The organism is Kitasatospora sp. DSM 101779 (assembly GCF_025655475.1).
Classification (GTDB): Bacteria; Actinomycetota; Actinomycetes; order Streptomycetales; family Streptomycetaceae; genus Kitasatospora.
The window spans coordinates 2,566,259-2,622,489 of the sequence record NZ_JAHTIK010000001.1 but is presented as its reverse complement, the minus strand read 5'-3'; the positions used below and the strand labels follow the sequence as shown (position 1 = coordinate 2,622,489).

Genomic DNA, 56,231 nt, shown 5'->3' with positions numbered 1-56,231 from the left:
GTGACCGTCACCGCGCGGGGCCTGCCGCCGGACGGGGTCGAGCTGCTCAGGGTCCTCGACGTCGAGCCGTTCGTCCGCGGCCGCACCGCGCAGGCCCGGAAGATGACGGAGCGTCAATGGCGGCGCGCCGTCCCGGTGGAGGAGCGGGAGCTGCCGCCGGCCACCGGGCTGGACGCCCACCGGGCGGTGGTCGACCACGGCATCCAGGAGGCCATCGCGGTGGAGGCGCAGCTCTGTTCGCGGCGCGCCGGCCGGATCCCGCGGCGGTTGCGCGGCGAGGCCGGGGCGGAGTGCTGGGAGTCGGCGGTGCGGCAGCAGATGCGGCTGGCCTCGGAGTCCCGCCAGGAGGCGGTGGAGGCGGTGTCCGCGCTGGTCAACCAGCTGACCCGGCTGGCGCAGCGGACGGACTGGCTGGTGGGGACTGCGGAGGGCGAGGCGGCGGTCGCGGAGTCCGTCCGGTACACCGTCTTCGCCAGTGAGGTGCCGAGCCTGTCGGCGCAGCTGGCCTGGGCGCGGCTGTGGGCGGGCGGCGCGCCGGGCGGTCCGGACGGCGCCGAGGAGGCGTGGCTGGCGGCCTGGGAGGACTGGCGGGGCCTGCGCCGCGGCTGAGCCGGCGGCGCGTACGGGCGGCTCGAAGGGCGGTTGTGGCGGCCGGTGCCGACGGCGGCGAAGGTGAAGAGCAGGTCATGGGTTCGCATGAGGACGGCAAAACACCACTGCGCCGCAGCCCCCGGTTCACACCGGGTTCACCCGCCGCGAAGAGTCTGCTGCGCGTCCTTCCCGTACGCCCACCCTCAGGAGTGACCGACATGTCGCTGTCCCGCCGGGACTTCGTGAACCGCTCGACCGTGCTCGGGGCCGGTGTCCTCATCGCCGGCAGTGCCGAGGTGCTGGCCACCGCCCCAGGCGCGATCGCGGCCCCGCTCGGCGGCGACGCCCCGGCGGCCGGGAAGGGCGCGCACACCGCGCTCGGCTACGGCCCGCTCGTCTCCGACCCGGACGGCATCCTGGCCCTGCCCAAGGGCTTCAGGTACCGGATCATCACCCACACCGGCAGGACCACGCTGGTCACCGGCGAGTCGACGCCCAGCAACCACGACGGCACCGCGGCCTTCCCCGGCCGGCACGGCGCAACCCTGCTGGTCAACAACCACGAGCTGAAGGGCAGGCGTGCCAACTGGCCGCACCCCGTGCCGCTGCTGGAGGGCCACGTCTACGACCCGACCGCGGCCGGCGGCTGCACCGTCGTCGAGGTCGCCAGGCACGGCAAGCAGGTCCGTGAGTGGGTCGGCATCGCCGGCACCTCCACCAACTGCGCGGGCGGTGCCACCCCGTGGGGCACCTGGCTGTCCGGTGAGGAGACCGAGGACAGGGCCGGCCAGAACGGCATGACCAAGGACCACGGCTACATCTTCGAGGTGGACCCGTACGACCAGGACGCCAACCGCGACCCGAAGCCGGTCAAGGCCTTCGGCCGCTACCCGCACGAGGCGGCGGTGGTCGACCCGAAGCGCGGCCACGTCTACCTGACCGAGGACGCGTCCGGCCCGAACGGCCTGCTCTACCGCTGGACCCCGCCGGCCGGCTTCCACCACGGCCGGGGCAAGCTGCGCACGCTGGCCGACGACGCCGGCGTGCTGGAGGCCTTCAAGTGCTTCGACTCGCACGGCAAGCCGGTCGACGACCTGTCCCGCGCGACGGCGATCGGCACCACGTACGGCGTGGACTGGGTGAAGGTGCCGGACCGCGACGCGAAGACGGTCTCCGTCCGCAAGCAGTTCAAGGACGGCGAGATCACCCGCTCCCGCAAGCTGGAGGGCATGTGGTGGGGTGACGGCGGCACCTATTTCGTGGCGAGCTACGCCCGCGAGGAGAGCCCCGTCCAGCACGACGGCCAGGTGTGGTTCTACAACCCGGCCCGCCGCACCGTCACCCTGAAGGTGCTGCTCGGCGTCAACAAGGACGTGTGGGCGGACAACGGCAACTTCGACGGCCCGGACAACATCACCGTCTCCCCGCACGGCGGCCTGGTGATCGCCGAGGACGGCGAGGGCCAGCAGCACCTGTTCGGCACCACGGACGAGGGCCGGACCTTCCCGATCGCCCGCAACGAGCTCAACCTCGGCACCGCGGAGAAGCCGGAGTTCAGTGAGTTCACCGGTGTCACCTTCTCGGCCGACGGCGAGACGCTGTTCGCCAACATCCAGGAGCCGGGCATCATGCTCGCGATCACCGGCCCGTGGCACCGCCTGCGCCGCCACTGACCGGACCCGGCCCGCGGGCCGGCCGCAACCCTCCGCGCGCTGCCCGTCGTCGACGCCCCGTCAGGCGTCCTCGGCGGGCAGCCGCAGTTGCAGCATCGCCAGCAGCCGCTGCTGCGGCTGGGCGAGGTCGAGGCCGGTGATCTGCTCGGCCCGGCGGACCCGGTAGCGCAGGGTGTTGGGGTGGATGTGCAGGGCGTCCGCGGCGACCCGGACCTCGCCGAGCGCGTCCAGCCAGGCCAGCACCGACTCGGCGAGCCGGGTGCCGTGCTTCCGGTCGTACTCGGCGAGCTCGGTCAGCCGCGGGTCGCGCAGCCCGGTGTGTTCCTGCAGCAGCGCCAGCACCTCGCTGACCAGCACCTCCGCCTGGACGTCGGAGAGCGCCGCGACCTGGCGGGCGACCCCGCCGCGGACCATCGCGTCCAGGATGCGGTCGGCCTGCGCCCGGGACTCGGTCACCTTCGCCAGGCCGTCCACGGTGGTGCCGATCGCCGCCCGCAGCCGCACCCCGAGGTGCTCCTGCGCCGCGTCGACCACCTCCTGCGCCCAGCCGCGCAGGGTGGCCGCGGGCAGCGCGGGCGGCAGCTCGGGCAGCAGCACGTAGACCCGGGACTCGATCGGGGCGAGCAGTGCCCCGCGGTGCCGGGCCGCGGCGTGCACCGAGATCAGGCCGATCACCTCGGCGCGGGTGAGCTCGGGGTCGGCGCCCTCGGTGGGGGAGTCGGCGGCGTAGGCCAGGACGGTCGCCGGGCGGCGCAGGCCGAGGCCGAGGTGGGTGGCCAGCGACTGCGGTCCGGTCGAGCCCTCCAGCAGGCCGGTGAGCAGGGTGCGGGTCAGCCGGACGTCCGCGGAGAGCTCGCGCCGCCGCCGCACCAGCTGCCCGGCCGCCACCCGTGCGGCGCCGACCAGCGCCTGTTCGGACTGCTCGGCCAGCGGCTGCGCGCCCTCCTGGACCCAGATGGTGCCCAGCGGCTGGGCACCGGCCCGGATGCCGATCGCGAGGCGCCGGCGGATGCCGAGGTCCGGGTGGGCGTCGATCTCGATCACCGCGTCCGAGCCGCGCAGGTGCTGGAAGACGCCCCACTCGCGCAGCTTGGACAGGTACGGCTCCGGGCCCTGCCACCCGAGGATGGACAGCCGGCGCAGGTCGTCCAGCTCGTCCGAGTCGGAGGAGCGCGAGTAGGCGAGCACCCGGCTGGAGGTGTCCTCGATGGAGACCACGCCGTGGGTGAGCACCGCGACCGTCTGCGCGAGCGAGAACAGGTCGCCGGCGTTCGGCTCGGCGGCCTCCGGGGTGTCGGGGCCGGCGATCAGCATCCGCGCCAGCCCGTCGAGGTGCTCCCAGCGGGTCTCCGGGCGGACGGACAGCAGCGCCACCCCCGCCTCCGCCGCGGCCTCCCGCAGCGCGTCCGGCACGCCGCCCGCATCCAGTTTGACGGCGACCCGCCGCGGCCCCGCCCCGGCCCGCCGCGCGGAGCACCGGCAGGGCGGCCCGGCCGCGGACGCCGATCGCCAGCACCAGCTCGCCGGGGCCGGCCGCGGGCGGCTCCTCCGGGTCGAGGATCGCGACGTCGCGCACCGGCACGTCCAGGCCGGCCGGGGCGGCCTGCAGCTCGACCAGCGGCTCGCCCAGCGACATCAGCAGCTGCCGCAGCGGCAGGCCCGGAACGGCGGTCACCGGGCGGCCCCGGGCACGGAGCGGGCGGCGCTCATCGGGCGGCGGCCTTCGGCCGGTCGGCGGGTCTGTTCACACGTACAAGGGTATCGGCCGCACTTTGGCGGCCCGGCCAATCAAGCGGACCCCGGCCGCGGCATAGCGTTGCCGCATGGCCGACGTGCGACCCCCGCCGGCCGACCCATGACGAGAAGGAGAGCGTGCGCGCCATGGATGCTGTGACCCAGGTCCCCGCGCCGGTGAACGAGCCGGTCCACAGCTACGCCCCCGGCAGCCCGGAACGGGCCCGCCTGGAGGCGAAGCTGAAGGAGCTGGGTGGCCAGGAGCCGCTCCAGCTCACCATGACCATCGGTGGCGAGCACCGGATGGGCGGCGGCGACGAGATCCACGTCGTCCAGCCGCACAACCACGCCGCCCGCCTCGGCACCCTGCGCAACGCGACCCGGGACGACGCGCAGGACGCGGTCGAGGCCGCCCTCGCCGCCGCCCCGGCGTGGCAGGCGCTCTCCTTCGACTCCCGCGCCGCGATCTTCCTCAAGGCCGCCGACCTGCTGGCCGGCCCCTGGCGCGAGACCCTGGCCGCCGCCACCATGCTCGGCCAGTCCAAGACCGCGCAGCAGGCCGAGATCGACACCCCCTGCGAGCTGGTCGACTTCCTGCGCTTCAACGTGCACTTCGCCCGGCAGATCATCTCCGAGCAGCCGATCTCCTCGGACGGCGTGTGGAACCGCAGCGACCACCGCCCGCTGGAGGGCTTCGTCTACGCGATCACCCCGTTCAACTTCACCGCGATCGCCGGCAACCTGCCGACCGCGCCCGCGCTGATGGGCAACGTGGTGATCTGGAAGCCTTCCCCGACGCAGCAGTTCGCCGCGCACTACCTGATGCAGCTGCTGGAGGCCGCCGGCCTGCCCAAGGGCGTCATCAACATGGTCACCGGCGATGGCCTGGCCGTCTCCGAGGTCGCCCTCAAGCACCCCGCGCTCGCCGGCATCCACTTCACCGGCTCCACCGCCACCTTCCAGCACCTGTGGCGCGAGGTCGGCACCAACATCGCCGGCTACCGCACCTACCCGCGGATCGTCGGCGAGACCGGCGGCAAGGACTTCCTGGTCGCCCACCCGTCCGCCGACAAGGCCGTGCTGAAGACCGCGATGACCCGCGGCGCCTTCGAGTTCCAGGGCCAGAAGTGCTCGGCGCTCTCCCGCGCCTACGTCCCGGCCTCGCTCTGGGCCGAGCTGAAGGACGAGTTCCGCGACGAGGTCGAGTGGCTCACCATGGGCGACGTCTGCGACCTGTCCAACTTCATGGGCGCCGTCATCGACGACCGCTCCTTCGCCAAGAACAAGGCCGCGATCGACCGCGCCAAGGCCGACCCGAAGGTCGAGGTCCTGGCCGGCGGCACCTACGACGACTCGGTCGGCTACTTCGTCCGCCCGACCGTCCTGGTCTGCGAGGACCCGGCGAGCGAGTACTTCCGCGACGAGTACTTCGGCCCGATCCTCGCCGTGCACGTCTACCAGGACGAGAAGTACGACGAGATGCTGGCGCAGATGGAGTCGGTCGCCGCGTACGCGCTGACCGGCTCGATCATCGCCCAGGACCGCGAGGCCGTGCAGCACGCCATGCACGTGCTGCGCCAGGCCGCCGGCAACTTCTACATCAACGACAAGCCGACCGGTGCCGTCGTCGGCCAGCAGCCCTTCGGCGGCGGCCGCGCCTCCGGCACCAACGACAAGGCCGGCGCCAAGCAGAACCTGATGCGCTGGACGTCCACCCGCTCCATCAAGGAGACGTTCGTCCCGCCGACGGACTACCGCTACCCGCACATGGGCTGACACCCCGTTGCACCCCGGTGCGGCGGCCCCCTCCCACCCGTCGCCCACCGCCACCCTCGCGGGACGCGCTGCGCGCGACACCCCCTGAGGGCCGCCGCGCCGCCCTCTCCACCACTCCGGAAGAAAGCCCAGGAGTCACCGATGCTCCGTTCCGCCCTCCTCGCAGCGTCCCGCTCCCCGCAGGTGCGCACCGTCGTCGAGAAGTTCCCGCCGACCCAGGCCATCGTCAAGCGCTTCGTCGCCGGCGAGACCCTGCAGCAGGGCATCGACGCCACCGCCGAACTCGTGGCCAGCGGCCGCAGGGTGACCCTGGACCACCTCGGTGAGGACACCGCCGACGCCGCCCAGGCGGCGGGCACCGCGGAGGCGTACGAGCACCTGCTGGCGGCCCTGAAGGAGACCGGCCTCGCGGCGAACGCCGAGGTCTCGGTCAAGCTCTCCGCGGTCGGCCAGTTCCTCCCCGCGGACGGCGAGAAGATCGCGCTGGAGAACGCCCGGCGGATCTGCGAGGCCGCCGCCGCGGCCGGCACCACGGTGACCCTCGACATGGAGGACCACACCACCACCGACTCCACCCTGGAGATCGCCCGCGAGCTGCGCGCCGACTTCCCGTGGCTCGGCGTCGTCCTCCAGGCCTACCTGCGCCGCACCGAGGCCGACTGCCGCGACCTCGCGCACGCCGGCTCCCGCGTCCGCCTCTGCAAGGGCGCCTACAAGGAGCCCGAGTCGGTCGCCTTCCAGGGCAAGGAGCAGGTCGACCTCGCCTACGTCCGCGCGCTCAAGGTGCTCATGGGCGGCGAGGGCTACCCGATGATCGCCAGCCACGACCCGCGCATGGTCCGCATCGCCGGCCAGCTCGCCGAGTGGAACAAGCGCGACACCGACAGCTTCGAGTACCAGATGCTGTACGGCATCCGCCCCGAGGAGCAGCTGCGCCTCGCGGAGGAGGGCAACACCATGCGCGTCTACCTGCCCTACGGCCAGGAGTGGTACGGCTACTTCATGCGCCGCCTCGCCGAGCGCCCGGCGAACCTGACCTTCTTCCTGCGCGCCATGGCCACCCGCGGCTGATCGCACCGTCTGCCGCGGGGGATGTAGGACCGACCGGTCCGAGGAGGGGACGGGCGTGTGGGCGCCCGTCCCCTTCGTCATGCCGTGCTGCGGGGCTGCTAGAGCATGCGGGCGGCGGGGTCGACCATGCCGCGGGCGGTCTTGGCGTCGACGTACTCGCCGAGGGCGGTCATCACCCATTCGCCGGAGAACTGGCGGACGAGTTTGCACATGGCGACGCCGGTGCGCGACTCGGCATGGGTGAGGTCGAAGCGGACCAGCTCCTGGCCGCTGCCGGCGTCGAGCAGACGGCAGTAGGCGTTCTTGACGTCGGTGAACTTCTGGCCGGAGAAGGAGTTGACCACGAAGACCAGGCCGCACACCTCGGGCGGCAGCCCGTCCAGGTGGACGGTGATGGACTCGTCGTCGCCGGCGCCGGCTCCGGTGAGGTTGTCGCCGGAGTGCGCGATCGCGCCGTTGAAGATCGACAGCTTCATGAACCAGGCCGTCTCGAGCTTCTTGCGCTGCGCGTCGAAGGCGATGCAGGAGGCGTCCAGGTCGACGTTGCGGCCACGCCCGGCCGGCTCCCAGCCGAGGCCCATCCGGACGGCGGAGAGGAACGGCTTGCCGCCCTTCTCCAGCGAGACCGAGCCGCCCTTGGTGAGGCTGACCCGGCCCTTGTCCAGGGTCACCTTGTTCATTGCGGGCACGGCGGGCGCTGCGGCTGCGGGGGCCGCCGGGGGCGCCGCGGGCTGCGGCGGGGCGGCGGGCTTCTGCATGTCCTGTACCGGCGGGGCCTGCAGGGGCGGGGCCGCGGGCATCGGCGGCGGCGCCGCGGCGGCCGCCGGACCGGGGTCCTCCACGTTGACGCCGAAGTCGGTGGCGATCCCGGCCAGGCCGTTCGCGTAGCCCTGGCCGACCGCGCGGACCTTCCAGACACCGCCGCGGCGGTAGACCTCGACGACCACCAGGGCCGTCTCGCTGCTCAGTCTGGGCGGGGTGAAGGTCACCAGCACCTCGCCGCTGCCGGCGTCCCGCACGGTGGCGGTCGGCTCGGTGCCGGCGAAGGTCGCGCCCGCCTCGTCGAGGCTCGCCGTCACCACGATCTTGTCGATGCCGTCCGGCACCGCCGCGGTGTCCACGGTGATCGCGTCGGGCGTGCCGCCGCCGCCCGGGCGATGGGTGACCCCGGGGCCGTGCGGGGCGTTGAAGAAGACGAAGTCGTCGTCCGAACGGACCTTGCCGGCCTCGGTCAGCAGCAGGCCGGAGACGTCCAGGGCCTTCGGCGCCGTCACCTCGACCGTCACCCGGCCGGCGTTGAGTGGGGCGTTCCCGCCCTGGGTCAGGACCGTGGTCACGGTGCTCCTCCTCGCTCCTCGCGGCGTCCGGGCCTCTCCCCGGCCACCCTAGGGCACCCCGGCGGCCGGACGCCGGGTGACCCGCTGTCAGGCGCTTCCCGCTGTGAGAGAACAGGGCTTGTCGCACCCGCCCGGCTGGGAAAGCATGCTGGAATGCCAGCTCTGCAACGTTCCGAGGCCGCCGTCCGTGCCCAGCTTCTCGACGTGCGGTCGTACTCCGTCGACCTCGACCTCACCCGAGGCGAGGACCTCTTCCGCAGCACCGCCGTGATCCGGTTCGGCTGCACGGAGCCCGGCCGCGACTCGTTCGTCGACGTCCACCCCGCCGCGCTGCTCCGCGCCGAGCTGAACGGGCGGCCGCTCGACACGGCAGCCCTGGACGGCAACCGCCTCGCGCTGCCCGGACTGGCCGCCGAGAACGAACTGCTCGTCGAGGCCGACATGGCCTACTCGCGCACCTGCGAGGGCCTGCACCGCTTCGCCGACCCCGCCGACGGCGCCGTGTACGTCTTCGCCAGCCTCGGCCCCGACCTCGCGCCGCAGATGTTCGCCTGCTTCGACCAGCCGGACCTGAAGGCGCCGTTCACCGTCACCGTCACCGCACCCGACGACTGGACGGTGATCGGCAACGGCACCTCCGCCCGGCTGCCCGACGGCCGCTGGGAGATCGCCCCGACCGGCCCGATCTCCACCTACCTGGTGACCGTCGTCGGCGGTCCGCTGCACGCCGTCCGCACCGAGCACGACGGCATCCCGCTCGGCCTGTACGCCCGCCGCTCGCTCGCCGCCGAGCTGGACCGCGAGGCCGAGGAGCTGTTCGAGGTCACCCGGGCCTCCTTCGACCGGCTGCACGGCCTCTTCGACGAGCGCTACCCCTTCGGGAAGTACGACCAGGCCTTCGTCCCCGAGTTCAACTGGGGGGCGATGGAGAACCCCGGCTGCGTGGTCTTCCGCGACGAGATGCTCTTCCGCTCCGCGCCGACCGAGGCGCAGCGCGAGATGCGGGCCATGGTGGTCTGCCACGAGATGGCGCACATGTGGTTCGGCGACCTGGTCACCATGGCCTGGTGGGACGACCTGTGGCTGAACGAGTCCTTCGCCGAGATGCTCGGCTACCGGACGGCCGCCGACTCCACCCGCTTCACCGGCGCCTGGACCTCCTTCGCGGTGAAGCGCAAGGGCTGGGGCTACGACGCCGACCGGCGCGGCTCCACCCACCCGGTCGCCGCCATCGGGATGGGCTCGGTCGCCGAGGCGCTGGTCAACTTCGACGGCATCTCCTACGCCAAGGGCGCCTCGGCGCTGCGCCAGCTGGTGCACTGGCTCGGCGACAAGGCCTTCTTCGCCGGCCTCAACGCGTACTTCGCCGAACACCGCTGGGGCAACGCCGACCTCGCCGACTTCCTCGCCGCGCTGAGCGCCGCCGGCGGCCGGGACGTGCCCGCCTGGGCCGAGGCCTGGCTGCGCACCAGCGGCGTCGACACGCTGCGCCTGGAGGTCGAGGCCGAGGGCGACACGCTCACCTCGGTCGCGCTGGTCAACGACGGCACCCGCCCGCACCGGGTGCGGGTCGGCGTCTACGACCGGGCGGACGACGCGGTGGTGCTCCGCGAGCGGATCGACGCGGAGGTCGCCCCCGGCGGCCGCACCCCGCTGCCGGAGCTGGCCGGCGCGGCCCGCCCGGCCCTGCTGCTGCCCAACGACGGCGACCTCACCTGGGCGCTGATCCGCCTCGACGAGCACTCCGCCGCGACCGTCGGCACGTCGCTCTCCCGGATCCAGGACGAGCTCGCCCGCGCAGTGCTCTGGGAGCACGCCCGGGACCTGGCGCGCTCCGCCGAACTGCCGGCCGCCGGATACCTGCGGCTGGTCGCCGACCACCTGCCCGCCGAGACGGCGGTGACCATCGTCGAGGCGGTGCTGAAGTTCGCCGTCGAGCACGTCGTCGCCCGCTACCTCGACCCCGCCGACCGGCCCGCCGCGCTGGCCCTGGTCGGCGACGCCGCCCGCGCGGTGCTCGCCCGGCCGGACGCCGGGGAGAGCCTGCGGATCGCCGCGCTGCGCGCCGCCGTCGCCACCGCCCGCGGCCCGGAGCGGGTCGCCGAGCTCGCCGGCTGGCTGGACGGCCGTGACCTGCCCGGCGGGGTCCCCTTCGACGCCGAGCTGCGCTGGTCGGCGCTGGTGCAGCTGGCCGCCGCGGGCGAGGTCGACGAGGAGCGGATCGCCGCGGAACTCGCCGCCGACCCCAGCGACACCGGAGAGCAGGGCGCCGCCCGGGCCCGCGCCGCACTGCCCGACGCGGCCGCCAAGGAACGCGCCTGGCAGGCGATGTTCACCCCGGACGGACTCTCCAACCACCTGCTCGTCGCCACCGCGGACGGCTTCTGGCGCTCCGGCCGCCCGGACCTCCAGCAGGCCTACATGCGGCGGTACTTCGAGCAGATGCCGGCGGTCGGCGAACGCGGCGGCGCGGTCGTGAAGGCGCTCGGCCACTCGCTCTTCCCGGCGGGCCTGGCGCTGCCGGGCACCGTCCGGGCGGCCGAGGCGTGCCTGGCCCGCACCGACCTCACACCCACCGTGCGCCGGGTGCTCGCCGACGAACTGGACGACCTGCGGCGGGCACTCGCCCACCGGGTCTGACCCGCGTCGGTGCTTCCCCGCCCCGCGGGGCGGGGAAGCACCGACGGGACGCCGGACTCAGGAGCCGCGCGGCCACTCGAAGACGCCGCGGACGGCGACCGCGTGCGGATCGCGGCCGTAGGGGACGAACGCCGAGGCGCTCCAGGTCTCCTGGGCGCTGCCCGCGGGCGTGCCGCTGCCGGGCAGCCGGGTGCCGAGCACCTCAAAGGCGTACGTGCCGGGCTCGATGTCCAGCCCGCCCGGCAGGGTGTACCGGTGGATCAGGGTGCCGTGCTCCTGGGAGACGGTGGTGACCGCTCCGGGCAGGCTCGTCCACGGAGCCGTGCCGGGCAGCACGACGGGGCGCAGCAGGCGCAGCTCCACCTGGAGTGCGGTCATCGGCTCGCGCACCTCCAGCAGCAGGGTGTGCCGGGTGCCGGCCGGGCCGATCAGCTCGACGTTCGTCCGGCCGGAGAGCGGCTCGATCCCGGTCGGTGTGTCCGGGGTCGGACGGCCGGTCGGCGTCGCCGGGCCGGGCCGGGCGGGCTCCGGGGCGAGCGGCCGCGGGGTGGTCGGCTGCGGGGACGGCGAGGTGCCCGTGGTCGCGCCGGTGGTCGCGGAGCCTGACGGCGAGGGCGATCCGCTCGGCGCCCCCGCGGACGGCGCGCCGCTGCCGGACGGCGCCGCCGAGGGGCGCCCGGAGGCGGCCGCGGGCGCGCTGCCGGTGTGCGTGCTGCGGGTCGGCGCGGTGGGCGCGGTGTGCACGGTCTCCGCCACCGCGGCGGCGCTGGTGGTGCCGTGGCCGTCCGGGCTGGGCAGCGGCGGGCTGGCACCGACGTTGGACATGCCGGGGCGGCGCCCGACGCCCTGCTGCTCGTTCAGCAGCCAGGTCGTCGCGATGCTGATGCCGACGACGGTGGACATCGCCACCGCCGCGCCGGAGAAGCGGATGGTGGGCAGCCGGAACCTGCCCCCGATCGGCTTGGGCCGGCTGTGCCGTCCGTACCGGACGGCCGTGCGGACCGGCCCGGTGTCCTCGCGGAGCGCCACCGGCTCCCCTCCTCCCCACCCGATGCCGTTGCTCCCGGGCTCGCCACGGGCCCCGCCCGCAAGGGCGAGGGGGCCGCAGTGACAAGGGCACGAATGTAGCAGCGGTGACCGCGGTCTCCGCCAGACCCGGAACGCAACGGATGTGTTAACCGTAATGACGTACTGTGGCGGATAACTGACGCACCGTCCAATCGTACGGCCTCCCGATCGCTGCAACCTCTTGCAACCGTTGCCGCGCGCGCCCGCGTGCCGCAGGCTTGAGCGAACCCCAGCCGCCTCGGAGAGACCGTCATGCCGCGCGACCCGCTGTCCGTACCCTCCGACCCGATCGCCGCCACCCCCACGGGCGACGACCCGGGCCGAACCAGCACCACGCGAGCGGTGCTGGACGAGGTGATGACCCTGCGGATCGCCCTGGACGACGACCAGGTGGGAGAGGTGCGTACCAGGTTCCGGTACGACACCGGGCGGCCCTGCGAGGTGCTGCTCACCTTCCACCTGGGGCGTCCCGACGAGGCGGACTGGGTGTTCTCGCGCGAGCTGCTGCGCGACGGGACGGACGTCATCAGCGGACAGGGCGACATCAAGCTGTGGCCCGCCTACTGCCCCTGCCACGGCTCCACCCTGCACATCGCGCTGGACTCACCGCACGGCAGCGCCATGCTGGAGGCTCCGCTGCCGCGGGTGCGGGCATGGCTGGACCGCACCTACGCGCTGATCTCCGCCGACGAGGAGCTGGGCGCGGGCCCGACCGACGCCGAACTCGCCGCCCTGCTCGCCACGGGCTGACCGGGCGCGCCCGTCCCCCTGCCTGCCCGTCCCCCTGCGCGGTGGTTCGCCCTGCGCGGTGTTCGCCCTATGCGGGCAGGCGGGCGGTGCCGGCGTGGAGGGCGGCGCGGAGGTCGCGGACGGCCGGGGCGGAGGAGGTGGCGAGCAGGTCCAGCGGTTCCGCCGGGCCGTCGACCGAGACGGCGGCGGTGGCGGTCAGCCGGTACGGGCGGTGGTCCAGCAGGGCGCCCAGGTAGCGCCGCAGCCGGGAGAGTTCGGCCCGTACGGTGACGGTGCGCGCCCGGTCCCCGAACAGTCCCTCGGCGAGCTGGGCGGCGCTCAGCCCGGTGCGGTGCACCGCGAGCAGCAGCAGCACCTCGGCGTGCCGCGGGCTGAGGACGTGCGACCAGCTGCCGGCGCCGCCGGAGACGTGCAGTTCGGGCCGTCCCGGCTGCCGCAGGTCGAGCCGGACGCGGGTGCCGATGCTCTGCTCGGCGACTTCGGCGGGTGAGGTGCCGAGCGGGCGGACCAGCCAGCCGCCGCCGAGCGGCTCCACCGCGCACTCGCCGAGCGTCGGCAGCCACTCCACCGGCCGGCTGCCCCAGCCCTCGGCGGGCAGCCGCAGCCGTTGCACCGGCGGGACGCCGACCGCGGCGGCCGTCCAGCCGGCGCCGTCGACGACCAGGGCCGGCCCGCTGACCCGGGCGAGCAGCCCGGTGGCGAGGGTGCGCAGGCGGTGCAGCGACTCCAGTTGGGCGGCCCGCAGTTCGGCCTCGGCGAGCCGGGCGGCGGTGGCGGTGAGCCGTATCAGGTGGGGCTGCACCTGGTGGGCGGGCCCGCTGAGGTCGAGGATGCCGAGCAGCCGGCCGGTGCGCGGGTCGTGGACGGGCGCGGCGACGCAGGTCCAGGCGTGGTGGCTGCGCAGGTAGTGCTCGGCGGAGTGCACCGCGATCGGCCGCTCGGTGCGCAGTGCCATGCCGATGCCGTTGGTGCCGACCTCGTCCTCCGTCCAGCGGGCGCCCGTCTCGAAGCCGATGTCGTCGGCGTTCCGGCGCAGGTGGCGGGCGCCGTCGAGCCAGAGCAGGTGGCCCTCGGGGTCGGTGACGGCGAGCAGGACGGGCGCGTCGTCGGAGGCCAGCAGGGTGGTGCGGAGCATCGGCAGGACGGTGTCGAGCTGGGACGTGCGGCGGCGGTGCTGGACGTCGGCGACGCCGATCCGGCGGACGTTGCGGCCGGCGTCCGGGTCGAGGCCGAGCCGGCGCAGGCGCTCCCAGGAGTCGGTGATCTCGGGTCTGGGGGCGGGGCCGGCGAAGTCGGCGTCGTGCGGGCCGCTGCCGAGGACGAGGTCGTAGGTGGTGGTGAGGGCGGCGGCGGAGAGCGGTGCACGGTGTTTCGGGGCAGGCCGGTGTGTGCTGCGCATACCCATCACCCGCCCCTCGTCGACTCTCCCCGGTCCGCAGACAGGGTAAGGCTGCTCGATCTGGACATGGCGAGGGAGCCGGAATTCTCATATTTCCCGTCCTGGATCGGCCATGATGGCCGGTTCGCGTGGTTGCGGGGCCGGGCTGTGGCGTGGATGTCCGCCGCGTGCACGGGTGGTGACGTTGCGTCAGGGAACGGGGCGGGTTGGCGCGCAGGTGTGCGGGCCGGCGGGCCGGTGGGTGCGGCGGCGGGTTCTCCGGTGATCGTCTACAGTCGTGTCGACCGTCTACGTTCATGTAGACGATTGCGGCGTCCCCGGCGGATGCCGCTGCAACGCGCACCGGAGGTCCGCCGATGACACCTGCACTGCTCGCCTACGACGGCAGCGGGATCGACGGCGGTCTCTACACCCGGGTCGTCGGATGGGCCGGCTCCGCCCCGGCCTGGCTGGACGGGCTGATCGCCGACTGGTCGGCGCTCGGCCTCGGGGCGTTCGCCCTGCTCATGCTCTGCGGCTGGTGGCAGGCGCGGGGCGCCGCACCGGCGGTGATGGCCCGGGCACTGGCGGCACCGGTGGTGGTGGTCGCCGCGTACGCCGCGGACACCGTGTTCAAGTCGGCCGTCGAGGAGGTCCGGCCGTGCCGGCAGCTCGCCGTCCGGGCCACCCTGGAGGGCTGCCCGGCCGCCGGGGACTGGTCCTTCCCCAGCAATCACACGGTGATCGCCTTCGCCGCCGCGGCGGCCCTGTGGACGGCGAACCGGAGGCTCGGCGCAGTCGCGCTGGCCGCCGCCGTGCTGATGGGCGCCTCCCGGGTCTGGGTGGGCGTGCACTACCCGCACGACGTGCTGGCGGGCGCCGTGATCGGGCTGCTCGCGGGGGCGCTGCTCAGCGTGGCGGCGGGGCGGGCCGCACCGCTGGTGGAACGGGCCCGGGCGGGGCGGCTGGGCCCGGTGCTGGGCGACGGCGCACCGGCCTGAGGGCGGTCCCACGGTGACCGGGCCCGTCGGGCTGCCCGCGGCCCGGCGGCCGGGGCGGTCAGCGGCGGATGAGGCCGCGGCCGGTGGCGGCGGCGACGGCGGCGGTGCGGGAGTCGACGCCGAGCTTGGCGTAGATGTGCACCAGGTGGGACTTCACGGTGGCCTGGCTGATGTGCAGTTCGCGGGCCACGTCGAGGTTGGCCAGGCCGCGGGCGACCAGTTCCAGGACCTGCACCTCGCGCAGACTGAGCGCCGTCGCGGGGGTGCGCATCCGGTGCAGCAGCCGGTCGGCCACGGCCGGGGCGAGCGCGGTGCGGCCGGCGGCCGCGTCCCGGACGGCGGCGGCCAGTTCGGCGGGCGGCGCGTCCTTCAGCAGGTAGCCGGTGGCGCCGGCCTCGATCGCGCTCAGCGTGTCGGCGTCGCTGTCGTAGGTGGTCACCACCAGTACCCGGGGCGCCCCCGGTCGTGCGGTGATCTCGGCGGTGGCCTGCGAGCCGTTCATCCCGGCGCCGAACTGCAGGTCCATCAGCACCACGTCGACCGGCTGCTCGGCCGCGAGCCGGACGGCCTCCTCGGCGGTGGCCGCCTCGGCGACGATCACCAGGTCCGGTTCGGTCTCCAGGACGGCGCGCAGCCCGGCCCGCACCACCGGGTGGTCGTCCGCGAGCAGCAGCCGGATCGGGGCGGTCATACCCGCTCCTCCTGCACCTCGCGCGCCGCCGGCGCGCCCAGGTCCGCCGGCTCCGCCGACACGACGAACACCGCCGGCTCCGCGGCCCCGGACACGCCGTGGTGCCCGGCCGGGGCGGGCAGCGGGAGCTGGGCCGCCACCGCGGTGCCCTGGCCCGGCGCGGACTCCACCGTCAGGCTGCCGCCGAGGGCCCGCACCCGGTGCCGCATCGCGGCCAGCCCGAAGCCGCCACTGCCCGCACCGCCGTTGCCGCCGCTGCCGCCGGCCACGGCCGCCGGCTCGAAGCCGGAGCCGTCGTCGACCACGTCCAGGGCGACCTCCGCGCCCATGTAGCTGAGGGTCACCTCGACCTGCCGGGCCCCGGCGTGCTGCGCCGCGTTGGCGAGGGCCGACTGCGCCACCCGTACCAGCGCGGGCTCGTACGGGCCGGGCAGTGGGGTCGGGGAGCCGGAGAGCGTGAAGTGCACAGGCAGCCCGTACCGGTCGGCGGAGGTCGCGCAGAGCCGTTCCAGGGCGCCGGCCAGCGGCAGTCCGTCCAGCAGCGGCGGGGCCAGCTCGCGGACGAACCGGCGGGCCTCCGCCAGGTTGTCCTGGGCGGCCTCCCGGGCCACCCGGACATGCCGTTCGGCGGCAGTCGGGTCGCCCGGCAGGGCGCGTTCGGCGGCGCGCAGCAGCAGCTGGATCGAGGAGAGGCCCTGCGCCAGGGTGTCGTGGATCTCGCGGGCGAGCCGCTCGCGTTCGGCGAGCACCCCGGCCGCGTGGTCGGCCGCGGCAAGGTCGGCCCGGGTCGCCCGCAGCTCGTCGATCAGCCGCCGACGCTGCTCGCTCTCCCGGTACAGCGCCTGGTAGCCGAGCACGGTCGCGGTGGCGACCGCCGCGCCGAGCACCGGCCCGATGAAGACGGCGGCCTCCAGCGTGCCCTGGTGCAGTGCGAAGCCGCCGGCCGCGGCCAGCGCGGTGGCGAGCACCACGGCGAGGCCCGCCCGGCGCGGCAGCAGGTGCAGCTGGACGAAGTACAGCGGGAAGGCCAGCCAGACGCCGTCCCGGCTGACCGCCAGCAGGGCCAGCCAGGCGGCGCCCAGCGCGGCCAGCCACAGCACGGTCGCCGCGCGTCGCCGGCCCACCGCGGGGGTGAGCGGGCCCGCCGCGTACACCGCGCCCGCGGCCAGTGCGGCGAGCACCGCGCGCGGGGCGTCCGGCCCGCCGCCGTGCACCGCCCGGGCGGCGGCCAGCGCCAGCAGCCCGGCGACCAGCAGGTGCAGGCAGTGGTTGACGACACGCAGCACGGGGGTCAGGGCGCGGGGGTTCATGGTGCCTCCACGGTACCCGGCGGGCCCCGGCCGACCGATCGATCAAAAGGTTGATTCCGGTCACCACCCTTCGATTCCGGAGGATCGAACCGCGGCGCGATGTGAAGACAAGGCGCGGTGGCGAGAGTGGATCCCGTCCACCGGAACCACCGCGGAAGGAGCCCGCGCCGTCATGTTCGTCGCCTGGAGGGACCTGAGGTTCGCCAAGGGCCGGTTCGCCCTGATGGGGGCGGTGGTCGTGCTGATCACCGTGCTGGTCGGGCTGTTGTCCGGCCTCACCGCGGGCCTCGCCCGGGGCAACATCTCCGCCGTCACCGGACTGGACGCGGACCACCTGGCCTTCGCCGCCCCGGCCGACGGACGGGGACCGTCCTTCGCGGACTCCGTCCTCACCGAGCGGGTCTGGCAGCAGTGGGCGCGGACACCCGGCGTCCGAGCCGCCGAACCGCTCGGCGTCGCCACCGCCAAGGCCGTCGCCGGCAGCCGCTCCACCGCGGTCTCCGCCTTCGGCAGCCGCCCCGGCGCCGGCCTCGCCCCGCAGCCCGTCCGGGACGGCGCCGCCGTGCTCTCCGCCACCGCGGCCGAGGAGCTCGGGGTGCACCCCGGCGACACCGTCGTCCTCGCCCGCCGCTCCCTGGCCGTCGCCGCGGTCGCCGGGGACGCCGCCCACAACCACACCCCGGTGGTCTGGACGAGCCTCGCCGACTGGCAGGCGATCGCCCCCGGTGCGGCCGGGGACGGCCCGCATGCCACGGTGGTCGCCCTGCGTACCGGCCCCGGCGCCGACCTCGCCGGCGCCGACGCCCGGCTCGGCACCCGCACCCTCAGCCGCGGCGACTCGCTCACCGCGATCGGCGCCTACACCTCCGAGAACGGCTCGCTGCAGCTGATGCGCGGCTTCCTGTTGGCCATCTCCGCTCTGGTGATCGGTGCCTTCTTCACCGTCTGGACGATCCAGCGGACCGGCGACATCGCCGTTCTCAAGGCGCTCGGCGCCTCCACCCGCCGCCTCACCGGCGACGCGCTCGGCCAGGCCGCCGTGCTGCTGGTGCTCGGCACCGCGCTCGGCAGCGGCATCGCGGCCGCGGCCGGCGCCGCAGTCTCCGGCACGGTGCCCTTCGTCCTCGACGCGCCGACCCTGCTGCTGCCCGCCCTGGTGATGGTCGCGCTCGGCTCCGCGGGCGCAGCCCTCGCGGTGCGCCGCATCACCTCCGTCGACCCGCTGACCGCCCTGGGGAGCACCCGATGAGCCTCCACCTCACCGACATCACCCTCAGCTACCCCGACGGCGACGGCCGCCTCACCGCCCTCGACCGGGTCGGCCTGGAGGTGCCGCGCGGCTCGCTGACCGCCGTGGTCGGCCCGTCCGGCTCCGGCAAGTCCAGCCTGCTCGCCGTCGCCGCCACCCTGATCACCCCCGACAGCGGCCGGGTCCTCGTCGACGGCACCGACACCGCCGGCCTCACCGCTGCCGGACGGGCCGAGCTGCGCCGCGACCGGATCGGCATCGTCTTCCAGCAGCCCAACCTGCTGCCCTCGCTCACCGCCGCCGAACAGCTCCAGCTGATGGCCCACCTGGCCGGCCGCCCGGCCAAGGCGGCCCGGGCCCGCGCCCTGGAGCTGCTCGACACGGTCGGCCTCGCCGACCTGGCCGACCGGCGCCCCGGCCGGCTCTCCGGCGGCCAGCGGCAGCGGGTCAACATCGCCCGGGCGCTGATGAACGAGCCCCGGGTGCTGCTGGTCGACGAGCCCACCAGCGCCCTCGACCACGAGCGCGGCGCCGCCGTCGTCGACCTGCTCGCCGCCCTCACCCGCGAGCGGTCCACCGCGACCGTGCTGGTCACCCACGACCGCACCCACCTGGCCGCCGCCGACCAGGTCGCCGAGGTCCGGGACGGCCGCCTGAGGGTGCTCGCGGGGGCGTAGCAACCGCGGCCCGGTAGGGGGCAATTGGGGGCAATTCGGCTGCGGGCCAGGTCGGGGACCACGGCTCGGCCCGAATTGCGGTGACGGCCACCCCCGGATTGCTCAGTTCTCCCCCCAGCCTTCGGCCGGGAGGTGCCCCCACACGTCCCTGAGGCGCCGTCGGCCCGGATCGCACAGATGCCCGCACTGCTGCTTGCCGGGGCGCCGGGGAGGGTGCTCTGCTGGTGCGGTGCCTGATGCCGGGGGTCTGACCGTCGCGATCGTGCGTGCCTGTCTGCGGGAGGGGCGCGGCGGCAGCCCCACCGCGGTGGTGGTCGGGGAGGGCCCGGGCGGTGAACAGTGCCGTGCGGTGCCCGCTCGGACGGGGGCCTCGCACGCCGTCCTCGTGTCGGCGGAGGACGGCGGTCCGGGCGGCCCGGAGGTGGCGCTGCGCTTCTTCACCGCCGCGGGCGAACTGCCCGCGTGCGGGCACGGGACGCTGGCGGCGCTGGCCTTCCTGGCCGAGCGTGCCGGGGGCGGGGAGTACCGGGCCACCGTCCGGACGGCGGGTGGTGTCTCCGCGGGCAGGGCCGCCCGGGTCGGCGGTGTGCTCACGGCCTCGTTCGACGTCGGAGCCGTCGAGGTGCACGGGCCCGCGGCGGCCGGCGGCCACGACGACGTGCTGGACGCGCTCGGCCTCGCCCCCGGTGGCCCCGCCGGCGGCGTCCGGGTCGCCTCGACGGGGCGGCCGCGGCTGCTCGTCCCGGTGCCCACCCGGTCCGCGCTCGCCGCCCTCGCCCCGGACGCCGACCGGCTCCGCGCGGCCTGCGACCGCCTCGGGCTCCTGGGCTGCTACGTGTACAGCGTGCCGACGGCCGGGGGCCGACTGGCGGCGCGGATGTTCGCGCCCTCGATCGGCGTCCCCGAGGACATCGCCAACGCCAACAGCACGGCCTGCCTCGCCGCCCACCTGGCCGGCGCCGGCCTGCCGGGCATCACCGTCGACATGGGCGACTCCCTCGGCGCACCCGCCACCGTCACGGCCGCCGTACGCGGGAGCGGACCCGGTGCGCCGGTCGGCATCGGCGGGACGGCGGTCGTGGCACGCACCGTCCGGCTGCGCTGACGGCCGCCCGGGCAGGGCCCCCGGGCGGCCGTTTCGGCCATCTTGTCTGTACAACTTTGCGGCCGGTTCATCTGCGGGCCGCCGACCGGACGACCCGTGGACACCCGGGCGCCGGAGGCTGGCCGCATGAGAGTCATCGTCGTAGGAGCCGGGGTGCTCGGCACCATGCACGCCTGGCAGGCCGTCGAGCGCGGCCACGAGGTCGTCCACCTGGAGCGCGAGGCGGAGGCCCGCGGCGCCTCCGTCCGCAACTTCGGTCTGATCTGGGTCGGTGGCCGCGCCTCCGGTGAGGAGCTCGCCACCGCACAGCGCGCCCGCGACCTGTGGCAGCGGATCGGCGAGCGCGTCCCCGGGCTGCACTTCCGCGCCAACGGCTCGCTCACCGCGCTGCGCACCGAGGCCGAACTCGCCGTCGCCGAGGAGGTGGTGAAGGGCGAGGAGGCCGCCGAGCGCGGCTACCGGCTGCTCGACGCCGCCGAGACCCGGGCCGTCAACCCCGCGCTGCGCGGCAGCCACCTCGGCGCCCTGCACTGCACCCGCGACGCCGCCGTCGAACCCCGCGCCGCCCAGCCCGCGCTGCGCGCCGCCCTGGAGGCGACCGGCCGCTACACCTTCCTGCCCGGCCGCGAGGTCCGCGAGGTGATCGGCAGCTCCGCCCTCCGCGACGACCACGGCCGGGTGCACCGCGGCGACCTCGTCCTGCTCTGCACCGGCGCCTGGACGGGCGGCCTCGTCCGCGAACTCGCCCCCGAACTGCCCGTCCGCCGCGTCCGGCTCCAGATGATGCAGACCGACCCGCTGGACGAGCCGCTCACCACCTCCGTCGCCGACGGCGACAGCTTCCGCTACTACCCCGCCTACGCGGGCGCCGCCCTGGACGCCCTGCGGGCCGCCCAGCCGCAGACCGAGACCGCCGCCGAGCACCGCATGCAGCTGCTCGTGGTCCAGCGCGTCGACGGCGGGCTCACCATCGGCGACACCCACGAGTACGAGCAGCCCTTCGGCTTCGACACCGTCGAGGAGCCGTACGAGCACCTCACCGCCGTCGCCGAGGACCTGCTCGGCCGGCCGCTGCCCCGGATCCGCCGCCGCTGGGCCGGCGTGTACGCCCAGTGCCTCGACACCACCCGCGTCGTCCACCGCGAGCGGATCCGCGACGGCGTCTGGCTGGTCACCGGGCCCGGCGGCCGTGGCATGACCTGCTCCCCGGCCATCGCCGAGACCACCGCCGACCTCGCCGAGCTGTAAGGAACACCCCGCATGAGCACCGACATCCGCCTCGTCGTCCTCGACATGGCCGGCACCACCGTCGCCGACGGCGGCCTGGTCGAGCAGGCCTTCCGCGCCGCCGCGGCCGAACTCGGCGTCGCCGACGGCAGCGACGAGCACGCCCGCATGCTCGACCACGTCCGGGCCACCATGGGCGAGTCCAAGATCTCCGTCTTCCGCCACCTCTTCGGCGACGAGGACCGCGCCCAGCAGGCCAACCGCTCCTTCGAGGCCGCCTACCACGACCTCGTCGACGCCGGTCACTGCACCCCGCTGCCCGGCGCCGCCGAGGCGATCGAGCGGCTGCGCGGCGCCGGCCGAACGGTCGTCCTCACCACCGGCTTCTCCCGCGCCACCCAGGACCGGATCCTCACGGCCCTCGGCTGGCAGGACATCGCCGACCTCACCCTCTGCCCCGCCGACGCCGGCCGCGGCCGCCCCTACCCGGACATGGTGCTGACCGCGCTGCTGCGCACCGGCACCGACTCCGTCCGGCAGATCGCCGTCGCCGGCGACACCGGCTACGACATGCTGACCGGCGCCCGGTCCGGCGCCGCCGTCGTGGCGGGCGTCCTCACCGGCGCGCACCGGGAGCAGCGGCTGCGGGCCGACGGCGCCACCCACGTGCTGGCCTCCGTCGCCGACCTGCCGGAGCTGCTCGGGCTTGTCTGACAATTCCCGGCGCCACGCGCCGATGCGACGCGAATGGCCAGACAAGCCCTGGGCGTGGCCAGACAAGCCCTGGGCGTGGCCAGACAAGCCCTGGGCGCCTGCGGCCGGCCGTCAGGCCGCCTTCAGCCGGGCCACCACGCGGGCCCGCTGGTCGAGGTGGGCGACCGTCCGGTTGCCCAGGTGCGGGCGCAGGCCGCTGCGCAGCGCGCCGAAGTGCTCGTCGCCGCGGACGCTGCTGATCCCGGCGTAGTCGTCCAGGAAGGACGACCAGGTCGCTGCGGCGGCCTCGACGTGGCCGTGCTCCATCTGGCGGCGGGCCAGCAGGCCGAGGCCGTGCACGCGGCCCTGCCGCTCCGCCCGCGGCCGCACCCGGTTGGAGGTCTGCAGCGCCGAGATCGAGCCCGGCAGGTCGCCCAGCTCGTACAGCACGTGCGAGAGGTGGAACTGGTAGGCCGCCAGGTCGTAGCCGCCGACGGCGTCGTTGCGGCCGTCCGCCCGGGAGAGCGCCGCCTCGGTCTCGGCGAGCCGGGCGAAGGCCTGCCGCCGGTCCTTCACCATCGCCGCGCCGTGCGCCTGCTGGCCGCGCAGGAAGGCCGTGAGACGGGGACCGGCGGCGGGCGCGGCCTGCGCCGCCGAGTCCGCGTACTCCAGGGCGCGCGGCCCGTGGCCCAGGCTGGACGCCTGCAGCGACATGCCGCGCAGCGTGCGGCAGTACGTCACGTGGTCGCCGGCCTGGTCGGCGAGGCGCAGCGCCTGGACGTAGTACGACTGGCCGAGGCCCTGCGCGAGCTCGTACACCGCGGACCAGCCGGCCAGGTAGGTCAGGTCCGCGGCGGCGGAGAGCATTTCGCCCTTCGACCGGTCGCTGCCGGCCGCCTGCAGCCACGGGCCGACGCTGTTCACCAGGAAGCTCGCCATCATCGGGCGGGCGTGCGCGGCCCCCAGCTCGTCCAGGATCCCGGCCAGCCGGTCGGTCATCGTCCGGACGGTGGCCACCTCGCCGTCGCCGATCCGCACGGTGCGGCCCGCGGCCGCCCGGTCGATCCGCTCCGCCGCCTCGCCGAAGCCGGGCACCGCGAGCGCCGCCGAGTACAGGCCGGCGGCCAGCACGCTGCGGCGGGACGGGTCCATGTCGGCCCGGCCGAGCGCCACCAGCCCGGTGACCGGGTCGGTGGCCTCGCGGGCGCCGAGCCCGGTCTCCTCGGCCGCCACCGGCCGGCCCAGCCGCCGCGCGAACGCCTCCCGCACGACCCCGGCGACCTCCGCGCGCGGCCGGGACCCGGCCAGCCAGTGCGACACGGTGGTCTTGTCGTACGTGAGTCTGAGCCCCGCCTCCGCGCCGGTGCGGCGGACCGCCCGGGCGAGCTGGTCGTTGCCCCAGTCCGCCTCGCGCATCAGCGCGGCGAGAGCGGCGTTCGGTGTACGCGTGCGTCGTCCCATGTCGGCCTCGACTCGTGTTCAACCGGTTCAACCCTGTCCACAGCATGGACTGTTCTCTCCTGTGGAGTAAACGAGTTGACTGAACGTGAGCCGTTGGAGGGACTGGATCCGGCGGCTCCCCGCGGCCTGCCCCGGTTTCCCCCCGCCGGCGGCAGGCCGCGTCACCCGCCGTCCCGGGAGAGCAGGAGCGACCCATGACGACCGCCGCGAGGTCATCGACCGCCGTGACGCGCCAGGCTCCGCCCGCCGCGGCCGAACTGCCGTGCGAGGAGCGGTCGGCACAGCTCGCCCGCGGTCTCGTCCGGGCCCGTCTCGACCACCTCGGGCTGGCCGCGCTCGTCGAGGACGCCGAACTGGTGGTCTCCGAACTGGTCGGCAACAGCGTCCGGCACTGCGGCGGGCGGCGGATCCGGGTCGCCGTCCGCCGCCGGCTCGACGGCCGGGTCCGGATCAGCGTCGAGGACGCCTGCCGCACGCCGCCGACGCTGCTCACCGCGGCCGAGGACGACGAGTGCCACCGCGGGCTCGCCCTGGTCGACACCCTGGCGGACCGGTGGGGGACGGCGCCGACGGCGTGCGGGAAGGTGACCTGGGCCGACCTGCGCTGAGGGGGCGTCCGCACCCGGGTGCACCCGTGCGGTGTCGCCCGGACGGCGTGCGTGGCTCGGGCGGCGACGCGGGCGGCGCGGTCTAGCGTGAGGGGGGCGGCCGGACCGGTCGCAGCCGAGGAGGGCGCCCGTGTCGTCGCATGCCCGCTGGTTGATCGTCTCCCTGGTGATGCTGATGGCGGCCTGCGCGACCGTGCCGCAGACCAGTGCCGGGCAGTCGTCCGCGGCCCTGCGGCCGGGGGCGCCGTCCGCTTCGAGCCCGAGGAGAGCCCTGATGAGCCCGTCGCAGCCGCCCTCGTCCGGATCGGCCGACTCGGCGGAGCCGTCCTGGCAGACGCTGACGCCCCCGGCGGCCGGGCCGGCGACCGACGAGCAGCTGGCCGGACAGCGGATCGTGTACTCCTACCCGGGGCCGGTCGTCCCCGAGTCGGTGCTGGCGGCCGTCCGCGGCGGGCGGGCCGCCGGGGTGATCTTCTTCAAGGACAACATCCCGGACATCGCCACGCTGCGGACGGCGGTGGAGCGGCTGCGCGAGGCACAGCGGCAGAGCCCGGTGGCGGCGCCGCTGCTGCTGATGACCGACCAGGAGGGTGGCAAGGTCCGGCGGCTGCCGGGCGCGCCGGAACTGTCGGCGCGGGCGGTCGGCGAGTCCGCGGACGCCGTGGCGGTGGCCGCCCGCACCGGCACGGAGGCGGGCAAGAACCTCGCCGCCGCCGGTCTGAACGTCAACCTCGCGCCGGTGCTGGACGTGTACGAGACACCGGGCAACTTCATCGACGCCAAGCAGCGCTCGTACGGCCAGGACCCCGCCAGGGTGGCCGACCTGGCGGCGGCGTTCGCGGTGGCCCAGCGGCAGGAGGGGGTGGCGGCGACGGTCAAGCACTTCCCGGGGCTGGGCACGGCGCCGGCCGGGATGAACACGGACACCGGGCCGGTGAGCCTGCCCGTGTCGCTGGAGCGGCTGCGGTCGGTGGACGAGAAGCCCTACCGTGCGGCGCTGGCGGTGGGGGTGCCGCTGGTGATGCTCTCCTGGGCGGTCTATCCGGCGCTGGACGGCGAGCGGCCGGCCGGGCTGTCGCCGGCCGTGGTGGGCGGCGAGCTGCGCGAGCGGCTGGGCTTTCGCGGGGTGACAATCACGGACGCCCTGGAGGCCGGGGCGCTGAACGGCTTCGGCGGCACCGGCGAGCGGGCGGTGGCGGCCGCCGCGGCCGGCATGGACCTGATGCTCTGCTCGGCGCGGGACGCCGAGCAGGGCGACATGGCGGCGCAGGCACTGGCCGGGGCACTGGCCGACGGCCGGCTGGACCGGGTCGGCTTCACCACCGCGACCGCCCGGATCGCCGCCCTGCGGGGCGCCCTGCGGTGAGCCGCCGGGCGCCCCGCAGGGCGGGACGTCAGTGCAGGGTGCCCGCGTACCGGCGCAGGAAGCGGGTGCCGGTGCCGGCGGTCACCACCACGTCGTAGCGGCCCTGGTCGAGCGGCCAGTCCACGGTGGCGGCGGAGCCGGGGGCGACCCAGACCGTCCGGGCGGTGCCGGCGAAGTCGTTCGGCGTCAGCGTGAAGGAGCACTCGGTGCGGCCTTCGTTGGCCAGCCGCAGCGTGATGCTGCCGGTGCCCGGGGTGGCTGTGACCGACGGCACGGCGACGTCGTCCTGCGGGGCGCGCACCACGGTGCCCGCGAAGCGGCGGACGAAGCCGTCCGGGCCGTGCACGGTGAAGTCGTAGCGGCCGTCGGTGGACGCGGCGTCCCAGGTGTACGTGCGGCTCGCGCCGGCGGGGACGGTGTACGGGGTGCCGGCGAACGGCAGCAGGATGTTCGGGTAGACGGTGTACGGGAAGGCCACCGCACCGGAGTTGGCCAGGGTGCAGGTGATCGCGCCGGTGCCGCGGTCAACCGCGGCGTCCGCCCACGGCCGGTACGGCAGCTTCCGGTGCGGGCGGCCGCCAGGCTCCTGGGCGGGCATCGCCTGTGCCCCGGTGGCGGGCAGCTTGACCGCGGGCAGCTTGGCGCCGGCGTCCGCCTTGGCCATCAGGGCGACGGTGTCGGGCAGCGCGGGGATGCTGAAGTCCGGTGCGGTGAAATCGAGGCAGCTGGTGAGGTCGCCGCAGACGGACCGCCGCCACGCGGAGATGTTCGGCTCCTGGACGCCGGTCACCAGCTCCAGGAAGCGCAGCACCGACGTGTGGTCGAAGACCTGCGAGTTCACCCAGCCGCCGCGCGACCAGGGCGAGGCCACCCAGAGCGGCACCCGGTTGCCCAGGCCGATCGCCCGGCCCTGGGTGTACTCCTCCGGGGTGCCCGGCTCCGGGGTGGGCGGGACGACGTGGTCGAAGTAGCCGTCGTTCTCGTCGTACATCACCAGGAAGACGGTGTGCTGCCAGACCGCCGGGTTCGACATCAGCGACTGCAGTGCGGTGTTGACCCAGTGCGCGCCGTAGTCCGGGCTGGCGCTGGGGTGTTCGCAGAACAGGTAGGGCGCGACCAGCCAGGAGACGGTCGGCAGGGTGCCGTCCTTGCAGTGCTGGTCGAAGGCGGTGAGGTCCCACTTCGTCATCGCGTTGACGTACCGCGGGTCGGTGGCGGGGAAGGTGTGGAACTGCTTGAAGTAGGAGAGCGCGTTGTCGTCGTAGTCGCCGGTGCGGTCGTCCTTGCTCGGGTTGTGGTAGACCCGCCAGCTCACCCCGGCGGTCTGCAGCCGCTCGGCGTAGGTCGTCCAGTCCGCGACGGGGTTGTCGGTGACGGGGGTGTTGTCGATCCACGGGCCGGTGGTGCCGTCCCGGCCCGGGCCGGCGGTGCCCGTCCACAGGTAGAGCCGGTTGGGGTCGGTCGGGCCGGCCATCGAGCAGAAGTACGCGTCGCAGAGCGTGAAGGCGTCGGCCAGCGCGTACTGGTAGGGGAGGTCCTCGCGGGTGAAGTAGCCCATGGCGCGCTCGCCCTTGGCGGCGATCCACTTGTTCATCGCGCCGCCGTTGATGGCCTGGTGGCCGGTCGCCCAGTCGTGCGCGAGGCCGCCGGCGTTCTGCGCGTTGTACGTGGTGGTGTCCATCCGGAACGGCAGCATCACGCCGCCGTCGCTGCGGCCCGCGTCCGGCTGGCGGAAGACGTCGGTGCCGTCCGGGAACTGCAGCGCCTGCTTGTCGGCGAAGCCTCGGACACCGTTCAGGGTGCCGAAGTAGTGGTCGAAGGAGCGGTTCTCCTGCATGAGGATCACCACGTGCTGCACATCGGCGATCGAACCGGTCGCAGCGGCGGCCCGGGCGGCCGTGGCGGGCAGGCCGACGGCGGCGGCCGCGCCGGTGGCCGCCGTCGCGGCGACGAAGCTGCGGCGGCTGAGCTGGGGGGTCATGGCACGGCCTCTCAGAGGGTGAAGGTGGCGACGGCGGCGGCGGTGTCGCTCGGCCAGCCGTTGGCGGCGGCGTTCGGCTCGGCCTGCGGCCAGCCGGTGGCGAGGGTGTGCGCCTCGACGAGGGTCAGCGCGCCCGCGAACTGGACCTGGTCGATCCGGTCCTGCGGCTCCGGCCTGCTGCCGCGCACCGTCCGGGTCGGCGACCAGGTGTTGCCGGGGGAGGCGACCGGGTCCGGGTGCGCGCTGCGGTAGGCGTCGGTGAGACCGGCGTCCCGCAGGGCGGTGGTGACCGGCCAGGCGAGCGCCGGACGGCCGCCCTGGCCCGTCCAGTCCAGGTGCGAGGGCGAGGCGAGGCCGGCGGCGAGCACCACCCGCTGCCCGGCGGCGATGTCGGCCTGCACGGCGGCGGCCAGCGCGGCGGCCTGCCTGCCGCGGGTCGAGGCGGCCTCGGCGGCCTGCACCTGGGCGGCGGTCTGCCCGTCCTGGATCGCGTACGGGCCGTAGTTCGCCTCGTCGAGGTGCGCGGCCCAGAAGCGGACGGTACGGCCGCCCGGCAGCTGCACGGTGGCGCCGGCGGCGGGCAGCGAGGCGGTCGGCGCGGTGACCGCGGCGAGCGGCCAGCGGCTGAGGATGCCCACGCTGCCGGAGCTCTGGTACGCGTACCAGCCGAGTGCGGTCGCCAGGGTCCGGGCGGCGGTGCCGGCGGTCTCCTGCAGGGCGACCACGTCCAGGCCCTGGGTGAGGACGGCGGCCAGCTGCTTCTCGACCGCGTCGGTGAACGCCGCGCCGGCGTTCGCCAGGTTCCAGGTCGCGGCCTTGAGGGTGAGCGGGCCGGCCGGGTCGCGGACCGGGATCTGCACGGTCACCGTGTCGGTGGCGCCCGCCGGGTCCTTGATACCGACGGTGACCAGCGCGGGGTGCGCCTGCGCGGCCGGCGCGGTGCCGCTCACCGTGCCGTCGGCCGCCACCGACAGCCAGGAGTCGCCGGAGACCTTGCGGTACACGGCGGTGCCGGTGCCCTTCACCCACAGGCCGGCCAGCTTCACCGAGACCGTGGCGCCGGGCGCCGACTGCGCGGTCGTCAGGGCGTCCACCACCGCGTGCGGCCGCGGCGCCGCAGGCTTCGGACGGAAGGTGAACGGGGCGGTCTGCGCCAGGATGCCGTAGCCGTCCTTGGCCAACAGGTAAGCGGTGTACGGGCCGCCGGTCAGCGCCGAGGTGTCCAACTGGACGTCCCCGGCGCCGCCCGGTGTGTACTTCCACAGCAGCGAGGACCCGTTGCCGGGCTGCCGGGTGCCGTCGTAGATCCCCACCCAGTTCTTCGGGTCCGGGGAGCCGGTCGTCCAGTGGAAGGTGATCCGGTCGCCCTCGGTCGGGTTCGCCGGCGTCGCGATGACGAGCGTCGAGCCTGTCGCCACGGAAGTCCTGTCCGCCGCACCGCCCTTGGTGCAGCTGGTTCGAGTTGGCTGAACAACTCGGACCATTGACCCGGCCCCCGGCGGCCCCTGCGTGAACGCGACATGACGTGCCGTCGGGCGAACCGCGAACCCTGCGCCGAACCGGCGGGTCACAAGGCGCCGCCGACTGTCCGACCCGTGCGGGAGGCTGACGCCATGACGGTGCTCGGATGGTTCTACGGCACGCTGCTGCCGCTGTGGTTCGCGGTCTTCGGCCCGCTGGTCGGCCTCCTTCTCTGCGGCGAGACGGTGCTGCTGCGAGGTCGGGGCAGACGGCTGCTGTTCCGGCCGGGCGCGGGCCGCTCCGGGGCGGCGGCCCGAAGGGCGAAGGCCAGGTGCGCAGGAGTGAACCGGGATCATCTGCCGGCCGCGGTGCGCGGCCCGAGCACGGTGCTGGAGGAACGGCTGGCCGGCTGGTGGGCCGTGGAGCGTCGCAGCGAGGTCGAGCGCGTGTGGGTGGCCGTCGTCGCGCTGCTGCCCCTCGCCGCCGCGCTGGTCGCCTGGTACGCGCTGGGACCGACCCGGCTCGTCCTCTTCGTGGTTGTCCTCCCCGCCTTCTGCCTGCTGGGAATGTGCCTCGCGCTGCTCCGGCTCGACCGCATCGCCGTCGGACGCCGCTACAGCCGTGAGTTCGTGGACTTCGCCGTCACCATGGCGCTGCTGGCCTGTGCGGAGGACCTGGCGGCGGCGACCCGCGGGACACGGGCGGCACTCGACGAGGCCGTCGGCCGGGTGGCGGAGGCACTCGACCGGGACGCCCGGTACGGGGTCTCGCTCCGTGCCGGGATGCGGCAGAAGCTGGTCGCCGAGGCGGGAGCGGCTGCGGCCGCGCTGGACGCAGCACTGGAGGACCTGCTGCAGGGGCGGTCGGACGCGGCCGGGACGGCCGCGGAGCTCGAGCGGATCCGGGCCGTGTCCGAGGTGTGCCCGTTGGCCCTTTCTCCGGGGCAGGCAGGCCCCGCGCCGGTGGTCGCCGGTTCACGTCCCGGGGTGCGGGCGCTGGCCGTCGTCGCCGCCCTGCTGGTCGGCCTGGGCATCCTGCTGGCGGCGGGCCGGGCCGGGATCGATGCCGACATGCTGGCGCTGATCGCCCCTGTCGTCCTGCTGGCCACCCAGGTCCCCGGGATGCTCCTGGGGTACGCCCCGCCGGTCGGGCCGTCCGCGCCGGCCGGTCCCACCGCGTCTCTTGTCGGTCCGGCCGAGGTGCCGTCACCGCGGGAGGCCGCGCCGCCGCCCGCCCGCGCCGACGTCAGTGGCCGCCGCGGAGGTTGATGACGACGACGCCCGCGATGACCAGGGCTATGCCCAGCCACTGGAGGCGGCCCAGGGGTTCGGCGAAGAAGGTGGCGCCGATCGCGGCGACGGCGGCGGTGCCGGCGCCGGACCAGACGGCGTACGCCACGGACACGGGGATGTGCTTCAGGGCGCGGCCGAGCAGCAGGAAGGAGAGCACGTAGCCCAGGGCCACCCCGATGCTCGGCCACAACCGGCTGAAGCCGTCGGTGAGTTTGAGCAGGCTGGTGGCGCAGACCTCGCTGGCGATGGCGAGTGCGAGCAGCAGGTACGGCATCAGGCCGGCCGGGCGGCGGCGAGGGCGTGCAGCAGGGCCACGTCCGCGTCTTCGAGGCTGTCGAGGAGGGTGATCCGGCCGTGCGCCGCGATCGGGACGGTGGACGGCACGGCGAGCACCGCGCAGCCCGCCGCGGCGGCGGAGGCGACCCCGGCCGGGCTGTCCTCGACGGCGATGCAGGCGGCCGGGTCGAGACCCAGGCGGGCGGCGGCGGCGAGGTACGGGTCCGGGTCGGGCTTGGTGCGTTCGGTGTCCTCGGCGGCGAGGGTGGTGGTGAACCAGCGGTCGCCGATGGCGCCCAGCACCAGGTCGACGACGCGCCGCGGCGAGGCGGAGACCAGCGCGGTGGGCACCTCGGCGGTGCGCAGGGCGGCGAGCAGGTCGAGGGCGCCCGGCCGCGGGACGACCTCGGCGGCGACCTTGCCGGCGAACGACCGGTTGAGCTGCTCGACGAGCTCCGCCTCGGCCCGGTCCGTGCCGCTCGCCCGGTGCAGGTGGGCGGCGGTGTGCTCGGCGGCCCGGCCGAGCACCTCGGGCAGGTCGTCCTCGGTCAGGGCGAGGCCGAGTGCCGCCGCGGTCTCGGCGGCGGCCTGCCACCAGAGCGGTTCGGTGTCGACGAGCGTGCCGTCCATGTCGAACAGGACGGCGGCGGGGGTGTGGGGCATGGGTGCACCTTACGCAAGGCGGCCACCCCGGGACGTTACAGGGCGTCCGGGGTGACCGCAGGGACCAGCGGGGTCGGGACCGGGGCTTCGGACGAGCCCTACCGGCGGCGGTCGACGAGGACGGCGCGGTCGGGCAGGACGAGGTGGGCGCGGCTGCCGGGCGGCAGGGCGGCGGCCGCCTCGGTGGCCAGGTCGGCCTTGACCTCGGTGCCGTCGGTGAGCCGGACGGTGAGCCGGGTGACCGCGCCGAGGAAGGAGGCGCCGGTGACCTGGGCGGGGCCGTCCGCGTCTGGGCGCAGCACGACGTTCTCCGGCCGGACGAGGACCTCCAGCGGCCCGTCCGCGGGCAGCGTGCCGTCGACCGGGTACGTCCGCCCGAGCAGGGCGACGCCGGCGCCGGCGCGCTCGCAGGGGATGCGGCTCATAGTGCCGACGAACTCGGCCACGAAGGCGGTGGCCGGGCGGGCGTACAGCTCGGCGGGTGCCGCGCACTGCTCCAGGCGGCCGGCCCGCAGCACCGCGACCCGGTCGGCCATCGAGAGCGCCTCCTCCTGGTCGTGGGTCACGAACAGGGTGGTGATGCCGAGTTCGCGCTGCAGGCGGCGGATCTCCTCGCGCAGGGTGAGCCGGACCTTCGCGTCCAGGGCGGACAGCGGCTCGTCCAGCAGCAGCACGCGCGGCTCGAGGGCGAGGGCGCGGGCGAGTGCGATCCGCTGCTGCTGGCCGCCGGAGAGCTGGTGCGGGTAGCGGCCGGCGTGCTGCGGCAGGCCGACGAGTTCCAGCAGTTCCTGGGCGCGGGCGCGGCGTTCGGCCTTGGCGGTGCCGCGCATCCGCATCCCGAAGGCGACGTTGTCGAGCGCGGTCAGGTGCGGGAAGAGGCTGTACGACTGGAAGACCATGCCGGCGTCGCGGCGGTGCGCCGGGATGCCGGTGACGGGCTGCCCGTCGACGAGGACGTCGCCGGCGTCGTGGGTCTCGAAGCCGGCCAGGATGCGCAGCGCGGTGGTCTTGCCGCAGCCGGACGGGCCGAGCAGGGCGAGGAGTTCGCCGGGGCGGACGTCCAGGTCGAGGCCGTCCAGGGCGGTGGTGGCGCCGAACGAGCGGCGCAGAGCGCGGAATTCGACGGTGGCACCGCCCGCGGCGGTCGCGGCGGGCAGGGTGTGCGGGGCGGCGGTGCTCATGCGGGGTCTCCGGGTCAGGAACGGGCGGGTGCGGGACGGCGCTCGCGGCCTGCGGCGGCGAGCAGGAGCAGCAGCACCCAGGTGATCAGCAGGCTCAGCACGGACACCGCGACGGACATCTGGCCCTGGCTGTTGCCCACCGAGTACACCCAGACCGCGAAGGGCTGGTAGCCGAGGATGGAGGCGGCGGTGAACTCGCCGAGCACCAGGGCCAGGGTGAGGAAGGCGGCGTTCAGCAGGGCGCCGCGCAGGTTCGGCAGGACGACGGTGACGACGGCGCGCGGCCAGCTCGCGCCGCAGCTGCGGGCGGCCTCGACCAGGGTGCGGACGTCGACGGCGCGCAGGCCCGCGTCCAGGGCGCGGTAGGCGAGCGGCAGCGACATCAGCACGTAGGCGATCACCAGGACGAGCGGGAACTCGGGCTGCTGGACGAAGACGATCGTCTGGAAGAACGGCGTGTCCATCAGGTGGTCGGGGCCCCAGCGCAGCACGCCGATGAGTCCGGCGGTGAAGGCGACCGGCGGCACCACCAGAGGCAGGGTGCAGACCACTTCGAGCACGGCGCGCATCCGGGCGGTGCCCAGCCGCGCGGCGATCAGTGCCGGGACGAGCAGCACCAGCAGCACCACCACGGTGGCGGCGGCGAGTTCGAGGGTGAGCAGCAGGGCGTCGGTGAAGCCGGGCGCGCTCAGCAGGCCGGTGTAGGCGTCGAACTGCACGCCGCCGTTGGGGTCGTCGACCGAGAACCACACGGAGGCGGCCATCGGGACGAGGAAGTACAGGCCGGCGACGAGCAGCACGGCACCGCGCCACGGGCGCGGGCGCCGGCCGCTGCCGGCCGTCGGGGTCAGCTGAGCCATCGGGCGCTCCGGCGCTGGAGGGGCAGGTAGACGGCCATCACCAGCACGGCGACGACGATCATGTCGAGGCTGAGGGCGAGGGCGAGGTTGCCCTGGCCGACCAGGACGTTGCCGGAGAGCGCGTCGGCGATCGACCGGCTGATCAGGGGCACCGTCGCGCCGACCATCGCGGCGGCGGTGGCGTAGGCGGCGAAGGCGCTGCCGAACAGCAGCACGTAGCCGCCGAGCAGCGAGGGCAGCAGGATCGGCAGGGCGACGTGCCGCCAGTACTGCAGGGTGGTGGCCCGGTTGTTGGCGGCGGCCTCGCGCCACTGCCGGCGCAGCCCGTCCAGGGCCGGGGTGATGGTGAGGACCATCAGCGGCACCAGGAAGTACAGGTAGGCGATGGTCAGGCCGGTGAAGCCGTAGAGCGTCCAGCCGTGGTCGGTGAGGTGGAACAACTTGGTGACCTCGCCGGCGTTGCCGAGGGTGGCGACGAAGGCGAAGGCCAGCGGCAGCCCGCCGAAGTTGGCGAGCACGCCGGAGGCGGTCAGCACCGCCTCGCGGACGGCCCGGAAGCGGGAGGTCACCACGGCCTGGGCCAGCGGGAGGCCGACCACGGTGCCGATCAGGGCGGTGAGCGCGGAGAGCTTGACGCTGCTCAGCAGGGCCGTCCAGTAGGCGCCCTGCACCGAGTCGGTGACGTTGGCGGTGGTGAACGAGCCGGCGCCGGCCTCGGCGTCGGAGGAGAGCGTGAACGCGCCGGTGGCGATGGCGATCGCGGGCAGGCCGAAGCCGATCGCGAAGAACGCCAGCAGCGGCAGTGCGGCCAGCCAGGATCCGCCGCGCAGGCGGCGGGCCCGGGTGGCGGGCGGGGGAGTCGCGGGCCCGGCGGCCACGGCGCCCGGGCCGCCGCTGGGGTCAGCGGCGGCCGGGGCCGGCACCGGGGTGGGAGCCGTGGTCATGGTGTCGATCAGCCCGCGATCGCCTTGGTCCAGTTCTCGGTCACGACCTTCTTCGCGGCCGTGATCTGGTCCTGGGTCGGGAAGGTGGTGAAGGGCTTCTCGACGGTCGGCAGCTTGGCGGCCGCGGCGGTGTCGAGGGTGCCGTCCTTCTTCATGGCGTCGAACAGCGCCGGGGTGGCGTAGCCGCCCAGGTAGAGGTTCTGGCCCTCGGCGCTGAACAGGTACTCCTGCCACAGGCGGGCGGCCGCCGGGTGCGGGGCGAACTTGTTGACGCCCTGGTTGTAGTACTGGGCGTAGGAGCCGTCCGAGGGGACGGAGACCTGCCAGTCGATGCCCTTGCCCTTGAACTCGTCGGTGTAGCCGGCGTTCAGGTAGGACCAGTCGATCGAGATCGGGGTCTCGCCCTTCTCGACGGTGGCCGGGGTGGACTCGACCGGGTTGAAGTTGCCGGACTGCTTCAGCTTGGCGAAGAAGTCGATGCCGGGCTGGATGTTGTCCAGCGAGCCGCCGTTGGCGAGCGCCGCCGCGTACACGCCGCCGAAGGCCGAACCCGACTTGGTGGGGTTGCCGTTCAGCGCGACCTTGCCCTTGTACTCGGGCTTCAGCAGGTCGGCGAAGGTCTTCGGGCAGGTGCCGACGCGCTTGGCGTCGCAGCCGATCGAGATGTAGCCGCCGTAGTCGTTGACCCGCAGGCCGGCCGGGTCCTTCATGGTGTCGGCGATCTTGTCGAAGCCGGCGACCTTGTACGGGGCGAGCAGGCCGTCCTTGGCGGCCTGCAGGGCGAAGGCGCTGCCCAGGTCGACCACGTCGGGGGCGCGGTCCTGGCCCTTGCGGGAGGTGATCGCGTTGATCTCGTCCTGGCTGGAGCCGTCCGGGTTCTCCTCCTCGACGGCGATGCCGTACTTGGCCTTGAAGCCCTCGAGGATCTTGCCGTAGTTCGCCCAGTCGTGGGGCAGCGTGATGACGTGCAGCTTCCCCTCCTTCTTGGCGGCGGCGACCAGGGCGTCCATGCCGCCGAGGTCGGCGGCGGAGGCGGCGTCCTTGGCGGCCTTGGCGCCCGCCGCGGGCTTGCCGGCGTCGCCGGAGGCCGCGGAGGAGCCCGCGGAGCCGCAGGCGGACAGGGAGAGCGCTGCGGCGGTCAGCACGGCCGCGAGGGCGGCGGCACGGGCGCGGTGCACGGTCACGGATGGTTCTCCAGGGTGAGGGGCGCTGCTGCGGGGTTCGCTTCGGGAGGCGCCGGTCGGTCGGGCCAAGTTGGCCAGCCAACTTTCGGCGACGCCGGTAAGTACGCCGGAGGGCGGTGACGGGAAGGTGAACGGACGCCCCAGGGCAGGGGGCGGCTGCGGGAACGGTGGAGACCGGCCCGCCGATCGGTGATCGAAAACGGTTACAGTCGGTGCCGTCCGCCGCGTGCCGAATGCGCCGGACACCTGCCAGGAAGGACCACACCGCCGTGCCAGCAGACCCGGACCGCGCAACCGGCGCCCTCTACCGCACGGTGGCCGCCGACCTCCGCGAGGCGATCACCGCCGGCCGCTACGGCGAGGCCGGCCGCCTCCCCGCCGAGGGCGCCCTCGCCGAGCGGTACGGCGTCTCCCGCGGCACCGTCCGGCAGGCCCTCGCCCTGCTGCGCGCCGACGGCCTCGTCACCTCCCGCCGCGGCACCCGCCGCGTGGTGCTCGGCACCGCCCGTGTGCAGAGCTTCTCCGAACTGCTCAGTTTCACCCACTGGGCCCGCTCCATGGGCGAGGAACCCGGCGGCCGGCTGGAGTCGCTCGTCCGCCGCCCGGCCGACGCCACCGAGTGCGAACTGCTCCGCCTGGAGCCGGGCACCGAGGTGTACGTGACTCTCCGTCTGCGCACCCTCTCCGGCACCCCGGTGATGGTCGAACGGACGGTGTACCCGCCGCGGGTCGGCGAGATCGTCGCCGAACTCCCCGCCGACGCCGTCTCGCACACCGAGCCGCTGCGCGAGCACGGCATCCTCTTCACCGACGCCGACCACACCATCGACGTGGTCGCCGCCAACACCGAGGACGCCCGTCTGCTCGGCTGCCGCCGCGGCAGCCCCCTCCTCCGCGAGAAGCGCCGCACCACCGACCCCACCGGCACCCCCGTCGAGTGGTCCCAGGACCGCTACCTGCCCGGCACGGTCGCCTTCTCCATCCACAACTCCCTGGCCTCCTCGGCCCTCTCCCGCCACGCCCGCGACGGCGACTGACCGGGGCGGCGACCGACCGGGACGGCGACTGACCGGGGCGACCGACCCGGACGACCGACCGGGGCGGTGACCGGGACGACCGACCGGGACGACCGACCGGGACGGCGCCGTCCGCGGTCGGCCGGGCGTGCGAAGGCCGGGTTGAAACCTCGTCAGGTGTCACCCGATCGGGTCGAGTGTGCGGCGACTCGGGTGCCGCGGCTCGCCCGGGCGGCCGTGGGTTGGTGCACTCGTGCTGCACGGTCCGCCGGGGCCGCTGCGCGAGGGAGGGGGCCCCATGGCACGGACCGGACCGACCGGGCGGGTGGACCGGCTGCTCCGCCGGGCGGCCACGCTGGCGCTCGCCTGCGCTGCGGCCACCGCGGCGGCCCCGCCCGTCCCGGTCGCCGACCCGGACGGCCGGGTCGACCGCGCCGTCCCCGGGGCGGTTGCGGTCGCCGGCTGGCACGCCGTCCGGCTGCCGCCCGCCGCGCGCAACCAGGAGCTCCGCTCGGTCGCCGCGCTCGGGCCCGGTGCGGCGTGGGCGGTCGGCTACGAGGAGAGCGAAGCCGGCGGTGCCCCGCTGGTCGAGCGGTACGACGGCCGGGTGTGGCGCCGGCTGCGGGTGCCCGGTCACCGCGGCGCGGGCAGCCTGGAGGCCGTCCTGCCGTTCGGGCCGGGCGACGTCTGGGCCGTCGGCAGCCGCAGCGACCCGCCGGCCGGCGAGGATCGCGGTCTCGCCCTGCACTGGGACGGCCGCGCGTGGCGCGAGGTCCCGCTGCCCGCCGACCCCGCCGACCGGTCCGTCCACCCGCTGGCCCTCGCCGCCGCCGGCCCGAACGACCTGTGGGCGGTCGGGGCCACCGCACAGGACCGCACCACCGCCCCCCGCCCGCTGGCCCTGCACTGGGACGGCTCGGCCTGGCACACCGTCCCCACCCCGGGAACGGAGGGCGACGCCCTGCTGCTCGGCGCGGCCGCCGACCGCGCGGGCGGCCTCTGGGCCGTCGGCGTCGCCTACGACCCGGACGGTACCGGCCGGCCGCTCACCGAACACTGGGACGGCCGTGGCTGGCGCATCGTCGACGCCCCCGGCGAGGACGACCGCAGCACCACCCTGGAGTCGGTCGCCGCGCTCGCCCCCGACGACGTCTGGGCGGTCGGCTCCAGCACCGACGAGGACGGCCCCGCCCGGCCGTACCTGCTGCACTGGGACGGCCGCGACTGGCGGCCCGCCGACCCGCCCGCCGACGCCGAGGGCCAGCTCCACGCGGTGGCCGCCGCCCCCGACGGCACCCTCTGGGCGGCCGGCGAGCAGCCCGGCGCCGCCGTTCCCGCCCTCACCCTCCGGTACCGCGACGGCGCCTGGACGCGACAGCCGGCGGACCCGGCCGCCGCCGGCGCCTCCTTCTTCTCGGTCGCCGCCGTCCCCGGCACCGGCACGCTCTGGGCCGTCGGCTCCACCCAGCCGCAGCTCCAGGACGTCTGGCACCCGGTCGTCGAGTCGTACACCCCGTGACGGCGGGCCGGGCCGCCGTGGCACAGTGATCGGATGCTGCTGCCCCCCGAGAACGCCCACTTCGTCACGGGCCCGGTGCCCCCGCTGCTGCTGCTCGGCGCGGCGCCCGTCCACACCGGGCTGCCCGCGCTGGCCGACGGCCCCGACGGGGCCATGCCGGTCTGCGTGGGGTGGACGCTGGTGCCGAGCCTCGTCATGTGCGTGGTCGACGGGCCGGGCGGGGCCGGCTGCGTGATCCCCACGCTCACCGCACCCGGCGATCCGGAGGAGGCCGCGCACATCGACGCCTGGTGTGCCGCGGTCGAGGAGGCGGGTGGAGCCGTGGTGGTCTCCCTCGACGCGATGCCGGAGCAGGTGGACTGGGCCGAGGTGTTCGGCGGCGACACCGCCCGGGGCGGGTTCGTCCCGCTCGCGGCGCTCGCCTGACACCTGATTCCCCGCCCTGGCCGCGGCGGCCCGTCGGTAGAGTGCGGGACATGAGCGACGGTGCGGTGCTGCACATCAAGGGGCGGGTGCTGGTCGGGCCCGAGGACGTCCGGGACGAGCTGTGGGTGGTGGACGGGCGGGTCAGCTTCGACCGTCCCGCGCACGCCGCCGACGTCCGGACGGTCACCGGCTGGGCGATGCCGGGCCTGGTCGACGCGCACTGCCACGTCGGACTGGACGCGCACGGCGCCGTCGACGAGGCCACCAGCGAGAAGCAGGCGCTCACCGACCGGGACGCCGGCACCCTGCTGATCCGCGACGCGGGCTCGGCCGCCGACACCCGCTGGATCGACGACCGCGAGGACCTGCCGCGGATCGTCCGGGCCGGCCGGCACATCGCCCGCACCCGCCGCTACATCCGCAACTACGCGCACGAGATCGAGCCCGGCGACCTGGCTGCGTTCGTCCGGCACGAGGCCCGCCGCGGCGACGGCTGGGTCAAGCTGGTCGGCGACTGGATCGACCGCGAGGAGGGCGACCTCACCGCCTGCTGGCCCGGGGACGCACTGCGCGAGGCGATCGCCGCCGCGCACGAGGAGGGCGCCCGGGTCACCGCGCACTGCTTCGCCGCCGCGTCGCTGCCGGACCTGGTGGCGGCCGGCATCGACTGCATCGAGCACGCGACCGGGCTGACCGAGGAGTTGATCCCGCAGTTCGCCGAGCGCGGGGTGGCCATCGTGCCGACCCTGGTGAACATCGCCACCTTCCCGAAGCTGGCGGCGGGCGGCGAGCAGAAGTTCCCGGCCTGGTCGGCGCACATGCGCCGGCTGCACGAGCGCCGGTACGACACGGTGGGTGCCGCGCACGACGCGGGCATCCCGATCTACGTCGGCACCGACGCGGGCGGCTCGCTCGCGCACGGCCTGGTGGCCGAGGAGGTGGCCGAGCTGGTGAAGGCCGGTCTGTCGGCCGCCGAGGCGCTGTCGGCGGCGAGTTGGGCGGCCCGCGAGTGGCTGGGCCGGGACGGCCTGACCGAGGGTGCGCCGGCCGACCTGGTGGTGTACGCGGAGGACCCGCGGGCGGACGTCCGGGTGCTCGCCGATCCGCAGGCGGTGGTGCTGCGCGGCCGTGTGGTGGCCTGAGCGGCGTGGCCTGAGCGGCTGGCCTGAGCGGCGCGGCCTGAGCTGCTCCGCCCGAGCTGCGCCGCCTGCGCTGCCCGGGCGTCGCGGTCGGCGAGTACGGGCACCGGCCGGACGTCAAGCTCCCCGACGGCGTGTCGGCGGGGGCCGCTAGGGTGATCACCATGGCACCCCGTCCCCTGCACGAGATCGTCGAACCAGGCTGGGCCCGCGCCCTGGAGCCCGTCGCGCCGCGCGTCGCCGCCATGGGCGACTTCCTGCGCGCCGAACTGGCCGCCGGCCGCACCTACCTGCCCTCCGGCCCGAACGTGCTGCGCGCCTTTCAGCAGCCGTTCGACCAGGTACGGGTCCTGATCGTCGGTCAGGACCCGTACCCGACCCCGGGCCACGCGGTGGGCCTCAGCTTCTCCGTGGCGCCGGACGTCCGGCCGATCCCGGCCAGCCTGGTGAACATCTACCGCGAGTACGGGACGGACCTCGGCTTCCCGCCGCCGTCCAACGGCGATCTCACTCCGTGGACGCAGCAGGGTGTGCTGCTGCTCAACCGTGTGCTCACGGTGGCGCCGCGGACGCCCAACGCGCACAAGGGCAGGGGCTGGGAGGAGGTGACCGAGCAGGCGATCCGGTCGCTGGCCGCCCGCGGCGGGCCGCTGGTGGCGATCCTCTGGGGCTCGGCCGCCCGGAACCTCCGCCCGCTGCTCGGCGGGATCCCGGCGATCGAGTCGGCGCACCCCAGCCCGATGTCCGCGGACCGCGGCTTCTTCGGCTCCCGCCCGTTCAGCCGGGCCAACGAGCAGCTGGTCCGGCAGGGTGCGCAGCCGGTGGACTGGCGTCTGGTGTAACGGAGTCGGCGTCAGTTTCGGGCGCCGCAGCCCGCGCCCGTCAGGCTGCGGCGTCAACCTCACCCGAAGGAGTGAACTGACACTCCGTGGTGCTCGGGTGACGCGCGGTTCGAGTGAGACTGAGTGTCAGTCCAGAGAGCACGAGCCCCTTCCCCCGGACCGGTGCGCGCCCCGTGTCGTCCGCGCCCGCGCGGGGGCGACGTCTCCGCGCCCCGCGCGGGGTGACGTCGGTGGCGCGCTTCTCCTCGTCCACGTGTGGGGGTCACTCCGTCATGCCGTCCCGTTCTTCCGTCCGCGCCGCCGCCGCCTCGCTCGCCGCCTCCGCGCTCGCCGTCTCGCTGCCGGCCGCGGCGGCGCAGGCCGCCGGGCCCAAGGGGTCGGCGGGCAGTGCCCGGGCGGTCACCGCCGAGGTCGACCTGGAGGTGTCGCTGCTCGACAGGGCGGTGCGCGTCCCCGTCGAGGCCACCCTCAACAAGGTGCAGACGCCCGCCGAGCGGGACGCCTCGATGCTCACCGCCGCGGTGGACGGCGTCGACCGCGGCCGCCCGGTCACCCTGGTCAAGGCGGACGTGGGCCGTTCGGTCACGCACGCCGACGAGCACGGCACCTCGGCCTCCGTGACGCTCGCCGACGCGGACGTGCACGCCCCCGGCCTGCCCGGCACCACCCTGCTCGGCCTGCAGGCGCTCTCCGCCGAGGTGACCTGCCCGGCGGACGGGCAGCCGACCGCCAAGGTGACCTCCCCGCTGAAGCTGACCGTGCTGGGCCGTCCGGTCGGCGTGGGCCTGAACAGCCCGAGCCGGGTCGTGGTGCCCGCCGTCGGCACGGTGGAGGTGGAGTTCTCCAAGAAGACGGTCACCTCGGCGACCGCCGCCGCCTCCGCTCTGGAGGTGTCGGTCGACGTCAACCCGCTCGATCTCAATGTCGCCCGGGTGACGGGCAAGGTGACGGTGGCCTCCGTCTCCTGCGAGAAGCCCTCGCCGGCGCCGGTGGTCCAGACCTCCTCGCCCGCTCCGAAGCCCGCCGCGGCGAACCTGCCGGCCCCGGCCAGGCAGCCCGAGGCGCTCGCCTCCACCGGCAGCAGCGGCACCGGCACGCTGGTCGGCGGGGCGGCGACGCTGCTGGTCACGGGCGGTGCGGCGCTCTGGGCCACCCGTCGGCGGCGGGCCCACGCGCGCCGTCGCTGACCGCCCCCGGTGGACCAGCCGTCCCACCGGTGTGCCCACATCCCGAGACGTGCACTGTCCGAGGGTGAGCGTGCCGCCGCGGACGGTTGGTTCACATGGGCGTTACATAGGAGGAACAACCGGGAAACGGCGACTTGCAACGCTACGCGGGCACCCACCACCCAAGCAGTGAGGTTCACCGCAATGGCAATCAAGGCCGAGTACATCTGGATCGACGGCACCCAGCCGACCGCCAAGCTCCGTTCCAAGACTCGGGTGCTGCCGAACGCGGACAAGATCCCCACCTGGGGTTTCGACGGTTCCTCCACGAACCAGGCCGAGGGTCACGCCTCGGACCGGGTGCTCGAGCCGGTGAAGGTCGTCAAGGACCCGATCCGCGGCGGTGACAACATCCTGGTGCTGTGCGAGGTCTTCGAGATCGACGGCACCCCGCACGTGTCCAACACCCGTGCGAAGCTCCGCCCGATCGCCGAGCAGTACGCCGCTCAGGAGTCGATCTTCGGCATCGAGCAGGAGTACACCTTCTTCAAGGGCTCCCGCCCGCTCGGCTTCCCCGAGGGCGGCTACCCGGCCCCGCAGGGCGGCTACTACTGCGGCGTGGGTGCCGAGGAGGTCTTCGGCCGCGAGATCGTCGAGCTGCACCTCGACCGCTGCCTGGACGCCGGCCTCGCGATCTGCGGCATCAACGCCGAGGTCATGCCCGGCCAGTGGGAGTTCCAGATCGGCCCGGTCGACGCGCTGACCGTCTCGGACGACATGTGGATCGCCCGCTACCTGCTCTACCGCACCGCCGAGGAGTTCGGCATCGACGCCACCCTGGACGCCAAGCCGGCCCGTGGCGACTGGAACGGCGCGGGTGCGCACACCAACTTCTCCACCAAGGCGATGCGCGAGGGCTACGACGCGATCATCACCGCCTGCGAGTCGCTCGGCGCCTCTCAGGAGAAGGTGCTGGAGCACGTCAACCAGTACGGCGAGGACATCCAGTCCCGCCTCACCGGCAAGCACGAGACCGCCCCGTGGAACGTCTACTCCTACGGCGTCTCGAACCGCGGTGCCTCCGTCCGCATCCCGTGGCAGGTCGAGGTGGAGCAGAAGGGCTACATCGAGGACCGTCGCCCGAACGCGAACGTCGACCCCTACGTCGTCACCCGCCTCCTGATCAACACCTGCTGCGAGGCCCTGGAGAAGGCCGGCCAGGTCTGATCCGCGCTCCCCGGAGCTCCTGCCCGCCGCTCCCTCCGCACCGCGGAGGCGAGCGGCGGGTGCTTTCCGTACCTGCCGCGCACGGCCTTCCGTAGGGTGGTGCCATGGTGGACGACTCCGACGTGGACGACCCCGACGTGGACGACCCCGACTTCACGCCCGAGCAGGTGGCCCGCGGCCGTGCCCTGCGGCGCGCCCAGGTGCCGTGGCTGCTCGGCGGTGCGCTCACCGCGCTCGCCCTGACGCTGGTGCTGGGCCTCACCCCGGCCGGTGCCGGGCTGGTGACCTGGGCGGGCGGCCTGTTCGGCGGCTCGCGCACCGCCGAGGTGCTGGGCGGTGCGGCGGCGCTGGCGCTGCTCGGCCAGGCCATCCGGATGCCGTTCGGGGCCCGGATCAGGGCCGTCCGCGCCCGCTACGGCCTGGTCACCCAGGGCTGGGGCGGCTGGGCCCTGGACGCGCTGCGCGGCCTCGGCCTCGGACTCGCGCTGTTCCTGCCCGCCGCGCTCGGCCTGTACGCCCTCACCGGCCGCTCCCCGGACCGCTGGTGGATCCCCGGCGCCCTCCTCGCCGCACTGCTGGTGACGGCCCTGTCCTTCCTGCACCCGCTGCTGATCGAACCGGTCTTCAACCGCTTCTCGCCGATGCCGGCCGGCCCGCTGCGGGACGCCCTGCTGGGCCTCGCGGACCGGGACGGCGTCCGGGTGCGGGACGTCCTCGTCGCCGACGCCTCGCGCCGCACCACCGCCCTCAACGCCTATGTCTCGGGCCTCGGTTCGACCCGCCGGATCGTCGCCTACGACACTCTGCTGAAGACCGCCGAGCCGCGCGAGGTGGAACTCGTCGTCGCCCACGAACTCGGCCATGTGAAGCACCGGGACGTGCTGACCGGCACCCTGCTCGGCGCGGCCGGGGCCGCCGTCGCCACCGTGCTGATCGGGCTGGCGGCGAACTGGCAGCCGCTGCTGGACGCGGCGGGAGCCGACAGCGCCGCCGACCCCCGCTCGCTGCCGCTGCTGGCCGCCCTGGCCGCGCTGATCGGCTCCGCGACCGGCCCGCTGCAGGCCGCCGCCAGCCGCCGGATCGAGGCCCGCGCCGACCGGCACGCCCTCGAACTCACCGACGACCCGGAGCAGTTCATCGCGATGCAGCGGCGCCTCGCGGTGGCCAACGTGTCCGACGTCGATCCGCCGCGGCTGCTCGTGCTGCTCTTCGGCACCCACCCCAGTGCCACCCGCCGCATCGCCGCCGCCCGCGCCTGGCGTCCGGCGGCCGCAACGCCGGGCGCCTGAGGCCGAGGTGGCCGACCGCGATGCGGGCGGGGCCGGTGTCCGGCCGTAGACTCACCGGAGCCGTCACGGAACGTATCGAACAAGGAATCTGATTCATGGTGGACAGCTCCCCCAAGGTCGTCGTCGTCGTACCCACGTACAACGAGCGGGAGAACCTGCCGGTCATCGTCGGCCTCATCGCCGACCTGGGGATGCCGAACCTGCACGTGCTGGTCGTCGACGACAACTCGCCGGATGGCACCGGCGAGGTCGCCGACAAGCTGGCCGCCGACTCGCCCGGTACCGTCGGCGTGCTGCACCGCACCGAGAAGGACGGCCTCGGCCGCGCCTACATCGCCGGCATGACCAGGGCGCTCGACGAGGGCGCCGACGTGGTCGTGCAGATGGACGCCGACCTGTCGCACCCCACCGCCGTCGTCCCCGTCATGATCGAGACCCTGCTGTCCGGCGACGCCGCGGTGGTGCTCGGCTCCCGCTACGTGCCCGGCGGCTCGACCGCGGCCGAGTGGCCGTGGCACCGCAAGGCGCTCTCCGCCTGGGCGAACTTCTACGTCAACGCGATCCTGCGGCTGCACGTCAAGGACGCCACCGCCGGCTTCAAGGCGTGGAAGGCGGACACCCTGCGGGCGATCGACCTGCAGTCGGTCCACAGCAACGGCTACTCCTTCCAGGTCGAGATGAACCACCGCACCGTCCGCCGCGGTCTGCGGATCGCCGAGGTGCCGATCCGCTTCGAGGAGCGGGTCAAGGGGGCCTCCAAGATGAGCTTCGGCGTGCAGATGGAGTCGGCGCTCGCGCCGTGGAAGCTGCTGTTCGCCAAGCGCGGCTGACCGTCCGGCACCCGGCGGGACCGTCCGCGGTCCCGCCGGAGGCCGGGTGGGGGCCGATCGGACCAACCGGGAGCCCGTCGGGGTGACGTGTCGTCACCGACCGGCGCGCTGACCGGCGTCGGCCGGTACACGCGTTCCTATTCTGCGACGTCAGGCCCGGTGCGACCGGCTTCCGACTCCCGAACGGTTGAACGCATGCGAGTGAAGACCCGGAGCTGGCGGGTGTGGGTCGGCATCGGCGCCGCGCTGATCGGCGTCACCGCGACCACCGGTGCGGCCGCCCCGCCGAAGGCCCCGCGCCAGGACCTCGGCCCCGCGATCAGCGCGATCCTGGACCAGCCCAGGTACCAGCACTCCCAGTGGGGCATCCTGGAACAGGACCCGCAGACCGGCCGGACGATCCACGACCTGCAGGGCGGCAAGTTCTTCATCCCCGGCTCGGTCGCCAAGCTGATGAGCGTCTCCGGCACCTGGGACACCCTCGGCGGCGACCACCGGTTCACCACCCCGGTCAACGCCCTCGGCAGCCGCTCCGGCTCCGTCCTCACCGGCAACCTCGCGATGGTCGCGCAGGGCGACCTCACCATGGGCGGGCGGACCGCGCCGGACGGCCAGGTCTCCTACACGCCCGTCGACCACACCTACGCCAACGACGTCCCGGGCGCCACCCTCACCCCGGAGGACCCGCTGGCCGGCCTCGACTCCATTGCGGAGCAGATCCGGTCGGCCGGCATCACCCAGGTCCGCGGCAACGTCGTCGTCGACCCGCGGCTCTTCACCGCCGAGCCGCCGCTCGACCCACTGCCCACGCCGATGATCGTCAACGACAACGTCATCGACCTGCTCACCACCCCGACCGCCCCCGGCCGGGCCGCCCAGCTGTTCTGGCGGCCGCAGGTCGCCCCGTACCAGGTCACCTCGAACGTGCGGACCGTCGCCGCCGGCGGCACCACCGACATCCAGGTCTCCGCCAACCCCGACGGCACCCGGATCACCCTCTCCGGCACCATCGCCGCCGACGCCGACCCGGTGCTGCGGATCTCGCACGTCCAGGACCCGAACGCCTTCGCCCGCACCGCCCTGATCGAGGCGCTCGCGCGGGCCGGCGTCACCGTCGCCGCCCGGCCGGTCGGGCCCAACCCGGTGGACCTGCTGCCGGCCTCCTACCCCGCCGGCTCCCGGGTCGCCGCCTACGTCTCCCCGCCGTTCGAGCAGTACGCCCGGCTCATCCTCAAGGTCAGCCACAACCTCGGTGCCAACCTCGGGATCTGCCTGATGGCCGTCGCCGCCGGCAGCCACGACTGCGCGGACGGCTTCCCCGTCCTACGGGCCTTCCTGGAGCGGGCCGGCGTCGACCTCACCCAGGTCCAGCTCGCCGACGGCCGCGGCGGCGACCCCGTCGACCGGATCACGCCCGTCGCCGTCAACCAGATCCTCGCGTACTGGCTGCGCACCCCCGAGGCCGACACCTTCCGCAACGCCCTGCCGATCCTCGGCGTCGACGGCACCCTCGCCGACAACTGCACCGACTGCCCGGCCAAGGGCAAGGTCTGGGCGAAGACCGGCACCGTCGCCGGCTTCGACTACCTCAACCAGCAGTTCGCCGTCGGCGCGGAGACCGTCGCCGGCTACCTGGACGCGGGCAACGGCCGGCTCCACACCTTCTTCGCCGGCGTCAACAACACCCAGGCCGCCGACTTCGACGACTTCCTGGAGGTCATCGACGACGTCACGAACGTCGCCGCGCTCCTCCAGCAGCAGGCCGCCCGCCACCCGCACCACTGACGGGCCGCCACCACCGGGGCGCGGACGGCACGGCCGTCCGCGCCCCGCGGCGTGCCCGCCGAAACCCGGTGGCCGGGCGGCACCGCGCCCGACCACAATGCGCGGAAGGACCGCGTCGGGGGAGGGGCCGTGGAACAACCGGGGGACGACGGGCGGCCGTTGCTGCTGCTGGACGTGGACGGGCCGCTCAACCCCTACCGGGCGAAGCCGCAGCGCCGCCCCGAGGGCTACCTCACCCACCGGGTCAAGCCCGCCTCCTGGCTGGAACGGCACCGCGGGACGCCGCCCGCGTACGTGAAGCCGCTGCGGCTGTGGCTCAACCCGGAGCACGGGCCCGCCCTGCTCGCCCTGCCGTACCGGCTGGTCTGGTGCACCACCTGGCAGGACGAGGCCAACGACTGGATCGGGCCGCCGATCGGCCTGCCCCGGCTGCCCTTCGTCCCCTGGCCGCGGATGCACCACGGCGACCCCGACGGGCTGCACTGGAAGACCCGCCAGCTGACCGAGTGGGCCGCCGGACGCCCGTTCGCCTGGGTGGACGACGAGATCGAACCGCAGGACACCGCCTGGATCGCGGCGCACCACCCCGCCCCGGCCCTGACCCTGCCCGTCGACCACCGGCACGGCCTGCGGGCCGCGGACTTCGCCGCCCTCGCCCGCTGGGCCGAGGACCTCCCGGCGGCCGGGCGGTGACCGTCGGGACGGTGCGCAGCCTGCACCGCCACCCGCTGAAGTCCGCGCTCGGCGAGGAGATCGCCCTCGCCCGGGTCACCGAGCGCGGCCTCGACGGCGACCGGGTCCGCGCCCTGCTCGACACCGCCACCGGCCGCCTGGTCAGTGCCAAGAACCCGCGGCTGTGGCGCGCCCTGCTCACCGTCGCCGCCCGCACCACCCCGCACGGGATCCGCCTGCTCGCCGCCGACGGGCGGGAGTTGGACGAGGCCGGGCTCACCGCTCTGCTCGGCCGCGAGGTGCGGGCCGTCGACGCGCCGCCGCCCGGTGCCGAGCTGGAACGCAGCGTCCCCGAGGCGGTGCTCGACCGGGGTGTGGAGGTCGACGTCCCGTCCACCGTGCACGCCTTCGGCGGCGCGGCGCCGCCCGGGACGTTCTTCGACTTCGCGCCCGTCCACCTGGTCAGCACCGCGACGCTGGCGGCCCTCGGTGCGGACACCGGCGGCGGCGGGCCCGCCGAGGCGGCCCGCTACCGGCCCAACCTGGTGGTCGACACCCCGGGGGAGCGGGGCTTCCCGGAGAACGGCTGGGTCGGCCGCGAGCTGCTGATCGGCGACGCCGTCCGGCTGGAGGTGCTGGCGGCGACCCCGCGCTGCGCCGTTCCGACGCTGGCGCACGGCGCGCTGCCGCGGGACCCGGAGGCGCTGCGTGCGGCGGCCCGGCTCAACCGGGTGGAGCCGCTGCCCGGCATGGGGCCGATGCCCTGTGCCGGGGTGTACGCGCGGGTGCTGGCGGGCGGCAGCGTCCGCCGGGGGGATGCCGTCAGCCTGCGGTGACCGGGGCGCCGACGGCGGCGGACAGCGCGGCGAGGAAACGGTCGCTGGTGGCCCCGTCCCGGACGGCGATCCGCAGCCAGTCCGGCCCGAGGCCGGGGAAGGTGTCGCCGCGCCGCACCGCGAACCCGGCCTCCCGCAGCCGCTCCCGCACCGCGGCCGCGCCGGCGAGCTCCGCCAGCAGGAAGGAGGACGCCGGGACGCCGTGCACCCGGACCCCGGGGACACCGCGCAGGCCCTCCAGCAGGTGCGACCGGTGGGCGGCCAGGGTGCGGGCGGCCTCCTCGGCCTCGGCGAGCGCGGCCGGCGCCGAACAGGCCTCGGCGGCGGCCAGCGCCGGGGTGGAGACCGGCCAGAGCGGCTGGGCGGCGGCGAGTTCGGCGATCAGCTCCGCCGGGCCGAGCACGTAGCCGATCCGCAGCCCGGCCAGGCCCCAGGTCTTGGTGAGGCTGCGCAGCACGACCACCCGGCCCGGCAGGCCGCGCACCCCGGCGAGGGCCGCGCTCTCGCCCGGGACGGTGTCCATGAAGGCCTCGTCGACGACCAGGGTGCGGCCGGGGCGGGCGAGCGCGGCCACGTCCTCGGCCGGGTGCAGCACGGAGGTGGGGTTGGTGGGGTTGCCGATCACCACCAGGTCGGCCTCCTCGGGTACCGCGCCGGAGGTCAGCCGGAAGCCGTCCTCGGCGCGCAGCACCGCCCGGTGCACGGTGTGTCCGGCGTCCCGCAGTGCGGCCTCCGGTTCGGTGAACTGCGGGTGGACCACACAGACGTGACGTGCCGTCAGTGTGCGGGCGAGCAGGACGAAGGCCTCGGCGGCGCCGGCGGTGAGCAGCACCTCGCCGACCGGGCGGCCGTGCCGGGCGGCGACGGCGGCGCGGGCGGCGGCCGGGTCCGGGTAGGCGGCGAGGTCGCCGAGGGTGGCGGCGAGCCGGTCGCGCAGCCAGCCGGGAGGGGTGCCGGTGCGGACGTTGACGGCGAGGTCGACCAGGCCGGCGGCGCGGACCTCCGCGTCGCCGTGGTGCCGGAGGTCGAAGTCGGTGCTCATCGCGGTGTTCTCCCGAGGGGTCGCGGGGCGGTCGGGGCTGCCCGGGTGTCCGGTCCGGCCGGCGCCGGCCGGGGCGGCCGCGCGGCGGGCGATTGCGACCGTGGCCGTCCGGGACGCCGTCTTGGGCACCACCAGGCGCCCGCCGGGGGCCTCGGCCAGGGCGGCGGCCTCGGCGACTCCGGGGGTGCCGAGGGCGGCGCGGACGGCCGCGGAGGGGTTCGGTACGGGCACCGCGGCGAGCACGGCCGCCGGGTGCGCGGTCAGCGGGACCCCGAGGATCCGGGCGGCCTCGCACAGTCCGGGCTCGGCCGCCCTGGCCTCGACGGTGGCCAGCAGCACGAGCTCCGTGCGGTCGAGACCGGCGCCGGCCAGCGCCTCGTCGAGCAACGCCAGGACGGCGTCGGCCGGGGTGCCGGGGCGGGCGCCGACACCGGCGACCAGCGGGCCGTCCAGCTCCACCACCGTGCCTCCGCAACCCCTCCGACCTGCCGGAAATCCCACCACGGGCGCGACGGGCGGGTCAATCGCGGCGGGTGTGAGATGGGACGTACCGGCGTCGGGTGCTGTTCTTCCGTTCTTCACTTCCCAGGCGCGGCCCCGGCCACCGGCCCCCGCCTAGGGTTTGGCCGCTCGACCGGTCGCAGTACGCAGCACCCCCGTTCCACCCCGTCAACTGCCGCCCCTCGTACGGAGGACAGCATGACCGCCGCTCGGACCCCGAAGCGCAACCGGCGCACCTTCACCGCCCTCGCGGGCGCCGTGGCAATGGCCGCCGGATCGCTCGGCATCTGGGCCGTCACCGGCGCCACCGCCCAGGCCGCCACCCTCCCCACCCCCGACCACGTCGTGGTCGTGGTGATGGAGAACCACGCCTACTCGCAGGTCATCGGCAGCTCCAGCGCGCCGTACCTGAACAACACCCTGAAGGCCGGCGGGGCCAACCTGACCCAGTCCTACGGCCTCACCCACCCCAGCGAGCCCAACTACTACCAGCTGTTCTCGGGCTCCAACCAGGGCCGCACCGACGACAGCTGCGTCACCGTCGGCTCGATCTCGGCGCCGAACCTCGCCTCCGAGCTGATCGCCGCCGGCCAGACCTGGGCGAGCTACAACGAGGGCCTGCCCAGCCAGGGTTCGACCGTCTGCAGCAACAGCGCGACCAAGTACGCGCAGAAGCACAACCCGTGGTTCGGCTTCTCCAACGTGCCGACCTCGACCGCGAAGACCATGACCCAGTTCCCGACCGACTACACCACCCTGCCCAAGGTGTCGTTCGTGGTGCCGAACCTGTGCAGCGACATGCACGACTGCTCGGTCTCCACCGGCGACACCTGGATCCAGAACAACCTGGGCGCCTACGCGACCTGGGCGAAGACCCACAACAGCATGCTCGTGGTGACCTTCGACGAGGACAACAAGCTCTCCGGCAACCGCATCCCGACGATCCTCTACGGCGAGCACGTCGCCGCCGGCAGCTCTACCGCCACCACCTACAACCACTACAACGTGCTGCGCACCCTGGAGGACCTGGCCGGCCTGACCAGCCACGCGGGCAACGCCGCGACCGCCTCCGACATCACCGGCATCTGGAACTGACGCCCGTGTACCTCGCGGACTCCCGCAGCACCAAGGCCACCGCCGCCGGGGCCGGCAGCACCACGGTCGGCAGCGACGACGCCGACAGCGCCGCGAGCCGCAGCACCGATCCGGCCGCCGTCCCGGGCATCCGCCCGGGGCGGCGCGCCGCCGCGGTGCCCGGCACCGTCCTGGCCCTGGGCACGGTCAGCCTGATCACCGACGTCTCCTCGGAGATGGTCAGCGCGGTGCTGCCGCTGTACGTGGTCGCCGGACTCGGGCTCTCCCCGCTCGGCTTCGGCCTGCTCGACGGCGTACACAACGGCGTCGGCGCGCTCGTCCGACTGGTCGGCGGGCACGCCGCGGACCGCGGCCGGGGCCGGCACAAGGCCGTCGCCGCGATCGGCTACGGCCTGTCCGCGGTCTGCAAGCCGCTGCTGCTGCTCGTCCACACCCTGCCGCTGCTCAGCGCGGTGCTGGCGGTCGACCGCACCGGCAAGGGGTTGCGGACCGCCCCGCGCGACGCCCTGATCTCGCTGGCCACCGCACCCGAGCACCGCGGGCGGGCGTTCGGCGTGCACCGCGCCATGGACACCACCGGCGCGCTGCTCGGCCCGCTGGTCGCCTTCGCCCTGCTCCGGCTCGCCACCGACGGCTACGACGCGGTCTTCGCCGTCTCCGCCTGCATCGCCGCCCTCGGTGTGCTGGTGCTGCTGCTCTTCGTCCCCGGCCGTACCGCCGCCGCCCCCGCCGACGGGCCGCGCCCCGCCCTGCGCGACTCGCTGGCCCTGCTGCGGCTGCCCGCGCTGCGGCGGCTCACCCTGGCCGCCGTCCTGCTCGGACTGACCACCGTCAGCGACTCCTTCCTGTACCTGCTGCTGCAGCGCCGGCTCGAGCTGCCGGCGCACCTCTTCCCGCTGCTGCCGCTCGGCACCGCGGCCGCCTTCCTGCTGCTGGCCGTGCCGCTCGGCATGGCCGCGGACCGGATCGGCCGCCGCCGGCTCTTCCTGTTCGGCCACCTGGTGCTGCTCGCCGGGTACGGGCTGCTGCTCGCCCCGCTGCACGCCTGGTGGGCGGCGCCGGTCGTGCTGCTGCTGCACGGCTCGTTCTACGCGGCGACCGACGGCGTGCTGGCCGCGGCCGCCTCCGCGACCGTGCCCGCCGAGCAGCAGGGCGCCGGGCTCGCCCTGGTCGGCACCGGACAGACGCTGGCCCGTTTCGGCTGCTCGCTGGCGTTCGGCGCCGGCTGGACCCTGTGGGGCGGGCAGTCCGTGCTGGCGGTCGCCGCCGCCGCCCTCGCCGTCGCCGCCGCGGCGGCGACCCTGCTGATCCGCACCCCCGACTCCCCCCACAGCCCCGACTCCGCCCGTTGGGGCGGCACCACCGAGGAGCACCCCGCATGACGCGCACCACCCGCCTGCTGACCCTGCTGGCCGCCGTCCTGCTGCTCGGGGCGGTCGGCACGGTGGCGGTGCTGCACGCCGCCGACCGCTCCGGCCGCAAGGACCGGGAGCAGGCGGGCGGGCCCGTGATCACCCCCGGGCCGGTCTCTCTCGCCCCGGACGGTTCCCGCCGGCTGCTGTTCCGCTCCACCGCCTGGGGGCCGCACCGTGACGAGATCACCGCGGTGCCCGCCGACCGGCCGGACGGCCCGCGGACCGCCTCCGGTGTCACGTGCCTGCGGTTCCATGCCGCCGCGGGCACCGGCATCTGCCTGCAGGGCGAGCAGGAGGGGCTGGGCGACCGCTACACCGCGGTCGTCCTCGACGCGGGCCTGCACGAGCTCAGGCGGTACCCGGCGGCGGGCATCCCCACCCGCTCCCGGGTCTCGCCCTCCGGCCGCCTGGCCGCCTGGACGGTCTTCGTCAGCGGCGACTCGTACGCGGGCACCGACTTCTCCACCCGCACCTCGATCGTCGACACCCGCGGCTGGACCCTGTACGACAACCTGGAGGCCTTCACCGTCCTCGACGGCGGCAGGCCGCTGAAGGCGCCCGACACCAACATCTGGGGCGTCACCTTCGCCGACGACAACGGCTTCTACGCCACCGTCGCCACCGGCGGGAGGACCTACCTCGTCCGCGGCGACCTCGGTGCCCGGACGCTCACCACCCTGCACCAGAACGTGGAGTGCCCCTCGCTGTCGCCGGACGGCACCCGCGTCGCCTACAAGAAGCGGGTGGCCGGCGCCTCCCCGGACGCCCCGTGGCGGCTGTACGTGCTCGACCTGGCCACCATGACCGAGACCGCCACCGCCGAGCAGCGCACCATCGACGACCAGGCGCTCTGGGCCGACGGCCACACCCTGGTCTACGCCCTGGCCGGCGACTACGGCGCCGACCTCTGGACCGTCCCCGCCGACGGCACCGGCGGCCCCGCCGTCCTCACCCGCTCCGCGGTGGCCCCGGCCTACCTCGGCTGAGCCGGCGTCACCCCGTCCGGGTGTCACCCCGTCGGCAGCCGCCAGTCCAGCAGTGACGCCGCCGCCCGGACGGCCGCCCGCTCGGGCAGCCGGCCGACCGCGGCGAGGAAGGCGTCCCGCAGGGCGACCGCCGGGGGGCGGCCCGCAGTGCGACCAGCCGGCCGACCTGGCGGGAGCGGGCCGCGACGGTGGTGGTGCGGGGCAGCCGGGAGGGTGGCGGCGCGTTCGTGCACCACGACCTGAGTACGCCGCGCGCCGCCCTGATCGCCGACACCGTCATCGCCCTGATCGCCGACCGCGGCCTGCGCGGCCTCACCCACCGCGCCGTCGACGAAGCCGCCGGGCTGCCGGCCGGCTCCGCCTCCAACCACGCCCGTACCCGGGCCGCCCTGCTGGCGCTCGCGCTCACCCGGATCGCCGACCTGGAGACCGCCGGGTCCGGGTCGGCGGCCGCCGACCCGGACCGGCCACCGCGCGACCTGCTGCTCGACGGGGTCGCCTCCGGGGTGCACGGGGCGCTGACCGGCGGCCTGCCGCTCACCCTGGCCCGGCTGGACTCGCCCTGGAGGCCACCCGGCGCCCCGAGCTGCGGGCCGTCTACGACCGGCTGGGTGCGGGTTTCGCGGAGAGGGCCGCGGCGCTGCTGGCCGCCGCCGGCTCGCGCGACCCGGCCGGGGACGCCCGGCGGCTGGTCCGCTGGTGCGAGGGCGTGATCTTCCATGCGGCGGCGGGGGCGGGCCGCAGGTCCGGAGCCCCGGGCCCGCAGGACCTGAGGGTCGAGGCCGCCCGCTACCTGGACGCGCTGCTGCCGTCCTGAGCCCGCGTCAGAGCGCGCCGGCGTCCTGGGCCTGCGTCAGGGCCGCACGCAGCTGCTCACGCCGGTCGTGCCAGCGGCCGAGCAGGGCCGGCAGCTCCTCGCGCATGAAGCCGAAGAAGGCCAGCGACTCGGCCAGCCGGGCCCCGGCCGGGGTATCCGGGCCGAGCGCCTCGATGCCCTCGCGCAGGCTCGACTCCCAGCGGACGAGCTCCCGGTCGCGGTGGACGGAGGCCTCGTACCAGGCGTCGTCGTGCACCCGGTAGCGGTCCCGGCGGGAGCCCGCCTCGCGTTCGCGGGTGACCAGGTTGACCTGGCCGAGGAAGCGCACCGCGCCGGACACCGCGGCGGGGCTGATCTGCAGCGCCTCGGCGAGCTCGGCGGCGGTCAGCCGGCCGGAGTCGCTGGCGAGCAGGGCGGTGAAGACCCGGGCGGGCATCCGCGGGAAGCCCGCATCCGCCATCACCGCGGCGAAGCGCTCCACGAAGGCCCCGACCGCCGCGCCGTCCCGTTCCACCGCGCCGCCTCCCGCCTCCGTGCCACGACCGTTCGGACCATCATCGGGGACCGGTCGGCCCTTGCGGAAATCCACTGAATTCATGAACTTCACGAATCTGTGAATCGAGAGTACCGTCGAGCCATGACGACCGCCATCTCGGTGACCGGCCTGGTCAAGGACTTCGGCCGGACGCGCGCCCTGGACGGGCTGGACCTCACCGTCACCCGCGGCGAGGTGCACGGCTTCCTCGGCCCGAACGGCTCCGGCAAGTCGACCACCATCCGCGTCCTGCTCGGCCTGCTGCGCGCCGACGCCGGCACCGTGCGGCTGCTCGACGGCGACCCGTGGCGGGACGCCGTCGAACTGCACCGCCGCCTCGCCTACGTGCCGGGCGACGTCACCCTCTGGCGGAACCTCTCCGGCGGCGAGGCCATCGACCTGCTCGGCCGGCTCCGCGGCGGCCTCGACCCGGCCCGCCGCGCCGACCTGCTGGAACGGTTCGAGCTCGACCCCACCAAGAAGGGCCGCACCTACTCCAAGGGCAACCGCCAGAAGGTCGCCCTGGTCGCCGCGCTGGCCTCCGACGCCGAACTGCTCGTCCTGGACGAACCCACCTCCGGCCTCGACCCGCTGATGGAGGAGGTCTTCCGCAGCTGCATCGCCGAGGAACGCGACCGCGGCCGCACCGTGCTGCTCTCCAGCCACATCCTGTCCGAGGTCGAGGCGCTCTGCGACCGCGTCAGCATCATCCGCGCCGGCCGCACCGTGGAGACCGGCACCCTGGCCGAGCTGCGACACCTCACCCGCACCGCCATCGACGCCGAACTCGCCGGCCCATCGCCCGAACTGACCGGCGTGCACGACCTCGTGACGGACGGCCGGCGGCTCCGCTGCCAGGTCGACGCGGACCGGCTCGACGAGGTGCTGCGCGCCCTGACCGCCGTCGGCGTGCGCAGCCTCACCAGCCGGCCGCCCACCCTGGAGGAGCTGTTCCTGCGCCACTACGAACAACCCGGCGGCCGGCCCGGCAAGCAGCCCGGCGACCAGGCTCCCGACCCGGCGGTGGCCCGGTGAACACCCTCGCCGGGACCCCCGTCCTGCTGCGCCTGGCGCTGCGCCGCGACCGCATCGTGCTGCCCGCCTGGGTCTACGTGCTGGCCGCCTCGGTCGTCTCCACCGCCGTCTCCTTCCGCTCGCTGTACGACACCGAGGGCGCCAGGCTCCGCTTCGCCGCGGGCATCGCCGCCAACACCTCGCTGCGCGCCCTGTACGGCCCGCTGCACGACGCGTCCACCATCGGCGGACTGACGGCCTGGCGGATGGGCGTCTTCGGCGCCGTGCTGGCCGGCCTGATGAGCACCCTGCTGGTCGTCCGGCACACCCGGGCCGAGGAGGAGGACGGCCGGCTCGAACTCGTCGGCGCCGGCGCGGTCGGCCGCCGTGCGCCGCTCACCGCCGCGCTGCTCGCCGCCGCCACCGCCGACCTGGTGCTCGCCGGGCTCGTCGCCGGCTGCCTCGCAGCCACCGGGGAGTCCCCGGCGGGCTCGATCGCCTTCGGACTCGCCCTCGGCGGCTGCGGCCTGGTCTTCGCCGGCACCGCCGCGGTCACCGCCCAGGTCGCCGGCACCGCCCGCGCCGCCAACGGCCTGGCCGGCGCACTGCTCGGCACCGCATTCGTGCTGCGCGCCGTCGGCGACGCCGGCCCGGCCTGGGTGGGCTGGCTCTCGCCGATCGGCTGGGCCGAACAGGTCCGCCCCTTCGCCGGGGACCGCTGGTGGGCGCTGCTGCTGCCCGCGGTCGGCACCGCCCTCGCCGTCACGGCCGCCTACGCCCTGGTCGCCCGGCGCGACCTCGGCGCCGGCCTGCTGCCGCAGCGTCCCGGCC

At 75.0% G+C, this 56,231-nt stretch carries 50 protein-coding genes and 1 pseudogene (1 of these 51 cut by a window edge); 33 read left to right on the top strand and 18 right to left on the bottom strand.

The window, feature by feature from the left end:
- Positions 1-609, top strand: partial view of a hypothetical protein gene (locus tag KSNIM_RS12155; protein ID WP_263103259.1) — the 3' portion only. The gene continues 630 nt to the left of window position 1, outside the view; 609 of the gene's 1,239 nt are visible here — the last part of the coding sequence; its start codon lies off the left edge, out of view; its stop codon occupies positions 607-609.
- A 200-nt stretch (positions 610-809) separates the two neighbouring features.
- On the top strand, positions 810-2,264 hold the full coding sequence (locus KSNIM_RS12150) for a PhoX family protein (RefSeq protein WP_263103258.1): 1,455 nt from the start codon (positions 810-812) through the stop codon (positions 2,262-2,264).
- Positions 2,265-2,324: 60 nt separating this feature from the next.
- Here KSNIM_RS12150 and KSNIM_RS12145 read toward each other — a convergent pair whose 3' ends face one another.
- Positions 2,325-3,677 (bottom strand): PucR family transcriptional regulator, encoded by a 1,353-nt coding sequence (locus tag KSNIM_RS12145; RefSeq protein WP_263103257.1) that lies wholly within the window; start codon positions 3,675-3,677, stop codon positions 2,325-2,327.
- A 468-nt stretch (positions 3,678-4,145) separates the two neighbouring features.
- On the opposite strand from KSNIM_RS12145, the gene pruA reads away from it, so the two are divergent.
- A complete protein-coding gene (gene pruA, locus KSNIM_RS12140) occupies positions 4,146-5,774 on the top strand; it encodes an L-glutamate gamma-semialdehyde dehydrogenase (RefSeq protein WP_263103256.1) in 1,629 nt (542 codons plus the stop codon).
- A gap of 141 nt (positions 5,775-5,915) precedes the next feature.
- Positions 5,916-6,845 carry a proline dehydrogenase family protein gene (locus KSNIM_RS12135; RefSeq protein WP_263103255.1) on the top strand — a complete coding sequence of 310 codons (930 nt, stop codon included), beginning with the start codon at positions 5,916-5,918 and terminating at the stop codon, positions 6,843-6,845.
- A gap of 98 nt (positions 6,846-6,943) precedes the next feature.
- Here KSNIM_RS12135 and KSNIM_RS12130 read toward each other — a convergent pair whose 3' ends face one another.
- Positions 6,944-8,170, bottom strand: a complete 1,227-nt coding sequence (locus KSNIM_RS12130) for a TerD family protein (protein WP_263107918.1) — start codon at positions 8,168-8,170, stop codon at positions 6,944-6,946.
- Between the two features lie 165 nt (positions 8,171-8,335).
- Here KSNIM_RS12130 and pepN point away from each other — a divergent pair, with 165 nt between their 5' ends.
- Entirely contained in the window at positions 8,336-10,822 is a 2,487-nt protein-coding gene (gene pepN / locus KSNIM_RS12125) for an aminopeptidase N (protein WP_263103254.1), read from the top strand.
- 57 nt (positions 10,823-10,879) lie between these two features.
- Here pepN and KSNIM_RS12120 read toward each other — a convergent pair whose 3' ends face one another.
- Positions 10,880-11,851, bottom strand: coding sequence for a hypothetical protein (locus KSNIM_RS12120; RefSeq protein ID WP_263103253.1), 972 nt, complete (start codon positions 11,849-11,851; stop codon positions 10,880-10,882).
- Between the two features lie 291 nt (positions 11,852-12,142).
- Between KSNIM_RS12120 and KSNIM_RS12115 the strand changes: the two genes are divergently transcribed.
- Complete coding sequence (locus KSNIM_RS12115) at positions 12,143-12,640, top strand: SsgA family sporulation/cell division regulator (protein ID WP_263103252.1); 498 nt, start codon at positions 12,143-12,145, stop codon at positions 12,638-12,640.
- 67 nt (positions 12,641-12,707) lie between these two features.
- On the opposite strand, the gene KSNIM_RS12110 is transcribed toward KSNIM_RS12115, so the two are convergent.
- Positions 12,708-14,039 (bottom strand): helix-turn-helix domain-containing protein, encoded by a 1,332-nt coding sequence (locus KSNIM_RS12110; RefSeq protein WP_263103251.1) that lies wholly within the window; start codon positions 14,037-14,039, stop codon positions 12,708-12,710.
- A 356-nt stretch (positions 14,040-14,395) separates the two neighbouring features.
- On the opposite strand from KSNIM_RS12110, the gene KSNIM_RS12105 reads away from it, so the two are divergent.
- Positions 14,396-15,019 carry a phosphatase PAP2 family protein gene (locus KSNIM_RS12105; RefSeq protein WP_263103250.1) on the top strand — a complete coding sequence of 208 codons (624 nt, stop codon included), beginning with the start codon at positions 14,396-14,398 and terminating at the stop codon, positions 15,017-15,019.
- Positions 15,020-15,077: 58 nt separating this feature from the next.
- Here KSNIM_RS12105 and KSNIM_RS12100 read toward each other — a convergent pair whose 3' ends face one another.
- Entirely contained in the window at positions 15,078-15,710 is a 633-nt protein-coding gene (locus KSNIM_RS12100; RefSeq protein WP_263103249.1) for a response regulator, read from the bottom strand.
- Positions 15,707-17,020 (bottom strand): sensor histidine kinase, encoded by a 1,314-nt coding sequence (locus KSNIM_RS12095; protein ID WP_263103248.1) that lies wholly within the window; start codon positions 17,018-17,020, stop codon positions 15,707-15,709. Before KSNIM_RS12095 ends, KSNIM_RS12100 begins: the two co-directional genes overlap by 4 nt.
- A 172-nt stretch (positions 17,021-17,192) precedes the next feature.
- Between KSNIM_RS12095 and KSNIM_RS12090 the strand changes: the two genes are divergently transcribed.
- The 5 genes from KSNIM_RS12090 to KSNIM_RS12070 all read left to right on the top strand — a co-directional run bounded on the left by KSNIM_RS12090 (position 17,193) and on the right by KSNIM_RS12070 (position 21,992).
- Positions 17,193-18,269, top strand: coding sequence for an ABC transporter permease (locus tag KSNIM_RS12090; RefSeq protein ID WP_263103247.1), 1,077 nt, complete (start codon positions 17,193-17,195; stop codon positions 18,267-18,269).
- A complete protein-coding gene (locus KSNIM_RS12085) occupies positions 18,266-18,946 on the top strand; it encodes an ABC transporter ATP-binding protein (protein ID WP_263103246.1) in 681 nt (226 codons plus the stop codon). The genes KSNIM_RS12090 and KSNIM_RS12085 overlap by 4 nt, the downstream gene beginning before the upstream one ends.
- A gap of 229 nt (positions 18,947-19,175) precedes the next feature.
- Complete coding sequence (locus KSNIM_RS12080) at positions 19,176-20,051, top strand: PhzF family phenazine biosynthesis protein (RefSeq protein ID WP_263103245.1); 876 nt, start codon at positions 19,176-19,178, stop codon at positions 20,049-20,051.
- Between the two features lie 126 nt (positions 20,052-20,177).
- Positions 20,178-21,299: a TIGR03364 family FAD-dependent oxidoreductase gene (locus tag KSNIM_RS12075; RefSeq protein ID WP_263103244.1), complete on the top strand. Its 1,122-nt coding sequence runs from the start codon at positions 20,178-20,180 to the stop codon at positions 21,297-21,299.
- A gap of 12 nt (positions 21,300-21,311) precedes the next feature.
- Positions 21,312-21,992 (top strand): phosphonatase-like hydrolase, encoded by a 681-nt coding sequence (locus KSNIM_RS12070; RefSeq protein WP_263103243.1) that lies wholly within the window; start codon positions 21,312-21,314, stop codon positions 21,990-21,992.
- A 111-nt stretch (positions 21,993-22,103) separates the two neighbouring features.
- On the opposite strand, the gene KSNIM_RS12065 is transcribed toward KSNIM_RS12070, so the two are convergent.
- Positions 22,104-23,432: a hypothetical protein gene (locus KSNIM_RS12065; protein WP_263103242.1), complete on the bottom strand. Its 1,329-nt coding sequence runs from the start codon at positions 23,430-23,432 to the stop codon at positions 22,104-22,106.
- A 194-nt stretch (positions 23,433-23,626) separates the two neighbouring features.
- Here KSNIM_RS12065 and KSNIM_RS12060 point away from each other — a divergent pair, with 194 nt between their 5' ends.
- Both KSNIM_RS12060 and KSNIM_RS12055 read left to right on the top strand, forming a co-directional pair.
- A complete protein-coding gene (locus KSNIM_RS12060) occupies positions 23,627-24,040 on the top strand; it encodes an ATP-binding protein (RefSeq protein ID WP_263103241.1) in 414 nt (137 codons plus the stop codon).
- Positions 24,041-24,170: 130 nt separating this feature from the next.
- The gene (locus tag KSNIM_RS12055; RefSeq protein WP_263103240.1) at positions 24,171-25,406 is read left to right on the top strand and encodes a glycoside hydrolase family 3 N-terminal domain-containing protein; all 1,236 of its coding nucleotides are present in this window, start codon (positions 24,171-24,173) and stop codon (positions 25,404-25,406) included.
- 28 nt (positions 25,407-25,434) lie between these two features.
- Here the strand turns inward: KSNIM_RS12055 and KSNIM_RS12050 are convergent, their stop codons facing one another.
- Both KSNIM_RS12050 and KSNIM_RS12045 read right to left on the bottom strand, forming a co-directional pair.
- Complete coding sequence (locus KSNIM_RS12050; RefSeq protein ID WP_263103239.1) at positions 25,435-27,387, bottom strand: phosphocholine-specific phospholipase C; 1,953 nt, start codon at positions 27,385-27,387, stop codon at positions 25,435-25,437.
- 11 nt (positions 27,388-27,398) lie between these two features.
- The gene (locus KSNIM_RS12045; protein ID WP_263103238.1) at positions 27,399-28,805 is read right to left on the bottom strand and encodes an endonuclease/exonuclease/phosphatase family protein; all 1,407 of its coding nucleotides are present in this window, start codon (positions 28,803-28,805) and stop codon (positions 27,399-27,401) included.
- A gap of 195 nt (positions 28,806-29,000) precedes the next feature.
- Between KSNIM_RS12045 and KSNIM_RS12040 the strand changes: the two genes are divergently transcribed.
- Complete coding sequence (locus tag KSNIM_RS12040) at positions 29,001-30,116, top strand: hypothetical protein (RefSeq protein ID WP_263103237.1); 1,116 nt, start codon at positions 29,001-29,003, stop codon at positions 30,114-30,116.
- Here KSNIM_RS12040 and KSNIM_RS12035 read toward each other — a convergent pair.
- The 6 genes from KSNIM_RS12035 to KSNIM_RS12010 form a co-directional block, all read right to left on the bottom strand.
- Positions 30,094-30,414, bottom strand: a complete 321-nt coding sequence (locus KSNIM_RS12035; RefSeq protein ID WP_263103236.1) for a DMT family transporter — start codon at positions 30,412-30,414, stop codon at positions 30,094-30,096. The genes KSNIM_RS12040 and KSNIM_RS12035 overlap by 23 nt on opposite strands.
- On the bottom strand, positions 30,414-31,079 hold the full coding sequence (locus tag KSNIM_RS12030) for an HAD family hydrolase (RefSeq protein ID WP_263103235.1): 666 nt from the start codon (positions 31,077-31,079) through the stop codon (positions 30,414-30,416). Before KSNIM_RS12030 ends, KSNIM_RS12035 begins: the two co-directional genes overlap by 1 nt.
- Before the next feature lie 98 nt (positions 31,080-31,177).
- On the bottom strand, positions 31,178-32,260 hold the full coding sequence (locus tag KSNIM_RS12025; RefSeq protein WP_263103234.1) for an ABC transporter ATP-binding protein: 1,083 nt from the start codon (positions 32,258-32,260) through the stop codon (positions 31,178-31,180).
- A 14-nt stretch (positions 32,261-32,274) separates the two neighbouring features.
- Positions 32,275-33,120 (bottom strand): ABC transporter permease subunit, encoded by an 846-nt coding sequence (locus KSNIM_RS12020; RefSeq protein ID WP_263103233.1) that lies wholly within the window; start codon positions 33,118-33,120, stop codon positions 32,275-32,277.
- The gene (locus KSNIM_RS12015) at positions 33,108-34,064 is read right to left on the bottom strand and encodes an ABC transporter permease (protein ID WP_263103232.1); all 957 of its coding nucleotides are present in this window, start codon (positions 34,062-34,064) and stop codon (positions 33,108-33,110) included. The genes KSNIM_RS12020 and KSNIM_RS12015 overlap by 13 nt, the downstream gene beginning before the upstream one ends.
- 8 nt (positions 34,065-34,072) lie before the next feature.
- On the bottom strand, positions 34,073-35,248 hold the full coding sequence (locus KSNIM_RS12010) for an ABC transporter substrate-binding protein (protein WP_263103231.1): 1,176 nt from the start codon (positions 35,246-35,248) through the stop codon (positions 34,073-34,075).
- A gap of 269 nt (positions 35,249-35,517) precedes the next feature.
- Here KSNIM_RS12010 and KSNIM_RS12005 point away from each other — a divergent pair, with 269 nt between their 5' ends.
- The 12 genes from KSNIM_RS12005 to KSNIM_RS11950 all read left to right on the top strand — a co-directional run bounded on the left by KSNIM_RS12005 (position 35,518) and on the right by KSNIM_RS11950 (position 47,995).
- Positions 35,518-36,285: a GntR family transcriptional regulator gene (locus tag KSNIM_RS12005; protein WP_263103230.1), complete on the top strand. Its 768-nt coding sequence runs from the start codon at positions 35,518-35,520 to the stop codon at positions 36,283-36,285.
- A gap of 277 nt (positions 36,286-36,562) precedes the next feature.
- A complete protein-coding gene (locus KSNIM_RS12000) occupies positions 36,563-37,783 on the top strand; it encodes a hypothetical protein (protein WP_263103229.1) in 1,221 nt (406 codons plus the stop codon).
- Between the two features lie 33 nt (positions 37,784-37,816).
- Positions 37,817-38,209 carry a hypothetical protein gene (locus KSNIM_RS11995; protein WP_263103228.1) on the top strand — a complete coding sequence of 131 codons (393 nt, stop codon included), beginning with the start codon at positions 37,817-37,819 and terminating at the stop codon, positions 38,207-38,209.
- A gap of 50 nt (positions 38,210-38,259) precedes the next feature.
- Entirely contained in the window at positions 38,260-39,351 is a 1,092-nt protein-coding gene (locus KSNIM_RS11990) for an amidohydrolase family protein (RefSeq protein WP_263103227.1), read from the top strand.
- A 161-nt stretch (positions 39,352-39,512) separates the two neighbouring features.
- Positions 39,513-40,190, top strand: a complete 678-nt coding sequence (locus tag KSNIM_RS11985) for a uracil-DNA glycosylase (RefSeq protein ID WP_263103226.1) — start codon at positions 39,513-39,515, stop codon at positions 40,188-40,190.
- Between the two features lie 272 nt (positions 40,191-40,462).
- Positions 40,463-41,377 carry an SCO1860 family LAETG-anchored protein gene (locus KSNIM_RS11980; protein ID WP_263103225.1) on the top strand — a complete coding sequence of 305 codons (915 nt, stop codon included), beginning with the start codon at positions 40,463-40,465 and terminating at the stop codon, positions 41,375-41,377.
- A 183-nt stretch (positions 41,378-41,560) separates the two neighbouring features.
- Positions 41,561-42,583, top strand: coding sequence for a glutamine synthetase GlnII (gene glnII, locus KSNIM_RS11975; RefSeq protein ID WP_263103224.1), 1,023 nt, complete (start codon positions 41,561-41,563; stop codon positions 42,581-42,583).
- Positions 42,584-42,687: 104 nt separating this feature from the next.
- A complete protein-coding gene (locus tag KSNIM_RS11970) occupies positions 42,688-43,872 on the top strand; it encodes a M48 family metalloprotease (RefSeq protein WP_263103223.1) in 1,185 nt (394 codons plus the stop codon).
- 95 nt (positions 43,873-43,967) lie between these two features.
- A complete protein-coding gene (locus KSNIM_RS11965; protein ID WP_263103222.1) occupies positions 43,968-44,702 on the top strand; it encodes a polyprenol monophosphomannose synthase in 735 nt (244 codons plus the stop codon).
- A 195-nt stretch (positions 44,703-44,897) separates the two neighbouring features.
- Positions 44,898-46,487 (top strand): D-alanyl-D-alanine carboxypeptidase/D-alanyl-D-alanine-endopeptidase, encoded by a 1,590-nt coding sequence (dacB, locus tag KSNIM_RS11960; protein ID WP_263103221.1) that lies wholly within the window; start codon positions 44,898-44,900, stop codon positions 46,485-46,487.
- Positions 46,488-46,616: 129 nt separating this feature from the next.
- On the top strand, positions 46,617-47,180 hold the full coding sequence (locus tag KSNIM_RS11955; RefSeq protein ID WP_263103220.1) for a hypothetical protein: 564 nt from the start codon (positions 46,617-46,619) through the stop codon (positions 47,178-47,180).
- An 11-nt stretch (positions 47,181-47,191) separates the two neighbouring features.
- Positions 47,192-47,995 carry an MOSC domain-containing protein gene (locus tag KSNIM_RS11950; protein ID WP_263103219.1) on the top strand — a complete coding sequence of 268 codons (804 nt, stop codon included), beginning with the start codon at positions 47,192-47,194 and terminating at the stop codon, positions 47,993-47,995.
- Here KSNIM_RS11950 and cobC read toward each other — a convergent pair.
- Entirely contained in the window at positions 47,982-49,499 is a 1,518-nt protein-coding gene (gene cobC, locus KSNIM_RS11945) for an Rv2231c family pyridoxal phosphate-dependent protein CobC (protein ID WP_263103218.1), read from the bottom strand. The genes KSNIM_RS11950 and cobC overlap by 14 nt on opposite strands.
- Positions 49,500-49,736: 237 nt before the next feature.
- Between cobC and KSNIM_RS11940 the strand changes: the two genes are divergently transcribed.
- From KSNIM_RS11940 to KSNIM_RS11930, 3 genes are read left to right on the top strand one after another with little or no spacing between them, the layout of a single operon-like run.
- Positions 49,737-50,633 (top strand): alkaline phosphatase family protein, encoded by an 897-nt coding sequence (locus KSNIM_RS11940; RefSeq protein ID WP_263103217.1) that lies wholly within the window; start codon positions 49,737-49,739, stop codon positions 50,631-50,633.
- A gap of 5 nt (positions 50,634-50,638) precedes the next feature.
- Complete coding sequence (locus tag KSNIM_RS11935; RefSeq protein ID WP_263103216.1) at positions 50,639-52,015, top strand: MFS transporter; 1,377 nt, start codon at positions 50,639-50,641, stop codon at positions 52,013-52,015.
- Positions 52,012-53,034 carry a TolB family protein gene (locus KSNIM_RS11930; protein WP_263103215.1) on the top strand — a complete coding sequence of 341 codons (1,023 nt, stop codon included), beginning with the start codon at positions 52,012-52,014 and terminating at the stop codon, positions 53,032-53,034. The genes KSNIM_RS11935 and KSNIM_RS11930 overlap by 4 nt, the downstream gene beginning before the upstream one ends.
- Before the next feature lie 23 nt (positions 53,035-53,057).
- Here KSNIM_RS11930 and KSNIM_RS11925 read toward each other — a convergent pair whose 3' ends face one another.
- The gene (locus KSNIM_RS11925; RefSeq protein WP_263103214.1) at positions 53,058-53,270 is read right to left on the bottom strand and encodes a hypothetical protein; all 213 of its coding nucleotides are present in this window, start codon (positions 53,268-53,270) and stop codon (positions 53,058-53,060) included.
- Here KSNIM_RS11925 and KSNIM_RS11920 point away from each other — a divergent pair.
- A complete protein-coding gene (locus KSNIM_RS11920; RefSeq protein ID WP_263107917.1) occupies positions 53,201-53,851 on the top strand; it encodes a hypothetical protein in 651 nt (216 codons plus the stop codon). The genes KSNIM_RS11925 and KSNIM_RS11920 overlap by 70 nt on opposite strands.
- 7 nt (positions 53,852-53,858) lie before the next feature.
- On the opposite strand, the gene KSNIM_RS11915 is transcribed toward KSNIM_RS11920, so the two are convergent.
- Positions 53,859-54,449: a GbsR/MarR family transcriptional regulator gene (locus tag KSNIM_RS11915; protein ID WP_411543692.1), complete on the bottom strand. Its 591-nt coding sequence runs from the start codon at positions 54,447-54,449 to the stop codon at positions 53,859-53,861.
- A 39-nt stretch (positions 54,450-54,488) separates the two neighbouring features.
- On the opposite strand from KSNIM_RS11915, the gene KSNIM_RS11910 reads away from it, so the two are divergent.
- Both KSNIM_RS11910 and KSNIM_RS11905 read left to right on the top strand, forming a co-directional pair.
- Positions 54,489-55,421, top strand: coding sequence for an ABC transporter ATP-binding protein (locus KSNIM_RS11910; protein ID WP_263103213.1), 933 nt, complete (start codon positions 54,489-54,491; stop codon positions 55,419-55,421).
- Positions 55,418-56,231, top strand: a pseudogene (locus KSNIM_RS11905) (ABC transporter permease); the annotation flags it as partial. The gene KSNIM_RS11910 and the pseudogene KSNIM_RS11905, both read left to right, overlap by 4 nt.

Bases quoted from the DNA above. Each gene is read 5' to 3' on its own strand.
- KSNIM_RS12135 (WP_263103255.1), top strand. From the start codon at position 5,916: ATGCTCCGTTCCGCCCTCCTCGCAGCGTCCCGCTCCCCGCAGGTGCGC.
- KSNIM_RS12100 (WP_263103249.1), bottom strand. From the start codon at position 15,710: ATGACCGCCCCGATCCGGCTGCTGCTCGCGGACGACCACCCGGTGGTG.
- KSNIM_RS12070 (WP_263103243.1), top strand. From the start codon at position 21,312: ATGAGCACCGACATCCGCCTCGTCGTCCTCGACATGGCCGGCACCACC.
- KSNIM_RS12040 (WP_263103237.1), top strand. From the start codon at position 29,001: ATGACGGTGCTCGGATGGTTCTACGGCACGCTGCTGCCGCTGTGGTTC.
- KSNIM_RS12075 (WP_263103244.1), top strand. From the start codon at position 20,178: ATGAGAGTCATCGTCGTAGGAGCCGGGGTGCTCGGCACCATGCACGCC.
- KSNIM_RS12115 (WP_263103252.1), top strand. From the start codon at position 12,143: ATGCCGCGCGACCCGCTGTCCGTACCCTCCGACCCGATCGCCGCCACC.
- KSNIM_RS12105 (WP_263103250.1), top strand. From the start codon at position 14,396: ATGACACCTGCACTGCTCGCCTACGACGGCAGCGGGATCGACGGCGGT.
- KSNIM_RS11910 (WP_263103213.1), top strand. From the start codon at position 54,489: ATGACGACCGCCATCTCGGTGACCGGCCTGGTCAAGGACTTCGGCCGG.
- KSNIM_RS11980 (WP_263103225.1), top strand. From the start codon at position 40,463: ATGCCGTCCCGTTCTTCCGTCCGCGCCGCCGCCGCCTCGCTCGCCGCC.
- KSNIM_RS12000 (WP_263103229.1), top strand. From the start codon at position 36,563: ATGGCACGGACCGGACCGACCGGGCGGGTGGACCGGCTGCTCCGCCGG.
- KSNIM_RS12110 (WP_263103251.1), bottom strand. From the start codon at position 14,039: ATGCGCAGCACACACCGGCCTGCCCCGAAACACCGTGCACCGCTCTCC.
- KSNIM_RS11930 (WP_263103215.1), top strand. From the start codon at position 52,012: ATGACGCGCACCACCCGCCTGCTGACCCTGCTGGCCGCCGTCCTGCTG.
- KSNIM_RS12065 (WP_263103242.1), bottom strand. From the start codon at position 23,432: ATGGGACGACGCACGCGTACACCGAACGCCGCTCTCGCCGCGCTGATG.
- dacB (WP_263103221.1), top strand. From the start codon at position 44,898: ATGCGAGTGAAGACCCGGAGCTGGCGGGTGTGGGTCGGCATCGGCGCC.
- pepN (WP_263103254.1), top strand. From the start codon at position 8,336: ATGCCAGCTCTGCAACGTTCCGAGGCCGCCGTCCGTGCCCAGCTTCTC.
- KSNIM_RS12015 (WP_263103232.1), bottom strand. From the start codon at position 34,064: ATGACCACGGCTCCCACCCCGGTGCCGGCCCCGGCCGCCGCTGACCCC.
- KSNIM_RS12035 (WP_263103236.1), bottom strand. From the start codon at position 30,414: ATGCCGTACCTGCTGCTCGCACTCGCCATCGCCAGCGAGGTCTGCGCC.
- KSNIM_RS12150 (WP_263103258.1), top strand. From the start codon at position 810: ATGTCGCTGTCCCGCCGGGACTTCGTGAACCGCTCGACCGTGCTCGGG.
- KSNIM_RS11990 (WP_263103227.1), top strand. From the start codon at position 38,260: ATGAGCGACGGTGCGGTGCTGCACATCAAGGGGCGGGTGCTGGTCGGG.
- KSNIM_RS12025 (WP_263103234.1), bottom strand. From the start codon at position 32,260: ATGAGCACCGCCGCCCCGCACACCCTGCCCGCCGCGACCGCCGCGGGC.
- KSNIM_RS12050 (WP_263103239.1), bottom strand. From the start codon at position 27,387: ATGACCCCCCAGCTCAGCCGCCGCAGCTTCGTCGCCGCGACGGCGGCC.
- KSNIM_RS12060 (WP_263103241.1), top strand. From the start codon at position 23,627: ATGACGACCGCCGCGAGGTCATCGACCGCCGTGACGCGCCAGGCTCCG.
- KSNIM_RS11970 (WP_263103223.1), top strand. From the start codon at position 42,688: ATGGTGGACGACTCCGACGTGGACGACCCCGACGTGGACGACCCCGAC.
- KSNIM_RS11985 (WP_263103226.1), top strand. From the start codon at position 39,513: ATGGCACCCCGTCCCCTGCACGAGATCGTCGAACCAGGCTGGGCCCGC.
- KSNIM_RS12030 (WP_263103235.1), bottom strand. From the start codon at position 31,079: ATGCCCCACACCCCCGCCGCCGTCCTGTTCGACATGGACGGCACGCTC.
- KSNIM_RS12020 (WP_263103233.1), bottom strand. From the start codon at position 33,120: ATGGCTCAGCTGACCCCGACGGCCGGCAGCGGCCGGCGCCCGCGCCCG.
- KSNIM_RS12095 (WP_263103248.1), bottom strand. From the start codon at position 17,020: ATGAACCCCCGCGCCCTGACCCCCGTGCTGCGTGTCGTCAACCACTGC.
- KSNIM_RS11995 (WP_263103228.1), top strand. From the start codon at position 37,817: ATGCTGCTGCCCCCCGAGAACGCCCACTTCGTCACGGGCCCGGTGCCC.
- KSNIM_RS12085 (WP_263103246.1), top strand. From the start codon at position 18,266: ATGAGCCTCCACCTCACCGACATCACCCTCAGCTACCCCGACGGCGAC.
- KSNIM_RS11940 (WP_263103217.1), top strand. From the start codon at position 49,737: ATGACCGCCGCTCGGACCCCGAAGCGCAACCGGCGCACCTTCACCGCC.
- KSNIM_RS11915 (WP_411543692.1), bottom strand. From the start codon at position 54,449: ATGAATTCAGTGGATTTCCGCAAGGGCCGACCGGTCCCCGATGATGGT.
- pruA (WP_263103256.1), top strand. From the start codon at position 4,146: ATGGATGCTGTGACCCAGGTCCCCGCGCCGGTGAACGAGCCGGTCCAC.
- glnII (WP_263103224.1), top strand. From the start codon at position 41,561: ATGGCAATCAAGGCCGAGTACATCTGGATCGACGGCACCCAGCCGACC.
- KSNIM_RS12090 (WP_263103247.1), top strand. From the start codon at position 17,193: ATGTTCGTCGCCTGGAGGGACCTGAGGTTCGCCAAGGGCCGGTTCGCC.
- KSNIM_RS11965 (WP_263103222.1), top strand. From the start codon at position 43,968: ATGGTGGACAGCTCCCCCAAGGTCGTCGTCGTCGTACCCACGTACAAC.